Source organism: Candidatus Peregrinibacteria bacterium (assembly GCA_016220175.1).
Classification (GTDB): Bacteria; Patescibacteriota; Gracilibacteria; order CAIRYL01; family CAIRYL01; genus JACRHZ01.
Genome location: JACRHZ010000017.1, coordinates 1 through 57,671, shown reverse-complemented (window position 1 = coordinate 57,671; position 57,671 = coordinate 1). Strand labels below are relative to the sequence as shown.

The window sequence follows — 57,671 nt, the reverse complement described above, 5'->3', positions numbered from 1 at the left end:
AGGGATATAAAGATGGTTCCCTAAAACTCGATGCAAATATCACCCGTGAAGAAGTGGCAAAAATTATTGTCCGCGCTTCTCAAAGTAAAATCCCAGGAAAATTCACTGCGGGATTTCGCGATGCCAAAGCGAAAGAATGGTATACCCCCTACGTCAATTTCGTCTCCACTGCCAAAATCATGGAAGGATATGGCGGAAATGTCTTCGGAGTCGGAAAAAATATCACTATGGCAGAAACTATGAAAGTTATTATCTCTGGATTCCAACTCAATCCCAATATCTCCCCAAATTCTGGAAAAGGTCATTGGGCTAAGCCCTATTATGATTTTCTCCGTTCAAAAAATCTCGTGTCCTCAGACTTTTATAACTCGAAAAAATGGGATAAGCCGATCACACGAGGTCAAATCTTTGATATCATTTATCGAACTCTTTTCATGGAGGATGGAGGAAGTGATGAATTTGTCGATACCATCAGAATGAGCATCCCTGTGCTCAACATGAAAGATGTGGTTATTTCTCGAACTCTCCTCAGCGATGCCAGCGTTTGGGCACGTGATCTTGCAAAAGGCGGCGGATTTTATGAGGTCCCTAATGAAAATGGAACTCTTATTATTTTTGCTCATGCTTCTTCAAATCCAAATAATAAAAACCCGAATGCAAGCCTCTTTAAGCCACTTGTTGATTCTCTCAAGATTGCAGATGCTATAGAACTTAAACTCAATGGAAAAAACTTATTCTTCACTTTGGAGAGCCGTGAAAAAGCTCGTGAAAATGAAATAGAAAAAATCAAAAATGCTCCAAAAGATACCGGACTCATCCTCTTTACTTCTGCAGAAGATCCGTCGGAACGCTGGATATTTATGGGAAAATCGGCGTCATCTATCTAAGCGAAAAGTACAAAGTACAAAGCACAAAGTACAAAACTTAAAAAAGGATTTCATATTTTGTACTTTGTACTTTTAATTTTGTACTTTTTCGTCATTGATTTCTGCTATACTGCGTCCTGCAGTTTTTTATTTTTAAGAGAAAATGAAAATTCGGATTACCCGTCTTCCGCATGGAAAAGATCTTCCCTTGCCACAGTTTGAAACTCCGGGGGCAGTGGGATTTGATTTTGTTGCTGCAAAAGATACAGAGATTCCTCCACGAGAAATTGCAAGAATTTCTACCGGACTTGTTATTTCAACACCAGCGAATCATGCGCTTATTATTGCTCCGAGATCATCAACCCCGAAAAAGAAACATCTCGATATGCCGCATTCTATTGGAATTATTGATCAGGATTATTGTGGTCCTCAAGACGAAATCCTCATACAGGTCAGGAATTTTTCTGATGAAACAGTGTGGGTGAAGCGCGGGGAGAAAATTGCCCAGGGAATGTTTGTGAAAATTGAAAAAGCAATTTGGGAAGAGATGGAACATCATGAAATTGAGGCGAATACGAGAGGTGGATTTGGAAGCACGGGGTAAAAAAATTTTGAATTATAAATTTTGAGTTTTGAATTTTTTAAATAAATTTTAAATCTTAATTTTTAAGCATTCCATTTTTCACCAGTTTACACCTTGTGTTTAAACATTAGAAATTAGAATTTAATTCAAAATTCAAAATTAAGAATTCAAAATTTCTAACTGGATCTTTACAACTTACTCACTCACTTCCTGTGGTTCGAAAAAAGTGGCGAAATCGATGGCGCACATCAGCTTCTTCTGGATCGATTCTTTTTCCGAATCGAATCCGAATCCTTACCGCTGTAGTAATTCTCGTTTTTGGAATTATCTTTGTGAGATTATTTCAGCTTCAAGTCGTCAATGGATCATATTACCAAAAGAAAATTCAATCGCAAGTTTCTTCTGAGATTGAATTTTCCGCTCGCAGAGGAAATATTCTTGTAAGAGATTCTAAAACAGGGAATCTCCTCAAATTGGCGCTTAACACTTCTCTTGATGAACTCCGGGTGGATGCAGAGGAAACTCCTGATAAGCATTTAGTGGTCGAACTTCTCACCCCTATTATTTTCCGTGAAGAAGAATATGCAGCATGCCAAAAAGATCCAACTTTATGCCCCGAGGAAAGCGTGATTTATCCCGAACCAAAAATTGATGAAAAGAGTCAGGAACTTCTTCATGAGGATCCGCTTCTCCCGACTTTTGAGGAAGCTCTTCAGAAAAAAAAAGCTGAGATTTTTCGGAAAATTAATACTGAAAACAGGTATGTACTTATAAAAAGGCAACTTTCTCCTGAAGAATCAAAAAAAATACGAGATCTCAAGGATAAATATACACTGGAGCATAAACGCGATCGAGCCCGTCTTTTTGCTGAAAAAAAATCAACGGCTACGGCAATTCCTGATTACTTTAAAGGAATAATTTTGGAACCAAAAAATTTGCGTTATTATCCGGAGAACGAACTTGCCTCGCAGGTTTTGGGATTTGTAAATCATGACGGCACTGGTCAGTATGGAGTAGAAGAAAAACTTAATGGGATTCTTTCTGGTCAAAAGGGGGTCTACACCGGGAGAACTGATACCATAGGAAGATCTATTGGTCTCTCTGTTGAAGATTTTCAGAAAGCCATTGACGGAAGTGATGTTGTTCTCACTCTTGATCGCATTATTCAAAAAAAGGTGGAGGATGTTTTGGCAGAGCGAGTTCACGCATATAAAGCTGATTCCGGACAAGTGATCGTCATGAATCCAAAAAACGGATATATTCTGGCGATGGCAAATTATCCGACATTTAATCCGAATGAATTTGGAAATGTTTATCTCACACGGAGAATAACTCCCGATGATTTTAATTCCATTGGCAAATCTATTCCACTTCTGAAAAAAAATCCTGAGGATCCGAGTGAAGAACTTATCCCTGCAACATTTGATGAATATGAAGAAGCCTGGAAACTTGAATACAATCCTGAATTTTATATTTATGAAAATTTCGCAGGACCTCGCTCATATTTGAATAAAACTGTTCAGGAAATATATGAACCGGGATCAGTATTTAAACCAGTCGTCATGTCTATTGGACTCGATACCGGTGAAGTTCGCCCTTCTTCAACATACATTGAGAACGGACCAATTCAAGTCGATGTTGGAGGAGAACTCGTGCCAATTAAAAATGGAGACGGGAAATATTTGGGTGTGCAGACCATGATACAAGTCCTCGAACGATCAGCAAATTTAGGAATGGCGGCTGTAGCGAAAAAACTCGGAAAAGGAGTGATGTATGAATATCTGAATGAATTTGGATTTGGAAAAGAAACATTTGTAGAATTGGCGCAAGAAATTCCTGGAAAACTAAATCATTACACAAAGTGGTCAACTGCCGCACTTTTAAATACCGCGTTTGGACAGGGAATTTCAACAACGCCGCTTCAGGTTATTACTGCATGGTCTACACTTGCAAATGGAGGACTCCTTCCGGAACCTCATATTGTTTCGGAAATCCAACATCCGGATGGCAGTACTCAAAAAACTGAACCAAAATACAAAAGCGTGCTGAAGGCTGATACTGCTGCAACTCTTACATCAATGCTTGTTTCTTCAGTGGAAAATGGCGTAGCCAGAAAGGGTGGAGTTCCCGGATATAAAGTTGCCGGAAAAACTGGAACATCACAAATTGCGGGAGCTGACGGGAATTATGAAGATACATCCCACGATGGTTCTACTATTACGAGCTTTGCAGGATATGCTCCAGCAGACGATCCAAAATTCGTTATTCTGGTGAAATTTGATCGTCCCAGAATCGGTCCAAGTACTTGGGGAGAAAACACTGCGGCACCAACTTTTAAACTCATTGCAGAATTTCTCCTCGACTATTACGAAGTGGCTCCGGAAAAGTAATGTTTTTTTCTTGTACTTTTTCCTCTCACCAATTAGACTCAGCAATGTTTTTTTCCACATATGAACATCGAAATCCGAAATATGAAAGATCACGTCGGGGAAGAAATTACTTTGAGAGGGTGGATGTGCAATAAACGAGAAAGCGGAAAAATTATTTTTCTGGAGCTTCGTGATGGAAGCGGTTTTCTTCAGGGAATTGTCGGAAAAGATTCTGTTTCGGAGGAAGTGTTTGAAACGGCAAAAAGACTGACTATTGAATCTTCTGTGCATGTAACGGGAGAAGTAACGAAGCATCCAAGACAAGATGATGTTTTCGAATTGCAGGTGAAAAATATTAAGATTATTCAACTGGTAGAAGGAGAATATCCGATTGGGAAAAAAGATCACGGTCCTGATTTTTTGCTGAACAATCGACACTTGTGGCTGAGGTCAGAGAGTCAGTGGGCTGTTCTTCGTATCCGCCATTTGGTAAAAACCGGATTCCAGAAGTATTTCAATGAAAATTCGTACATTGAGCTCGATACTCCAACATTTACTCCGAATGCATGCGAAGGTACTACTGATCTTTTTGAAGTAAAATATTTCGATGACACGGCATATCTCACACAAAATGGTCAACTCTACCTTGAAGCTATGTGTATGGCATTTGGAAAAGTGTATGACCTCTGTCCAAATTTTCGAGCAGAAAAATCAAAAACGCGAAAACACCTCACTGAATTCTGGACTCTGAACCCAGAAATTGCTTTTATTGATCACGAGGAAAGTTTGAAAATCCAAGAGGAGTGCATGAAAGCGATGGTGAAATTCGTCTTGGAGCACGGGAAAAAAGAATTAGAAATGTTGGAACGAAACATCAAAGAATTAGAAATGTTCCTGGAAATTCCATTCATTCATTACGAATACCCTGATGCTATCAAAAAACTCCAAGAACTTGGCTCAGGAATTAAGTACGGTGAAGACTTAGGAGCACCTGAGGAAGAGCTCCTTACAAAAGATTCGGATGCAGGAGTGATCGTGAAAAACTGGCCAAAAAGTATTAAGCCGTTCTACATGAAAAACTATACCACAAGAAAAACAGATCCGAGTAACGGAGACCGTGTTTTTAATGCTGACGTACTTGCTCCTCGTGGGTTTGGTGAAATTATTGGAGGAAGCCAGAGAGAAGATGATTATAAAAAATTACTCGAAGGAATAAAATCTCACAATCTTCCCGTGTCCATTTTTGAATGGTATCTTGATCTTAGAAAATATGGATCTGTACCACATTGTGGTTTTGGCATTGGTATTGAACGAATGACAAGATGGGTTTCAGGAATTCATCATATTCGCGAAACAATCCCCTTCCCACGAATGCTCAATCGTCTTACTCCATAACTATGATGAAATGGAGATATTTTTCTGTATTTAGTTTTTTTCTCATCAGCATTTTTGGAAATACAGAAATTTCTTTTGGAGCACATATTTTTTCAGATGTTTTGGATTCTAGTGCTTATGCCGAATCTATAGAATACGCAGCATCGCATCATCTCGTAGAAGGATATGCACATGGGACTTTTCGTCCAAATACTCGGATAAATCGAGCAGAATTTGTAAAAATACTCGAAAATATTGACCCCACAAAACTGGGAACAGAACTCTGCCCTGAACATACGAACACATTTCTCGATGTTGCTTCAAATCAATGGTTTGCTCCACTCGTTTGTAATGCAAAACAAAAGGGATATATTGATGGATATCCGGATGGAACATTTCATGGAGAGAGACCTCTTTCATTTGTGGAAGCGGCAAAAACTTTGGTGAAATTTTTTCATTTAGAAGAGCATCAGGGCGGTGAGTGGTATGCCCCATTTGCGAAAGCACTCTCAGAAAAAAATGCGATTCCCCCTTCTGTATTAAAATTTGATCACTTTCTCACACGTGCTGAAGTGATCGAAATGGTGTACCGACTTCGAGAAAATGTAGAAGGAAAAGAGTCTTCTTTTTTTGATTCTGAGAAAAATATCCTTACAAAAGATATTCAAAAAAGAGAAGTGTATCTTCCTATTCTCATGTTTCATCATGTCTTAGATGTCCCCAAAAATGATCCTGATCAGACATACTATAAACTTTCCATTTCCCTAAAAAAATTGGAAGAATTTCTGCAATTTTTTCAAAACAATGGAGTCGAGACACTCACCTTTTCAGATCTCGATCTTATTCTCAAAAAGAAAAAAATCCTTCCCAAAAAATCGGTAATGCTGACGTTTGACGATGGGTATGGAAATAATTTTGAAAATGCATTTCCATTACTGGAAAAATACAAAATGAAAGGGAATTTTGCAATTATCACAGGAAAACCGGGAACAGATCCGTGGTATATGAATTGGGGAGAGATTCAACAATTATCTGAATCTGGGCATGAAATTTGTTCGCATACTGATCAACATCAGGATCTTCAAAAACTTTCAAAAGCAAATATTGCCACTGAATTTGAGAAATCAAAAAATATTTTGGAAGGGCAGCTCGGAAAAGAAATCTTGTGTATCGTTTATCCCGGCGGGAAATATGATAGCCGTGTAAAACGGATTGCAAAGGAAAAAGGATATGAGTTCGGGAGAACAACTGATAATGGCGCTGTTCAAAAGTTTATAGATAAATTTGTACTCAAAACATTCCGCATTTTTCCAAATACCGCTACTTCCTCATTGAAAAATTGGTTTGCAGATGCAAATTATAAATAACGATAATTACGCGAAACTCCACATTTTCTTCATGTATTCTTCGACGCACCTGTTCGTATTAAAATAGTGAATCAGAGAGATTGCGGCTTTCATGCGTTTTCTCCATTCTTCTGGACGATGGTAATAGCAATTGACAGCATCTGTTAAATTTTCATAAAGCTCGTGAGCGTCCATATTGTCGCGAGAATTCTCATCAAGCCCATTTGATTTTTCCCCAAATCCCCACCCTGCCATCGGATTCAGAGCAAATCCTTCAATCCACCATCCGTCGAGAACGGAAATATTAAGAAGTCCATTCAGAGCGGCTTTCATCCCGCTTGTTCCGCTGGCTTCCAGAGGACGAACTGGATTATTGAGCCACATATCTGCTCCAGAAATGAGTTTTTGAGCAATATCAACATTATAATCCGAGATGACCGCAATGCGTATTTGTCCGCGAAGCATTTTCTCAAATTTTTGAAGATTCCCTTTTTGCCAATTACAGAACTGGTCAAACTCATAACATTTCCCCGAAAATACCATTTGAATTTTTCGATATCCAAGTTCGCGAAGACGATCAATATCACGAAAGATGAGCGTTGGTCTTTTGTACGGAACAAATCTTCTTGCAAATGCAATCGTGAGAGTGTTTTCATCAAAAAAATCTTCTTTGTATTTTTCAGGGGAAAAAATGTAATACTCCGGGTGTTCGTTAATCCATTTCACGAGTTCTTTTTTATTTTTTTGATGGGCCTGCCAAACCTTTTCTCCCGAGAGAGTATTCTCAGCATCACAAAGCTCTGATGGGCGTTCTCTCCAATGAAGAAAAGAACTGTCAAAGAGTTTTGCCATGGAATCTGAAATCCATGTGAGATGATGAATTCCATTCGTAATGTTTTCAAAGGAATATTCTGGAAACATTTGGTGACATACCTCATTATGCTTCTCTGAAACGCTGTTCACTTTTTCCGACAAATTGAGAGCGAGATGTGTCATGCTGAGGCGATCACTCGTCGCAATATTTTTAATATGCCACGGAAGTATCGAAGTAAGGACACGTTCCGCGAGATGATAGTCAAAATAATCATGTCCCGCAGGAATGGGAGTGTGTGTCGTAAACGTACACATTTTTCGAACATCCGCATCATGGTAGGCACATTCTTTAAGAAGCTCGAAGGTAAGAAATGCTGAATGCCCTTCATTCATATGAAATTTTTCAATGTGATTGTACCCGAGCGCTCGAAGCATTTTTACTCCACCTATTCCCAAAATTGTTTCCTGTCCGATGCGTGTATATTCGTCTCCTGCATACAGAAATTTGGTAAGATCTCGATCCCAACGCTTATTTTCAGGGAGATATGTGGTGAGAAAATAGACGGGAAGAGATTTTCCTATATCGCTTTTTACCGTGTACTCAAAAACTCCAACTTTTACCGGTCGATCTTCAACTTGAACATCGACCGTAATGGAAAGTCTCTTCATATACTTCTCAAAATTGAGAGCTTTTTCTGGGTTGTCATCCTTGTGATAGATGAGAGAAACTCCGACTGCTGGAATGCTCATATCCGCACAGGAATGCATCATGTCAGCCGCGAGAACTCCAAGTCCTCCTGCATAATTCCGAAATTTCGCATCGAAAGCGAATTCCATGGAAAAGTAGGCGACGGCAATGGATGATGAGGGTGACATATGTGTATTTGTACTATCTATATTTTACCATATTTTTATGAAAAATACTATCCACAAGCCTTTGGAGAACTCCTACATTTTTGGACACATTCTCTCTCGGATCAGAAGAAAAAAACAAAAAGCAAAACACAAAATCTGCAGTTTCAAAGAAAGTGGCTCTTCTCTCTTGCCAAATAACCTGAATTTCTTCACGAAGGGAAAGTCCTTTCCTTAAGGGCGGTCTCTTATGTTTTGATTTTTCCAGCCTTCGAAAGAGCTCTTTAGGCGGAGCGTAGAGGAAAACAAAAATTGAATTTTTTTTGAGAAGTTCAACATTTTCTTTCTGCATCACTGTTCCTCCACCAACAGAAATGATCGTGTTTTCCACGGAAGAAAGTTCTTTGCAGACATCGTATTCCATTTTTCGAAATGTGCCCCAGCCATTTTGTGCAACGATTTCCGCGATTTTTTTTCCTGCTCTCTTTTCTATTTCCTGATCGGTATCAACAAACCTATACCAATTTTTTTTCGCAAATTCGCTCCCAAAATGAGACTTTCCACTTCCTCTCATGCCGGTGAAAACAATGTTGCGAGACATATTCGTAGTTGTTTAAACTGAGAAGAAATTTGCTTTTTAATTTTAAATTTCAAAATTTAAAATTGCCCCCTCCATTCCTCATACTCCTGCCAATATGTGGGATAGGTCTTCTCCACACATTCGGGATGGAGAATTCGGACGTCAGGAATTACAGCTCCCAAGATCGAGAAACACATCGCGATACGATGATCATGAAATGTTTCAATTTCTGCCCCATGAAGCTCAAGTGGATCACCATGAACCTCAATAAAATCTTTTCCCGAAAGAACATTGGCTCCCATGCTCGCTAAGTTCGAAACAAGTGCAGAGATTCGATCACACTCTTTATCACGAAGGGTGGAAAGCCCAGAAATTCGAGAAACTCCTTTTGCAAGCGCAGAAAGTACAACTGCCGTCATAGCGGCATCTGGCATTTCTCCGAGATGAATATCGTCAAGCGGGAGAAGATTCTGAGGTGCAGTGAGAAAAATCCCGTCAGAAGACATTTGAACCATTGCTCCCATTTTTTTGAGAACTTTTTCGGGAAAATATGCATCTCCCTGTAGCGAGTTTGAACAAATATTTTGTACAATAATACTCCCCTGAGTTGCGAGTGCGATTCCGAGTGGATATGTGGCTGAGGTAGCATCGCCTTCGATATGAACCTCGCCTGGGGAAGAAAGTGGCTGAGGGTCAATACAGAATTCAGTACTCCTCTCATTCTGACGCACATGTACTCCAAATTTTTCAAGGAGTCCAATTGTCATGCGAACATATAGCTCAGAAACCAGTTCATTTTTCAAAGTAATGCGAACTGGGTTTCCAGCGAATGGAGCAATATGAAGGAGCGCACTCAGAAACTGTGAAGAAGTTTTTCCAGAGATGTGAATATCTCCTCCCTGAAGGACTTGATTTCCTAAAATTTGTATGGGAGGAAACCCTTTTTTTTCCGGATAATTCAGGAGAACCCCCATTTGTGAAAGCGCATCCGAAAGATCACGAAGCGGTCTTTTTTTCATGCGAGGTGCTCCGGTGAGAAGAGTTTTTCCACTTCGAAGCGCAGAAACTGCGGTGAGAAAGCGAAGTGATGTTCCAGAATTTGCACAAAAAATCTCTAGATCGCTTTTATTTTGAAATTTTCCAGAAGTGCCAACAATTGTAAGTTCCCTTTCTTTTCCCTCAAAATATATATCCACACCAAATTCTCGGAGTGCGGTTATCATCACCTCTGTATCTTCACTGGAAAGCCATTCTTTCAAGATTGTTTGCCCTGGAGCGAGAGCAGCGAGAAGGAGCGCTCTATTGGTAAGAGACTTTGAGCCGGGAACTGAAATTTTCCCTCGAAATGGATGCGTGAAAGGCGAAAGTTCTCTCATGTTGCAAAATTTCGATAATAGAACACATCAGAAAATATCACATGTTACTTCTGTTTTTTGCGGTAAATGAATTCATTGAGACGATGCCAAAAACCTTTCTTTTGCTGCTTTTTCGTAACAATCTCTCCGAGAAGAGCTCTGCTTTTTTCCCATGTTTCCGAACTTTTTTTGAAAACATAATCGCGATTCTCCTTCCCTGATTTGGGAGAAAGCGTCATACCAAGGACTGAACCTATGGCTCCTCCAATTACGATCCCCATGAGAACTTTATCGAGCTTTCCCTGCTTTTTCCGCTTCCCCGCGCGTGAGTCATTTTCATGTGAAGAAGTGTCATCGGACATAATTTTTTTCTAAAAGTCACTGTGAGAATTGTGACGAAAAATAGGGAAAAAGACAAGACTGCGTTGCTGAATTTATATAATGTATTGACTGCAACAAAAATCAAGAGTACTATATACCTGTACCATAGGTAATGGTGTAAATCCCCTTTCTTTTTTCCTTATGCATAACGAAAAAGTCATTATCAATTTTAAAAAAGCGAAAAGTCACTTAGAAAAGATTATGTCGATGATAGAAGATGACGCATATTGCATAGACATTATGCAACAAAACCTTGCGGTGATTGGTCTCCTCAAATCAGCCCACCAAATGCTGATGGAAGGTCATCTCAAGAGTTGTTTTAGTCATGCAATGCAGTCAAATAGAGTCGACAAGAAGGAGAAAATGATTGAAGAAATACTTCAAGTAACAAAACTTTTTAGTAAATAATTTTTTTGATGCTTATGAAAAAAACCGTTGTTCCTATTCAAGGAATGCACTGTAAATCCTGCACAATGCTGATAGGAGATGCTCTTCAAGAAATCAGTGGTGTAAAAAGGGTGTATGTTAACCTCAAACATAAAAATGCTGAAATTTTTTCCGAATCTGATCTTGATATGGAAAAGGTAACAGAGGCGATCAAAAATGCCGGATATGAAATAGGAGAAGAAAAAAAACAAAGTTGGATCAGTACGAATGTCGACGATTATAAGGATATCGGTCTTGGGTTCGTTTTTGTCATTTTTTTCTATTTTGTTGCTTCATGGTTTGGACTTTTTTCCATTAATGTGGGAAATGGAGATCCATCAAATCTTTTTCTCGTACTTCTCGTGGGAATTACTGCGGGACTTTCGACATGCATGGCACTCGTCGGCGGACTTGTTCTCGGAATTTCGACGCGGCACGCAGAAAAACATCCGGAAGCGACACCTCTTCAAAAATTTCGTCCCCATCTCTATTTTAATATTGGAAGAATTTCATCGTATTTTCTTCTCGGAGGAATTATTGGTATGGCGGGACAAGTGTTTCAGTTGTCAGGGCCTGTGCTCGGCATAATAACTATTTTTGTCGGCATGGTTATGCTCTTTCTCGGAATAAAACTCCTTGAAATTTTTCCGAAATTTTCACATCTTTCCCTCACTCTTCCTTCTGGAATCAGCAGACTTTTTGGTATTCGAAAACATCATGAGAAAGAATATAGCCACTATAATTCACTCTTTGTCGGAGCTCTTACTTTTTTTCTTCCCTGCGGGTTTACGCAAGCAATGCAGCTTTATGCAATGAGCACGGGGAATTTCTTATCAGGAGCGCTCATTATGTCTGTTTTTGCGATTGGAACCGCTCCGGGACTCCTCGGAATTGGAGGTCTCACATCTGTGATTAAAGGAATTTTTGCAAGAAGATTCTTTAAATTTGCTGGAATAATCGTCATTGCTCTCGCTTTTTTTAATATTTCGAATGGATACAATTTGACAGGATGGTCATTTGATCTTGGGAAAAGCACTTTTTTTGCGCCAAAGGAGGCGAATATTTCTCTTGAGAATGGAGTTCAGATTGCGAAGATGAAAGAAACGGCTTCTGGGTATTCTCCGCGTTCATTCACCGTAACGAAAGGAGTTCCTGTAAAATGGATTATAGACGCTCAGGATATGTACAGTTGTGCTGCTTCCCTTTCCGTTTCAAAACTCGGAATTACGAAGAGTCTGAAGAAGGGAGAGAATATTGTGGAGTTCACTCCTGAAGAAGTGGGAACAATAAAATTCAGCTGTTCCATGGGAATGTACCGGGGAGAATTTACTGTTGTTGACGCGAAGAGCTCATCATCTGAGGCCTCAGGAGAAAATTTACAAGAAAAGGAAATTGCTCCATCTCAAAATGTGAATACCAACACTTCTAAAGCGCCACTCCAGAGTTCTGCGGATGTTCAACTTCTGAAGACAACATATATCTCTTCAAATCAAGATATTTCTCCATATGAGTTTACGGTCACTTCAGGAAAGCCAGTGCGGCTCGAAGTGGACGTTCGAGAAAATGGATCTGGGTGTATGTCCACAATCATGATCCCAGGACTGTATAATTACCCAGAATATCTGGAAAAAGGAAAAACGATTGCCATGGAATTTACTCCGCAAAAAAAAGGAGACTATCCGATCACGTGCGGCATGGGAGTTCCCAGGGGAATCATAAAAGTACTGTAAAAGAACGCTTGTATTTTAGAGAAATGCAGTTCTTTATTTTTTTACATTTTTAACAACCTCCACCATAGGTAATGGTAAACACACTTTTCTTCTCTTTTATTTATTTTTTATGTTTTCATCCTCTTTTACTATCACCGGCATTACGTGCGAAGCATGTGTAAAACTCATAAAAAAAAGATTGCAAAAAATACAAAATGTTACTGAGGTATCACTCGAATTAAGTGGAAATCTTGGAATTTCCTCAGATCGCCAAATCGAAAAAACAGAACTCCTCTCAGCCTTGGAAGGCACTGATTACAAGGTGCTCTAAATACAGTATTTTAAAAATTAGAGATTGGAATTTATTAAAAATTTAATCCCGCAATGCCAGACAAAATTCAAAATTTCCTCTCAGTAAATATCTCCCTTTCGTGAACAATCTTTTATATTTTTTCTCTTTTTTTCTCCCTCCTATGTCTTCTCAAAAAACAACTCTCAAAATTAGTGGTATGCACTGCACTTCCTGTGAAAAGCTTCTCACAGAAGCACTGAGCGATATTCCCGGAATAAAAGATGTACGAGTGTCCTACGCGAATGGTACTTCGGAAATTGAGTATGATCCGAAGAAAATTTCAAACATGCAGAAAGTAATTGATGTCATCAAGAAAGAAGGGTATGACGCTCACGTTCTTAAAAACGAATCTCCTATTTCCGAGGAGAAAAAGAAAAACGATACGAATCCAACTGAAATTATTCTTCATGAAGGAAATTCCGGTTCTCCAGTGCATATACAACTCGAATCAATACTTGAAGCGGATGGGAAAATAGAAACCGGCGAGAACGGAAGAAGTTCTTTTGAGGGTCAAATACAGAGAAAAAAAAGAGCAGAGTTTACCCTTCCGAAAGGAATCAAGGAAAAGGAAAGGTTTATTGACGACTTCTTGAACATTATGAATTCCGCAAAATTTCTCGATATCGGAGAAAATGGAACGACTGAACAAGTATCATCCTTCGGAAATGGGAAAGAAAAGATGGGGCCTATTGAAAAAGATCCGAATAAAAGAATTTCTTTGTCCATTTCTGGGATGCATTGTGCTTCTTGCTCAGCGATTATTGAGAGATCTCTGAAAAAACTCGAGAGTGTCAAAACGGCGAATGTGAATTTTGCTGCAGAAAAGGCTTCTGTAGTGTTCGATGAAACCAAAAATTCAATTCAAGATGTCATGAATGCCGTAAAAAAAGCAGGATATGGAGTAGAAATTCTTTCTGAAACTGATACTGGAGCGGAACGAAAAAAGCGTGAAATGACGATTTCACACTACTTCCATAAATTTATATTTTCCCTCGTCCTCAGTCTTCCGATGCTCTATTTCATGCTTCTTGATTTCTTCAAGTGGCTCCCTGGAGGGAATTTTTTCCCACCATACATTGGAATTATTTCGCTCATCCTCACCATTCCCGTACAATTTTACGCAGGTTCTGGGTTTTATAAAGGCGCATGGTCAAGCCTCAAGATGAGAACATTTAACATGGATAGCCTTATCGCTATCGGAACAAGTACCGCGTTTTTTTACAGTCTTGGAAATTATCTCGTTTCCTCATTCAACAATTTTTCTGTTTTAGGTCTCAATGGAGAAAAAGTCCCAGACTTGTATTTTGAGACAGCGGCATTTCTAATTACATTCGTGCTCCTCGGAAAGTGGCTAGAATCGAAGGCAAAGGGAAGAACATCAGACGCCATTACCAAGCTCATGGGACTTCAGGCAAAAACGGCGCGGGTTGTTCGCAATGGCTCAGTGAAAGATATTCCCATTGATGAAGTCACCCATGGGGATATTATTATGGTCAGACCGGGAGAGAAAGTTCCGGTCGATGGAGTTATTATGAAAGGATCATCTTCTCTCGATGAATCGATGATTAGTGGAGAAAGTATTCCTGTGGAAAAAACTGTCGGTGATATGGTCATTGGAGCAACGATCAATAAAACAGGAACATTTGAGTTTGAAGCACAAAGAATAGGATCTGAAACAACACTCGCTCAAATTATTCGCCTTATTGAAGAAGCACAAGGATCAAAAGCGCCAATTCAGGCGTTTGCTGATCGTATATCTTCATGGTTTGTTCCAGCAGTTATCGGTATTGCCATTCTCACATTTATCATTTGGTACTTTCTTTTAGGCGCATCTCTCTCATTTGCTCTCCTTGCTTTCACGGCAGTCATTGTCATCGCATGTCCGTGTGCTCTTGGACTTGCAACGCCAACAGCGCTCATGGTGGGAACAGGAAAAGGCGCTGAAAATGGAATTCTGATTAAAGGAGGCGAACCTCTTGAAGCGGCGCGAAACATTACCACTCTTATATTTGATAAAACTGGAACTCTCACGAAAGGAAAACCTGAAGTAACAGACGTAGTGAGTTTTGGAACAGGTGATGAAGAAGATGTTTTGCAAATAGCGGCATCACTTGAAAAGCTTTCAGAACACTCTCTTGCTGAGTCTATTTACGCTTCCGCGGAGGAAGAAGGAGTTACATTTAGCGAGGTTGAGGATTTTCAGGCAATTCCTGGTCATGGAGTAACGGGAAAAATTGAAAATGTTGAATATTTCCTCGGCAACAGAAAACTCATTGCGGAATACGCGCTTCTGGAAATGTCGAAAATCGAGAGAAAAATAGTAAAACTGGAAGAAAAGGGAAAAACGGTAATGATTCTCGCATCGAAAAGTGAAATTTTGGGATGCATTGCGGTTGCAGATACCGTAAAAGAAACCTCCAAGGAAGCCATTACCAAGCTCATTCGCATGGGGCTCGAAGTGTATATGATCACAGGAGATAACATGAGAACAGCAAAATCAATTGCAGATGAAGTCGGAATTACCAATGTCCTCGCGGAAGTTCTTCCCGAAGATAAAGCGAGGGAAGTCAAGAAACTTCAGGAACTCGGGAAAAAAGTGGCGATGGTGGGAGATGGCATTAATGACGCGCCTGCTCTCGCTCAAGCAAATCTTGGAATTGCGATGGGATCTGGAACAGATGTTGCGCTTGAAGCTGGCGGAATTGTGATTATCAAGAATGATCTCCGCGACGTCGTTACGGCGCTCAAACTTTCCCGTGAAACCATGGGGAAAATAAAGCAGAATATGTTTTTCGCGCTTTTTTACAACGTTATTGGGATTCCTATTGCAGCGCGCGTATTTGCGAGCTTTGGCCTCATTCTGAAGCCAGAACTTGCGGGTCTTGCTATGGCGCTCAGCTCTGTTTCCGTAGTACTCAATTCATTGCTCCTCAGAAATTTTAAACCACGCAAACGGAATTATATTTCCATGATTGCTCCTGTTTTTATGGTACTTCTCTTTACTTTCGCATTTTGGCAATTTGCAGTAACAAGCTCAAGAATGTCGAAGGAACCGACCCTTGGAACTGCGGAAAGCGCAGTTATATCACAAATAAATAGGAATATTGCTCAAAAGAAATTTAAAATGGCGTTCAGTCCAGAAGGAACACCAAAAGTATTTACTGACTCTCGTCTTATTCCTCAAATAACAGCTTCTGAAGGGAAAATTACGATCGATGGAACTTTTGAAACACTTGTCGGAGCAGAGGAAGCAAAAGTGATGAAAAAGGAGAATTTATTTCAAAAAGCAGGAGATGAAATTGTTGACTTTTTCGGTCTTCCTTCAGTGAAAATTTCAGGAGTTTTGGCGCCAACGGGTACATTCCTGGACATATCACATCTTCTTTCCCCAGAAGCATTTACGCAGATTTCTGGAAACCCAATAAAACTCGAACTTGCAGGAGAAAATATAAAAAAGTTTTATGTCATTTTTGGTCCTGGGTCAATTCCTTCACGACTCGTGAATGAAATACAATTTGAGGATCTCCGTTCTATTTCTCTTGGGAAAAATAAATATGTTCCCGTAATCCTTGGCGCGACCGAAGCAAAGATTATGCTCAGCGAAAATCTCTTCACAAAAGAAGGAGATCTTCTCGATGATTTCTTTGGAAATAAAGTAATCATCACCAAGATTCTTCCCTCAACAGGAACACTTCTCGATGAAATGCACTTTGTTAGTACTGAATTCTCATGGTAAAAAAACTCTCGGAGAGGATGCGTATGTGCGTCCTCTCCTTCTTAAAAAGCTTACTCTTCCCACTTCACATCCAAAAAATGCGTTGAACAGGAAAAGCACGGATCATACGAGCGAATAAGTTTTTCTATTTCGAGTTCGATTTCTGGTCTGGAAAGATGAAGAACCGTTGGAAGAAATGTTCTGATATCCTCTTGAATTGCTCTTACATTTTGGCTTGTGGGAGTAATGATGTTCGCTTTGGTAATTTTCCCTTTGGCATTAAACTCATATTCATGCCACAAAATTCCGCGCGGAACTTCAATTCCCGCAATTCCTTTACATGATTTTTTAAGAACTGGCTTTCGAATTTTTTCTGATCGAATTTTCAGACTCGAAAAAATGTGAATCGCATGTTCGATCGCATGAACAAGTTCAATCGCTTGAGCGAGATTGTTCAAAAACGGATTATATGATGGAAGGCGAAGTTTGGATTTTTTCAGCATTTTTTTTGCGTAGGGAAAAAGCTGCTCTGAATTATGATTCAGCCGCGAAAGCGCTCCAACCCTGTATTCTTTGCCTTCTTTCAGCGCAAATTTCGACGTGGAATGCGGCTCGTGAAATTCCGAAAAATATTTTTCAAATTCTGATTGTTTATAGACATGTTTTCCGGAAGTAAGATCCCCATGAAGCATTGCGTATCCTTTTGAATCTGTGAGCGAAAACATTTCAATTTCACGTTCAAACTTCTGAAATTTGAGTTTCATAAAAAGCTTTGCAGTTTTAATCGCATCTTTGAGGACACTTTGAAGTTCTTTTTGGCAGTTTTGGATTTCTTCTTCTCTCGGGAATGAAGAAAATCCACCAACGTGGGCTGAAACCGGATGAAGATCTCTCCCCCCAATTATTTTGACGATGAGATTTCCTATTTTCATGAGCCGAAGCGCCCGTTCAATTTCTTTTGTGTATTTTGGAATCATTGCCATTGCGGACTCATATCCGAGATAGTCTGGAAGTGCGAGAAAATAAAGATGCGTCGCATGACTGCGAATCCTTTCGCCGAGTGTTAAGAGTTCGCGAAGTCTGAGGGTTTGTTCAGATGCTTTCATTCCAAGCGCATTTTCCACAGCAGTGATAGAACAAATCACATGAGCAGAACTGCAAATTCCACAAATTCGAGAAGTGAGTTCAAATGCTTCGGTATAATCTCTTCCGATCAGAAGTTCTTCAAAATATCGCGCACCTTCTACGGAAGAAAGGTTACATTTTTTTACTTTCCCCTTCTCTACGACAATACGGAGCGAAGCATGACCTTCGATTTTGGTGATGTGGTTGAGAGAAATTGTCTGTGTCATAAATTTTAGACGATGTTGAGAAATTTTTAATTTTAAAATTTTAAATTTCTAAATAAATCTTAATTTCTAATTTTTAATTTCAAAATTTCATATTGTTCAGCATGAATTTTCTTTTTCGTTGTTTAAAAATTACGATTTAGAAATTATTTAGAAATTTGGAATTTCAAAATTTAAAATTTTCCCATTTTCATCCCCACAAACGTCTTCATCCTCTCATCAATCCACTTCCTCGAGTATCCTTTTTTTCGAAAATATTCGATCAAAACTTTTTCATTCGCGTCATCAGTGTGTCCTCGACACCCCCAACATTCAAATCCGGAATTCGTGCAGACCGAATTGCACCCACCGCGAGTTATTGGTCCAAGACATGGTTTATCAAATTCGAGTAAACACGGATTCCCATTTCTTCGACATTCAACGCAAACCGGTTCGGAATACGGACGAGGAGTAAGACCATTCGCAATTTTGTAAAGCGTAGAAAGAATTTCATTTTTATCCGGCGGACATCCGGGAATGGTGTAATCGACCTTTACATGAGCGTCTATTGGCGATGGAGAAATGCTTTTGAGGTTTCCTCTGATATTTTCCAATGTGTGGTTATATACAGTGTTAAATCTGTTTTTTAGTGTGAAATTTCGATATGCGGGAATGCATCCTGTATGCGCACATGCTCCAAGGGCAATGAGATTTTTTGTATTTTTTCGAATTTTTTTGAGCTTTTGAAGATCTTCCTTCGTTGCCACTAAGCCTTCCATAAGCACGTAGTCAAAATTTTCTTCCGCATTTACTTTTTTGATAAATGGAAACGCATGGAGATCGATGAGACTTAAGAGCGGCAAGAGTTCATCTTCGTTAAAAATCACGCTGAGCTGACATCCTGCACAGCCGGTGATAGAGAAGATGCCGACTTTAAGCTTCGTTTTTTCCATGCGTTTGGAGAAGAGGGGGAAAAATTTTAAATTTCGAATTTCGAATTTTTAAATAAATTTTAATGTTTAATTTCTAAATGAGAAATATCTGAGTATTATCAATAACAAATTTTAAAAATTAGAATTTAGAAATTATTTAGAAATTTAATCCCGCAATGCGGGACAAAATTAAAAATTACTTCAGTCGGATTTAATTCTCCTGATATCTTCATAGCAAAACACCGGTCCATCAGTACAGATAAATTTATCTCGAACCATACAGTGGCAACATTGCCCGATTGCACAGTACATGAGTCGTTCAGTACTCACAAACATTCGTGAAAAAGGAACTTTTTTTTCACGAAGAATTTTTACAGATGCGTTCATCATTGGTGGAGGACCACACATAAAAACAACAAAGCGGTCTGGACCGCAAATGGAAAATGCACTGAGTGCTTTGGTGATGTATCCGCTTTGTCCGGTATAACAAGTTCCCTGCGGAACTTCCTCCACTGTCGTTTCAATGTGATACTTTTTTCTCCATTCGACGAGTTCCCGTTTAAAAAGAATATCAGCAGGTCCGCGAAACCCAAGAAAAAGATAGATATCATGGAATTTTTCTCGATGCGCTTCAATGTAGTCAATTGCCCCTTTAAGTGGCGCAACTCCACATCCCCCACCAATTAAAACTATACTCTTTCCAAAATATTCCTTCAGCGGATATCCATTTCCATATGGACCACGAACGTGCAGAATATCTCCTTTTTGCACTTTCGCAAGTTCATTGGTGACGTTTCCGATGGCACGAACGCTAATTTTTAAAAATTTGTTGGAGTATGAACTAATGGAAATTGGAGCCTCTCCAATTCCAAAGAGACTCACCTGAATAAATTGTCCCGGTTCATGATCCACTTGCATATCAAGCGTGATCGTAATCGTATCGGGCGATTCATGATAGACATCGAGAACTTTTACGGGCCGAGGGATGAGGGCGTTTTTTTGTGACATTTGGTGGAGATTTTTGTGATGAAGAAATTTGGATTAAAAATTCTCCTTCGTGTACGCAGAAACCGGAAACCTCTTATGAATCTTTTTCTGCATCTTTTGACTTATTTTCTTTTTCGATGGCTCCATACTATTAATAAGAGAAATAAAATCAATTCTCGTCGGACATCCGGAAATGCATCGTCCGCATCCAACACAGAGATTCTTCCCATTTTTTTCTTTGAAATACTCGAGCTGATGATAAATTCGATGTTTGAACCTCTGTACGCGTTTTTCTCGAAAAATATGATTCCCCGCAACACGCGTGAATGACTTCAGCTGGCAAGAAGACCAACACCGAACTCGTTTTCCAGTCCCCGATTTTTTAAGATCAGGAATATCCGAGAGTTCGTGACAATAACACGTGGGACAGAGCGTAGTACACGCGCTACAACTTAAACACATTGCCGCTCCTTTTTCCCAATCACGACTCCCATACAGTTTACGAATATTTTTTTTCTTGAGGAGATTCGTTCCCGGAATTTTTTGGTCTTTTTGAGTAAGTGAATATTTTTTCTTTTTGAACAGAGAAAGGAATGGTTTCAGAAACTTCTCTCCAGCTTTTGTTTGAACGTGAAGGAGAAAATACTCTTTTTTTCTCCAAATCATAATATCGTAAAAGTCTTCCAGATCGAGCGAGCCACAAAAACAATATTTACTCGGAGGCGTGTTGCAATGGTATCCGATAAAAACACTCCCCTTTCTTCGTGCAGTGTAATAGGGATCGGGATGTTTCCCGCTCAGAAATACGAGATCTTGATGGGCTATGGCATTCAAATCACATCTACGAATCCCAAAAAATATTTTTTGTTGCGTTTTGATTTTAGGAATACGAATCTTTGCATTATTGTATTCGAAAATAGTTTCGTGTTTTCCAAAAAAATATTCTTTGAGTGGAAAATAGGAGTTCTCTTTCAGATAAAGATTTTTTGCATTATGCAATTCTTCAAATCGAACGAGACCTTTTTTTTGAGGGGCAATAACCCTGTGCCCTTTCGCAAGAACTTTTTCGAGAAAAATCGAAAGCTGTCTGGGGGGAAGAGTAAAAAACTGACCCATTATTATTGATGATTATGAAAAGTGGAGAACAATGAAAAAGCTTGAGTATACTCTAGCAAACCCTCAGATTTTTTCCATCTTGTATTTATTGTATTTGAAAAAATTCCCCTTTTCCCGCACACTTTCCTGGAAATAAGAAGGATTGGATCATGATAAATAAGACTAACATATTCCTACTTCCTACTTCCTAATTCCTACTTCCTACTTCCCCCATGAGTCTTACTCGCAAAATCCTCAGCAATACTTTTTGGCAAATTATGGGTCGCGTTATTAACGCAATTTTTGCTTTTATTAGTATCGGCTTTTTAATACATTATTGGGCTCATGGAAATGTAGCAGTTGGACAAGCAAAATATGGAACGTATGTCACTATTTTTGAGTACATCGCGATATTCGCATCCCTCGCGGATCTCGGAATTTTTACAATTGCGGTGAGAGAAATGGCAAAAAAAACAGATGAGGTGCAGGAAATTTTTTCTTCCGCGCTTACGCTTCGAATTGTCTCTCTTCTTTTCGCTCTTGCGGTCGCTTCTGTCATTGCCTATTTGATTCCGGCATATCAGGGCACGGAAATTCCGTATGGCGTTTTTATTGCTGGAATCGGCACGGGAATATTTATTCTGAGTGGAACGATTTCGACTATTTTCCTCATTCACCTCAAGATGAAGTACCAATCGTTTGCTCTCGTCATCGGAAAAATAGTAACATTTGCTCTTACTCTCGCGATTATTTTCTTCTTTGTTCCAGAACCAACAGAAGAAAGTTTTTATCAAATTATTTGGACGGGGGTTCTCGGAAGCGCTGTAACGCTTATTGTAACGATATTATACGCGAGAAAATACGTGTCGTTAAGGCCGAACAAAAACATAAAGCTCATCAGAGAACTCTTTGATATGGCGATCCCATTTGGGATTGCGATATTTCTGAATACAATTTATTTCCGTCTCGACATTACGATGATGGGAATTATTCTTCCCCATTCAGATGATGCGGGGATATGTTCAGCACAATTTTGCGGAGATATCCAAACCGGAATTTATGCCGTTGCGGTGCGAATTGTTGAAGTGATTGTTCTCGTTCCAATATATTTCATGAATTCAGTACTTCCTTCACTTTCGCATTCAGCTCATGAAAAAAATGAAAAACAACTTCAGGGCAGATTATCCCTTTGTTTTTTCTTCCTCTTACTCATCTCTGTCCCTGCGAGCGTTGGACTTTATGTTTTGGCAAAGCCAATTGTAGAGCTTGTGACACCAGAAAACTTTGGAAGTGAAAACGCTCTTCAAATTCTGAGTCCTTTGCTGCTCTTTATATTTTTTACCACATTTTTCAATTTTGTTCTCATCGCACTTGGAGAACAAAAAAAGATTTTGTGGATTAATTTTGGAGCGCTGCTTTTTAATTTTCTGCTGAATATTTACGCCATTCCGAAATATGGATATATCGGCGCGTCGGTAACATCGCTGATCTCTGAAGTATTTATTCTCGTATGGGGAACGTATTTTGTCTTTCGACATGCTTCATTTCGTGTACATTTTCGGCAGATTCTTGGAACGATTTTCGCTTCGTTTGTTATGGGTTTTTTCGCGTATTTCTCTTGGAAATACTGGGGATCATCTGTCGGAAAAACATCGCTGGGAATTATTATTCCACTTTCAGTTGCTGTTTATACCGCGATGCTCATCGCTTCTCGAGCCATCGACAAAACACTCCTTCGGCTTTTTAAAAAACAAGAAGAAGAAGAAGAAGAAGACTAACCTTCTTTTTGAGTGAATATCACAGAAACATTTTCTCAAAAAGTTCCAAAAATTCTTTTCGTGAAATATTTCCTTTTCGATTCGAAATGAATGGAAGAGGTTTTTGCTCTGATTCTGGAAGTTTGCTTCTCATTTTTTGCAGAAGAAATTGTGCCTGATGATAGGTGAGAAGTTTTTGATCTGCTCCGTTTAACTCAGTATCTTCAGATAAAAGATTCCCCGTTAGGGTATTCACAAAAATATTTGGAGAAATTTCCATCGGAGTTTTGGTACTCTCTGAGTTTTGAGAAAGCATCAAAAGTGTTTCATTTCTTCCCTGAAAAAATTCCACCAGAAATGAATCCATATCTTGCCTCGTAATATTCGTTTGGAGACCGAGAGCAACTTCATCTTGCTCAGAAAGTGATTTTCCCTGTTGGAGAAGATCAGCAGATTCACGAATCCAATTCTGCGTATATGCAAACTTTTTGAGCGGACGAAGTTCAGGGGGAAGATCGAATTGTTCTCCAAAATCAATTACCGATTTTTGGAGATTGTCCGGAGAAATATCATGTAAATTCTTCCCCAGAATGGACGCGGCGATTCCGGAAACAAGCGCAGATGACTGGGATGTTCCGCTTTTTGTTCCGTATTCATTATTCGGAAGAGTACTCAAGAGTTTTCCCGGAACATAGACATCCACCCAGCTTCCATAATTTGATGAATCTGTTTTCCCACCAGCAAAGTCCGCAGCACCAACTCCAAAAGTTTCCTCATATCCCGCTGGATATTCTTCATTTTGGCTTCCGCTATTTCCCGCAGCCGCAACGAGGAGAATTCCCTCTTCTTTTACCCTCCTCAGAATATCGTCGAAGATTTCCGATCTCTCAGAAAATCCGAAACTCATGTTGATAATATCGGCTTTTTCTTCTTTCGCATATTCTACGGCGGCAATAACATCTGAAAGACGCATGCTTCCAAAAGGATCTGTTATTTTGAGCATCATAATTTTTGCTCCTTCTGGATACACTCCTTTCATAGAAGTATATCCCGTTTTTTGTGCAGCAATGATGCCAGATACATGAGTTCCGTGCCCAAGAGAATCTCTCAAATCTCCATTATTTTTGAAAAAATTCCATCCATGGAGATCATCCTCATAGCCATTGCCATCATCATCTCTTCCCTTAAGTCCTTTGTATTCTTGGGGATTGTTCCACAAAGCACCTTTCAGTGCGACGTGATACTCGTCTATCCCACTATCGAGAACTGCTACGACGATGTTCCGAAGAGAAATTTCATCAGATTTTTTACTAGAAAACAAAAAGGATGCAATATTTTCGGTACTTCCTTCTTCTTGAAAAATTTTGCCGCGGAAATTCGTTTCAACATGAGAGACACTCGAAAGTTCTTGATATGCATCAACAACTTTTTTCATATCGAGTTCTCTTTGAGACTCGAGGAGAAGAACTTCTCCTGAAGCGGTTTCCACTAAAAATTCCGAACGGGGTTTTTCGAGAAGAAGTCGTTCGTCCTGAAGTACATTCGCTGTCATCGTGAGAGTTTCCGTTCTTCCTACGAGTTCATTTCGTGAAAGAGAAATGGCACGAGAAATTCCAAATTCTTCATTGAGCTTGGCAAGATCGCGCTTTTCATTTTCAGTGAAAATTTGACGTGCAGTTTCTTCCCAAATAAAAGACGAGGAAAAAAAGGAGAGGAAAAAAAATCCCAACAGAAGCGCTGAGCCGGAATAGAGAAGATATTTGAGAATGTGTGTATGTGTTTTCATAGAGAGCATTTTTTTGTATCCCACAATTATACATTATTTCTGCAAAAAAGTGAAGAGCTTGCTGCTCATTTTGAAAAAGCAGCTTCCTGAATTTCTCAAGAAGCTGCTTTTTAGTGCATTCAATGTTTACGTATTAAAAATACTGAGAGAATACCTTGATCATGTTTTCAAATATGGCAAGGGTAATCTTTTCACCAGGTTTGCACATATTATCAGAATCCACTTCTAGGACACCATCCTTAACACTTTCTCTCATAGGAAGGATATACCAGGCTCCTGGTACCAAATCCGCACATTTGTGTGGACTTTCTGGAGAATATCTCCTTCCGATAGCCTTGTATATGGTCTTTATTGCCTCTGCTTTTGTCATTTGTTGATCTGGACGGAATAATCCATTCCCATATCCCTGCATAAGCCCTAACTCTTTTGCAAGACAAATTTCACGAACAAATGGATGGTTTAATGATACATCTGGATAACATCTTTTTGGAACGACATCCGCAGCGCTTTTTCCAAGAAGATCGAGAATTACTGACGCAGCATATCCTCTCGTGAGCGTTTTCTTGAGTTCCTCTTCAGAAAAGAGTCTTCCCGGTTCAGTTGTATTGAATAATTCTTCTCCTCCCGGCTGAGTATTTTTTTCTTCCTGTAATGTCGGAGAAATAAGAACCGTGTAAAACGCATCCTTTGGACAAATTTCTTTTGTCTGCAAACTCGTACCACTTCCAGTTAATACTGTTCCACCAGCAGTAAGAACTATTTGAACATTTCCGTTGAGAGCAAGTGAAGAAACATCAGCACTGATGTGATATCCACCATTTGGGAGTTTTGTAGTAGTGATATTTTGGAGGGCACCGTTTACGGAAATGGAAAATGTAGAAGGACTTCCTGTGGTTACGCTATAGGAAATTTCTGAAAGATTTTTGAGCTCAGCTCCTTTTACCGGATAAATGTCAAAATATACCGGTTCGAGTGATGGAATTGGGCAAATAACCATTCCTCCTCCACTGCTTGGTGGTGGAACTTGTGGTGAACCTCCTGGTGGTGGACCATTCTCAGGTGGAACTTCTACAGGCTCATTTTTAAATGTACAAGTCATGTGATGCCCATCAGAAAGAGTCATCGCAACCGAACGAGTTTCATTGTTCACAACTACGTCTGGAGTTTCATCATGATCATCAATACAAGAAATGTTCGAGAATTTCCATCCAGGAGTTTGATTTTCTTCTTTCACTGTATATGATCCAACGGCTTTTGATTCAAACGTTTTTTGATCTTCATTCGCCTGATCGTTTACATTGAGGTCCAAAGAAAAAGTGCCGAGATCTCCTGAAAATTTAAAGTCACTATTCGTAGCTCCTTTTGTTAATTCTTTTTTGATAGTAATTGTTCCAACTTCAGGAGGAACCACTACCGGAGCATTGGTAAATGTACAAGTAATATCGTCTTCCAAAACAAGACTAATGGTCATTGGATTCGTTCCGTTTATTGGATGTTCAGCGTCATTATTCTTTATGCAAGTAGTATGATCAACCGTCCATCCCTGAGTGGCACTTTCTGTTATTGTATATGACCCAGCAGGAACTGATTCAAATGTTTTTACCTCCGGAATAGTTTCCGTGTCAGTATTAACATCTAAGGCGAACGGATCAACATAAGGTACAGAATCGTGAACTATTGAAAATGTAAACTGGTCGGTCGTTGCCTGAGATACCGCTTTTTGGATTGTAATTTTTGTTGCTCCATTCGGAGTTAAATCACACGCGTTTCCTGCCCCATCGCCATCGGTATCGGTTTGATCTTGATTTGGAACAAATTGACAGTTATCAGCTGGTTTTTGATCATTTGCTACGTCAGGAAAACCATCTCCATCGTCATCCAGATCACATGCATCTCCAAGAGAATCACCATTCTCAAAATTAGCATCGGTATTTTGTTGATTTGTATTTGGATCTAAGGGACAATTATCTCTTGCGTCAAGAATAGTATCTACATCGGTGTCTTCACAAGCATCTCCCGCAGAGGTTCCATAGCCATTTTCCTGACCGGGATTTGCAACAAGTGGACAGTTATCAGTCTCATTCAGTATTCCATCACCATCAGTATCATTCTCACATGCATCCCCAATTCCATCGCCATCGGTATCGGTTTGATCTTGATTTGGAACATATTGGCAGTTATCTGGATTTGGCTGCTCTTCTCCATTTGGAAGATCAAAAATCCCATCTCCATCATCATCTGGATCGCATGCATCTCCAAGAGAATCACCATTTTCAAAATTAGCATCCGTATTTTGCTGATTTGTATTTGGATCTAATGGACAATTATCACGGATATCCGGTATTTCGTCTTGATCAGTATCTATAGGTTCATTTGTAACTATACACGTAATATCCTGAAGATTCGCAACCAGATCAACAGTGAATGAAGAATTCCCAGTGAGATTTTTTTGTTCATTATCACAAGAAACGCCGAAAATTTTCCACCCTACGGTTTCAGATTCGGTCACTGTATATGACCCAACGGGTACAGATAGTAATGTTTCTTTCTCTGGAATCTCAGAAGTACCAGCGTTAACATCTAGCGTAAATGGATCACCATAAGGCATAGAATCATGATCTACTACTGAAAACCTAAACTGATCAGTCGTCATTTCTGTTATGTCTTTTTGAATCGTAATTGTGCCAACTCCATTTGGAGTTGGATCTACATCATCAGGGATTCCATCATTATCTGTATCTTTCTTATTTACAAATGTGCAGGTAATTTCATCATCCATTTTAAGATCAATAGTTAGAGGTCCGACATCTTGTGTTGTTCCATCACAAGAAATACCAAAAAGCATCCATCCCTGAGTAGCAGCTTCTGTTATCGTATACGAGCCAACAGGTGCTAAATCGAATATTTTTTCACCCAAGTATTGGTTGTTAGCATTAACAACTAAATTAAAGTCTTCGAGATCAGGGTTACCTTCAGTATTGCTGTCTGCTGTAAATCCAAATGTACCTTCTTCATTTGGGCTCACAGTTTTTTGAATCGTAATTTTCCCAATGCCATTCGGGGTTGAATCACAAACATCGCCTTTTCCATCACCATCGGCATCTTCTTGTCCTGAATTCTTATCATTTGGACAATTATCTCCGCCAAGTTCTGGATGCGCTGGATCAATATCTGGCACACCGTCATTATCTGTATCCTTCTTGTTCGTGAATGTACAGCTAATATTTTCATCTTTATCGAGATCAATCGAAACATATCTCTCAGCAATATGTCTTTCAGTTGTGTCAGACTGATCGTCAGTAACACATACGATGTCGGTCAAAATCCATCCATCGAGTGATTCCTCTGTAACAAAATGTATTCCCACACCTTTTGAAAACAATTTTGTGTCTACGAGTGGACCATCACCGTCATCGTTAAGAGTAAAACTGGCTAACGAATCACTCTGAAAGTCAAAATTTCGTCCATCTTCTGGAGTTGCAGATTTTACAATGGTGATATTTCCTTCTCCAAACGGAGTATCATCTTCATCATCTGGTGTGCCGTCGTCATCTGTATCCTTCTTATTATAAAAGGTGCAGACAATTTGTTCATGATTCTCGAGATCTACAATGATCATGTTGTTTTCATCTGGGGATTGCTGTTCGTCATTACATACAACACTTGAAAGAAGCCATCTCGGAGTATCAAATTCTTGCACGGAATACGATCCAGCGGGCATGTCTGGGAATACTTTTTGACCATTAGCATGTAGTGAAAAAGTATCGTTATCAAGACTACCTCCAAAAAAAGTGAAGATATTTGAAGTTTCTTCATCAGTAACTTTTTGAATAGTAATGTCTCCGACTCCGTTGGGAGTGTCATCTTCATCGTCAGGAATTCCGTCGCCGTCTGTATCCTTTTTATTGGTAAATGTACAGTTCATATCGGCACCTTTCATCACATCAAAAGTATAGTATGAATCCTCATCTGGCGTTTTTGATGTCCCATCACAAGAAACTCCCGAAAGCATCCATTCTGAAGGAACCAGTTCTTTCATTTTGTATGATCCAACAGGTATTGAGCTAAACATTTTAAAATATGGGGTCTCAGGATCACTATCAACATAGAGTGAAAATTCTCCAATATTCGGATTTGCATCAGGATTTCCGATGAATTTAAACTCTTTCCCATCGGCATTTGCTCCATCTCCTATTGCTTTTGTGATGGTAAGCTTCCCGACCTGAGTATTTGTAAAAGTACAAACAATTGCTTCGTTATTATTCAAATCAATATCCACTGAGTTTCCATTTTGAGAAGTTCCATGATCAGGATCATTACAGGAAATATGATCTAGTGCCCATCCGCTTGGAATATCGCTTTCTTGAACAGTCAAAGTTCCGGAGTGAGGAGAAAAAGCTTTGTAATTTAATAATGCCCCATCTGCATCATCATCAAGATCAAAATTTCCGAGCTCACCAGTAAAATGAAAATCCTGTGCGTCATCAGGTTGTGCATCTTTTACGATGATAATTCCCTTATCATCATCGGCTTCACACCCAGTGACATCATTATTTCCATTATCTACCTTACAAAAATCAAATCCCGCACCTCCATTTACAGAGTCACCATGCTCCTTAGCGGTAATAATATCGTTTCCATCGCCACCGTTTACAGTGTTATTTCCATTTCCAGTATCTACTCGATCATTTCCATCTCCAGCATCGACCCAATCATCTTTTTGCCCCGAAGTTATAGTGTCATTTCCTCCCTGAGCACAAACCGTATTTTTCCCATTCCCTGCATTAATGACATCATTGCCGTCTGTCCCCACGATGACATCATCACTATTGTCCCCCGTCAAAGTTCCTGCATAAGCATCTCCATTGTCAGGTTTTCCGGGGTGTACAATTACTCCCGCATTTACATATAAGGTAGCATCTTTCCCATTACACTGAGGGATTATTTGAACGGCTTCAGCTCTCGACACCGAAAACATCATCTGCATGCCAGCGAAAAGAAGCATCACGCTTCCGAAGATGCCCAGGAATTTACGAGAAAAAAAATGGTGATGTGTAGATTTCATAAGAATAAAAATAAAAATCCGAATAAAAAAATGAATGCGTAAGATTTTTATTTTTATTTTTTTTCGTGTGAGCCATTTTTAATTCTCTATGATTATGTCAACGATTCGTCGACGTGTCAATGATTTGTAATATTTTTTTCATCCATGCATGCGTGTGGTGGTTGATGCTAAAACGTACTTCGAGTATGCGTGTTCTGTCAAGAGTTTTGAACACAAAATTTGCACTTTTTTATCATATTTCTCAGCATTCAGTCTACAAACGAGGATATTGCCCTTCATAAAAATTTCTTTTACAATCCCAGCAACTTTTCCATTTTTTCCATGCTCGACATCAAAGCCATTCGTGAAAATCCAAAAGAATACCAAAGAAAGCTCGCTCGAAAAGGCGTTTCTGCTCATGCTGTCGCCGCAGTTTTGGAACTTGATGAAAAATATAGATCGCTTCTTAAAAAAGTAGAACAGGCAAAAAGTGAACAGAATAAAGTTTCGAAAGAAATGCCAAAGCTTTCCGGAGCAGAAAAGGAAAAAGTCTTGGCAAATATGAAAAAACTTTCTGAGGAAAAAAAAGAAGCGGAGATGGAACAAGAAAAAGTGGGAGAAGACCTCAAACATGCGCTTGAGGCGCTTCCAAATCCTCCGGAAGACAGTGCGCCAGATGGAAAGAGTGAAGAAGAGAATCAAGTTCTCAGAAAAGAAGGATCTCCACGAAAGTTTGATTTTACGCCACTTGAACACTCAGAACTCGGAGAAAAACTCAGAATTCTTGATTTAGATCGCGGAGCAAAAGTCGCTGGATCACGATTTTTCTTTTTGCGAAATGAGCTCGCCATTCTCCAAATGGCGCTCATGAACTGGGCTTTCTTGAGAATTGCAGAACTCGGATTTTCTCCAATGATTCCGCCATTTGTGACCCGAAAAGAAGCCATTTATGGAACCGGGTATCTTTCAAAAGATGAGAATTATGTCGTGAATCCCGGCGAAGATGATCTCTATCTCATCGCGACATCAGAAGTTCCGCTCACAAGTTTTCATGCCGATGAAATTTTGGAAGAAGACATGCTTCCCATAAAATTTGCCGGATATTCTCCGTGTTTTCGCAGAGAAGCGGGATCTTATGGGAAAGATATGAAGGGAATACTCAGAGTCCATCAGTTTGAAAAAATCGAAATGGTGATTCTCTGCAAACCAGAAGACAGTGCTAAGATGCACGAACTCATTCGGGAAGTCGAAGAAGCACTCATGAAAGAACTCAAAATCCCCTACCAAGTGGTCAATATTTGTACGGGAGATCTCGGAAATTCTGCGGCAAAAAAATACGATTTGGAAGCGTGGCTCCCGGGACAAAACAAATATCGAGAAGTCACTTCAACCTCTATTTGCACTGATTTTCAGAGCAGAAGACTGAATATACGCTATCGCAAAAAAGACGGAACTACCGATTACGTTCACACACTGAACGGAACTGCGGTTTCTTCACGCCCGCTCATTGCAATTCTGGAAAATTTCCAGAAGAAAAACGGATCGGTCGATATTCCGGAATGTCTTTGGAAGTTTACCGGGTTCAAGCGAATTGAACCAAAGTAATTTTGAGTTATGAATTAATTTTGACCATTGCTCAGTCAGGCCAGGAGGCGTGATCCGCACAAAATAGTTAAGAGCTAAAAGCTAAGAGCTAAAAATTATTTGCTTTTCGTTCTTCGCTCTTCGCTATTAACTCTTCGCTCTCAGTTTTTCGTATTTCCTACTTCCTTATTCCTACTTCCTTATTCCTACTTCCTTATTCCTACTTCCTACTTCCTGCCCCCTGCTTCCTCCCTGTCTCCCATACATATCCCGTCCGATGAATAGTGCGAATATGTTTCGATCCTCTTTCTCCGAGCTCTTTTTTCAAGTGAGCAATATGCACACGAAGCTTATTGAGCTGATCTCTGGAATAAGAAGTATCTCCAGAGGATCCCCAAACATGCTGAATGAGATCTTCATATGAATGGAGCACATTTGGTTTTTTGAGAAATCTTTCCAGAATAACCGCAAGAATATTTCCCAAAATTATTTCTTTCTCGCCAACTTTGAGTTTTTTCAACTTGAGATCGAGACAAAATTTTCCCTGTTTGAGAATATTCGTAGAATTCTGATCACACTTAAACCCGCGTCGTACCACCGCATATACTCTTGCGATGAGTTCTTTTGATCGCCATGGTTTTCGAATGAAATCGTCACCGCCAACATTAAGCGCATCCCATGGAGTAATTTCCCCAATTTTTTTCCCTGTGAGAAAAATGACCGGAGTTTGAATCCCTGCATCTCGAATTTCTTTCACAAGGTCAAGACCTTGTTTTCCGTGTTCATCCGACGTCAAATGATAATCACAAATAATGGCATCATACTCTTCAGTAAGGATGAGTGTTTTCGCTTTCTCGTAGGTATCACTCACCTCTACTTTCCACTTTTCTCGCTCCAAGTGATTTTTCACACTTCGGAGCGTCGCAAAATCGTTATCGACCACAAGAATTTTCATAGGAAGATATGGGAGACGGCAGAAAAGTTACGTTTTATTGTACCAAGATATCGAAGAGAAATATATAAAATTCGCTTGCTTCTTTTTGACAGTTCTGGAAAAACGCTCTAGCGCTTCTTGAGTGAGATACGCATCTCGTTTTTCTGAAATCTCACTTTTTGCGAGTACATCTCAAGAAGAGAGAGCGCAATCTGATATTCACATTCTTCGTTTGAAATATTTTTTTCAAAGAGACATTCTAAAATAGGTTTTTGAAAATTTCCCGCTGCAATATTTTTTGAGGAACGGAGAGAGAGAGATTTTGTTTTTTGATTGTACAAAAAAGCTATTGATGTGCCATCCAGAAAAACTTTTTCAAGAATTCTCTCAAGCGCTTCTCGAACGAAGTAGCGATCAAGAGAAACCATCACATTCTCTTTCGGAAAAGATGTTGATATTTTCTTCTTTCGAATTTCCTTCCGATGAAAGAGAAGAACTTCTTCCAGAAATTCATTCAAAAGAACTTTTTGGAGTTTAAATTTTGGAGAAATTCCCAAGAAAATATCTTCATGAGAAGCGAGAATAATTGCGCGGGACAAGAGATTCTGTATTCTCGATTTTTGTGATGGAGAAAATTTCATTTCTTCAAGCTCTATCTGCAAAAGCGTAAAAATGTTCAGAAGTTCGTGCCGGAGAATGGATTTTGTCTTCTTCATTTTTGCAAAAATAAAACCTTTATAAAAAATTTACCACACTTTGAAATTCTTTTCCTGTTTTTTCTTGTGGAAGATCTCCAGATTGTGTTTTATATGAACGTACATATTTTTGAAAATTTACTTTACGGATACAACATGAAAAAATCTTCGCAGAAAAAGGTATTGTTTTTAGAGGATGAAGAAGCGCTTGGACTTATTTATAAAAAAAAATTAGAGCAAGCCGGATACAGAGTATGCTATTCTAGGTCAGTTGAAGAAGCCGAAGAAGAGCTTAAAAAATGTACTCCCGATTTCTGTGTTATTGATCATGGAATAAAAGGAAAAGTAAAAACGGGACTTGATTTGGTGTCAGAAATTAAAAAAAAATTTCCGAAGGCAAAGATTATTATGTTGTCAAATTATAATGAATCACAGATGGAAGTCGCCGCATTAGCAGCTGGAGCAGATGCATATCTCTTAAAAATCGATACTCCTCCGAAAATTCTTATGGAATTTATGGAACACTCACTTCGGTAAAGCGATACAAAATGTCGCTCCCCCGCCGGGAGTATCTTCCACCCAAATTTTTCCTTTATGGAGTTCTACGGTTTTTTTGCAAATATAAAGACCGAGACCAATTCCCATTCCCATTGTCGCATTGGTGGTCTGGAATTTTTCAAATATACGTTCTTTATCTTTGTCCTCAATTCCTGGTCCGTTATCTTCGATTCGAATAAGAATTTTTTCCTTTTGTTCCCGAATTTCCAAAAGGATTTTTCCCTTGGCAGGAGTAAACTTTGAAGCGTTCGTGAGAATATTATGAATCACTTGGCGTATTTGTTTTTCATCAATGAGCAGTTTTACTTTTTTCTTAAAAGAATTTTTAAAAGAAAGTTCAATTTTCTTTACCATCATGAGCGACTTGAACTCTTTACAGAGTTGTTCCATAAATTCGCCAATGTCTTTTTTTGTGAGCGTGAGGGTAATTTTATTGAGATCAAACTGCTGTGTTTCAAAAAGCCTCATGGTGAGATCCTTGAGACTATCAAGTGAAGATCCCATCACTTTCATATTCTCGATCACCCCCGGCACGAGTTTATAAGATTCAATGGTGTCCTGAAGATGGAGAATCGCAATATTGAGCGGGGTGCGGAATTCATGCGCGGCAACGGTGATAAAGTCCGATTGCTGGCGCAGAAGATTTCTAATTTCCTCGTATTGTTTATGGAGTTTTTCATATTTTTGAGCGTTGTTGATAGCTACAGCACATTGATCTGCGAAAATTCGAAGCAACTGCATTTTTCGTTCTGGAAGATCTTTTTCTCGAAAACCAACCATTAAAACTCCAAGTACCGTATTATTTATAATACTTGGTGCGGTTATAATCGTTTTTAGCCCAGCAACTTTTTGGATCATTTTCGCAGTAAATTTGGAGACAACCGGCGTCATAAATTCCTCATATCTTTGACCGATAAACATTTTTTTTGCTGTAACAGTTCGAGCAGTAAAATTTTGAGGGTGTTTCAGGTCAAAAACATGATCTTCAAATTTTTTCCCGAGAAGTGGTATTACTTTATTTACAAAACTGTTTATTCGAGAATGAGTAGCTGGTCGTAAAACGTTTTCCCTTTCTTCCACAAGAAGAAGTGCTCCTCCAACACAATCAAGCGCTTCAATCATCATGTCCACAATTTGTTGAGAAATGGCATCAAGAAGATAGGTATTATTAATGGCCTGCATGATCTTTTGTATATTTTCAATATCAGAAAGATGCACAGGATTCGATTGCTTCTTATTTTTGGATGAAGCATCCTGATTTTGTTCAAAAAAATAGCCGCGAATTTTCTGAAGAAATGACATGCTGGACTAGCATAGAGAGGCAACTATTTTTGGTCAAGACTCATGAAAAAATTGAAATTTATACAGTGGCAAGACCTTTATTTAAATTTTCAAATATGGTTTGGTTTAAACACAAATGTGCGATATCGATTAATCGAGATATAGATGAATTATTAAAATTTCTAACAAGACCATCATATGCTTCTTTCCATAAAAATGAACTGCTTTGGAATAATTCTGGTCCTCCACCATTTCCACCAGCAATTTTATCAATAAGGTCAAAGAATTTTGGGAGACAGTATCCCTTTCTTAGGTTAGGAGATTCTTCTCCATAGTTTTTCTTTTCAAAAACAGCAATTGAAACTTTTTTCACAAGTTCTTTGCTTGTTTGAGAAGGAAGTTGAGCATCTTCTAACTCCTGAAACACCTCTTGAATTTGTTGCTTTGTAATTTTTCCTTGAATAATCCCAACAATGAGAACAATATTTCCTCCAAATCGTTCCACAATTTCCCTGAATATTGTTGCGTGATGATTCGCAATAGTTCCCATAAATTCAATAATCCTTCCAATTTCGTCTATTTGTTTCAATAATTCCTCAAAATTGAATTGTTGTTTCTGTTCTGGTGTAAGCTTTGTCCAAACTTGCAAAAAGAACCCTAAGAACATATATCGCATAAAAATATTAGACTGAATAACTTCGATATATTTTTGTGCATTTTCTGATTTACTGAGGTCTAATGCTGATGCACTCTCTTCGAAATCCTCCCGATATTGTAACGTCATTCCTCCTTCAGGTCCAGAAACGAGATTGCTTAAGTTCCTTCCCGCCTCAAGACGTAAAAGCATCTCTGCTTGTGCATTTCTCATCCTTTCTCGGACCATCTGTATCTGTCGATCATCTTCTCCTTCTGATGCTAAAGCTTCATCTTCTTCTTTCAAAGCCAAAGCCTCCTCCATATCATAAAGGACTGTTTGACACCAATTGCTCGCATCAGCAAATTGTCGGTGCGGTTTTTTCATTGCTTCACTTCTATACTTTTCTCCAATTCCTTGCTCAGAAATATCTGTAATTTCAGTATGCTTTGGATGACTCAATCTTTGCACTAATACCAAATCCTGAAGTTCACGAAGAGGAGTAGTATGAGCTGATGAATGCATTGTCTCTCCTTCATCTTCAGCAAAAATAACACTGAGAACCGCAATGATATCAGAATGGCGAGATAATTCTTTGTCATCTTCTGTTAATAATCCTGAGTAGTCACTTTGAAGTTTCGGAAAAACTGCAACATACGATTGCCGAACCCATGCAATCATAGCGATAAGATTTCGTTCTAATCCTTGTGAATCAAATTCTGGATCTGTCGTTGTTCCAGCGTACACACGAATAATACGAAGCCAAATATTTTCTACAATCCCAGAGAGTTCTCTCACTTTTTCTTTTCTCTTTTTTTTCTCTTGAAGTATTCTTTGAAATTTTGTTCTTTCTTGAGCAATTTGTTGAAAAATTTCTTCCAATGGATAAGAAGAAATCGCGTCAACTTTTTGATTTATTTCTTGATAATCTGCTCTAAAACGAGCTAAATCTATAAGCTTTCCTCCATTTTGATTATCTCCGTGCCGCCTTTCGGAAGAAAACCAAATTTTATTGCCTCGTGATAAAGTTGAAATATTTCCCAAGTATAAATGTGAAAGATGACAAAATAATTAGAATATATTATTGTCATATATTTTCCTCACTTGCAAGAAAATACTGAGAGTAATCGTATTATATTTTATAATTATTTAATAAATATTAACATTTATTTTCCATATAACAAATCTCACTCAAAATACACAAAAAAACCGATTCTTATCCGAATCAGTTTCTTCATTTTACATTTGGCATTTTTCACTGCCCTAACTTCCATGGCGTAAAAGAGGAATGTATTCCTTCTTCGTCCGCTAAAGCGAACTTCGAAGGACCAATACTAGGTTGAACGGCTTTCGCCGTGTCTCCCTAAAAGGAGGTGATCCATCCGCAGATTCCCCTACGGATACCTTGTTACGACTTAGTCCCAATCACTGGTTTTACCTTAGGAAGGCGTCCCGACTGAACCTTTATACAACAAAAAGCATAAAAACTCAGTCGGGACTAACCCTACTTCGGGTACCCCCAGATTTCGTGACTTGACGGGCGATTATCTTCTTGAAACTTAAGAATTGATGTTCCCACGTAGCGAGCGGATTTCCCGCACTACGCGAGCTCTAATGCATCTTTTGCTTCAGATTATAGATTCTCCGTAATCCTGATTCTTTGAGATGTTCCTTATTTTGGACCATCCTAAGAATCCGGCAAAAGATTCCAAAGTCATGTCTCTTTGATCGTAACTGCAAAGAGTTCTTTTTGAAAAACGGAACTATTATTTTTTCCAAATCACTTCTTTTGCCTACTTCATAGCGATAGCAATCCTGATGATTTGCTCTTTTATCGCCCTGAAAATAAACATTTCCACAACCAAAGAATTTTTTGAGCTCGTAAAGAATTTTTTTATCTTTCTCTATGAGTTTAAGAAAAAATCTTGGTTCAACTTTTGTTCGTCTTTGAACTTTTTTCGATACATCAGGATTTTTTACATAAGCTGTAAAACTCCCTTCTCCATCGACAAGCCCAACAATGTAATTTGGATGTAATTCCATATGCACTTGAGTGAATCCTTCATCCGATTTTGTATCGGAGTTACTATGATTCAGCTGACTTCTGACGCTGCGTAAGTTTCATTATCTGACTTGAGTGTATCAGAACAGCATCAGATCTCCTAGGGTTACACATTCATCTCTTCCTTGCATTCCAATGAACCTTTGTTTTGCATCTTCCCTACGCTCACCACCCACTCATAGGTCGATGCGGTTCTCCGTTATGAACGGATATATTGGACTACTTTTTGCTTTGAGATCCTTCAGACGTATCCTCGCGGATGTACGTCCTATCTTTTAGCTACGCTCTCCACGCGGGGAGAGGAGAAGATTTTAACTCCTTAGATGAGTGCGCTGCCTAGCGCTTTTATTGTGAGTACAAGATCCAGGAACATATTCAACGCCGCATGGCTGATCGGCGTTTACTAGCGATTCCAGCTTCATGGGGTCGAGTTGCAGACCCCAATTCGAACTGAGACCGGCTTTAAGGGATTGGCTCCGCCTTACGGCTTAGCTGCCCGTTGTACCGGCCATTGTAGCGCGTTTGTCGCCCAGGACATAAGGGCCATGCTGATTTGACGTCATCCCCACCTTCCTCCGATTTGAAACCGGCAGTCTCGTATGAAATAAGCAACATACGACGAGGGTTGCGCTCGTTAACGGACTTAACCGAACACTTCAAAGCACGAGCTGACGACAACCATGCAGCACCTGTCATTCGGTTCCCTAAGGCACCTCCGCATTTCTGCAGAGTTCCGAAGATGTCAAGTCCTGGTAAGGTTCCTCGCTTGTTATCGAATTAAACAACACGCTCCACCGCTTGTGTGGATCCCCGTCTATTCCTTTATGTTTTAGCCTTGCGGCCGTACTCCACAGGCGGGATACTTAACGCGTTAGCTTGGACACTTGGAAGGGATTGGACCTTCCAAACATCGAGTATCCATCGTTTATAGCGTGGACTACAGGGGTATCTAATCCCTTTCGCTCCCCACGCTTTCGATCAAGCAGCGTCAGGAAAGACCCAGCAGGCTGCCTTCGCTTTCGGTGTTCCTTCCATTATCTACGGATTTAACCCCTACAATGGAAATTCCACCTGCCTCTGTCTTCCTCTAGATGAGTGGTTTCCGATACAAAACCCCGGTTGAGCCGTGGGTATTTAACACCAGACCTTCTCATCCGCCTGTGATCGCTTTACGCCCAATGATTCCGGATAACGCTTGCACCCTACGTATTACCGCGGCTGCTGGCACGTAGTTTGCCGGTGCTTATTCCTGAGGTAACGTCAGAATTTCTTTCCTCAGAAAAGCAGTTTACGCCCCGAAGGGTTTCATCCTGCACGCGGGATTGCTCCGTCAGACTTTCGTCCATTGCGGAAGATTCCTCACTGCTGCCTCCCGTAGGAGTATGGGCCGTGTCTCAGTCCCATTCTGCCTGGTCGTGCTCTCACACCAGGTACCCGTCATAGCCTTGGTGAGCCGTTACCTCACCAACTAGCTGATAGGCCGCAGGCCCCTCCCGAACCGATAAATCTTTACCTAAGCTGAATATTAACTTTTATTTTTTCTGATGTAAAAATGCTGATGAAGAAAATTTTAAATTTTATAATTTTAAATTTTTAAATAATTTTTAAATTCTAATTTTTAATCAAAAGCAACGAGATAATTCATTGTTTAAACATTAAAAATTAGGATTTATTTAAAAATTACAAAATTTAAAATTTAAAATTTCTCAAAAACATCAGAAGAGTAAAAACTATTATTCAACCTAGGACCATCCGGTATTAGCTCCGATTTCTCGGAGTTATCCCTGAGTTCGGGGTAGGTTCCAACGTGTTACTCAGCCGTCCGCCGCTGACTGGTTGTTGGTTGTTGGGTATTGGTTGTTGGTTTTTGGAAACTTTTTGAATAAGAACATTCATTTTCCTTGCGAGGATCTCATAATTTTTTGAAAAATACTCGTATTCTTGACTTGGAATCATTTCTAGATCTTTCAAAAAATCTAAATGTACAAGAGTTTCATTCGCAGATCCTAATGCAATTTTTAAAAAATGAGCAAAATCTTTCTTGGAAGAATTCCTTCCAAATCCTTCTGCAATATTTGCAGGGATAGATTGACTTGATCTTCTGACTTGAGAACAAAGTTCATAATACCTTTTCGGATCTCCCAACAACTTTGCGATCTCAAGAGCAAGTTTATAGCCAATTTGATAGATCTCCAGATCTCTAAAATGCCTGATCATATTCTCAGATTATACATATTTCCAATAACGAACAACTAATAACTAACAACAAACAACCAGCCCGCTCGACTTGCATGTGTTATGCATCCCGCCAGCGTTAATCCTGAGCCAGGATCAAACTCTCTCGTTGAAACGATAAGAAATTTGCAAGTATAACGCTGGCGAACCAGCGTTACTCCGCTAAAGCGGAGCAAACTCTCTCGTTGAAGAAAATTCGAACACTGAATTTAAAATTCAGTATTTTACTAGCTTTATTAAGAAATAGAGCAATTCATTTTTTTGTTTACCCTCAGGTATGATTGCTGAATAAACCTGAGACCATTCCTCTTTTACGCCAGAGATGTTAAAGACCGTGAAGTAGCACTCAATTTCTTGAGCTGGGGTATCGTAGTCCTTTCGAAAAGTGGAGTCAAGAAATTTTTTGGACTTTTTACTGTTACGTCATTCTATCCAATCCTTTTTCAATATCTTCCACTAAGTCATGTGCATCTTCAATCCCTATAGAAAACCGTACGAGCCCGTCCGAAAGCCCAATTTTCTCACGTTCTTTCTTCGGAATAGAAGCGTGTGTCATGCTTGCTGGATGATCAACAAGAGATTCCACTCCTCCAAGACTTTCGGCGAGAGTGAAAACTTGAAATGAAGAAATCAGTTTTTTGACTTCTTCAAGGGAAAGGTTGAATTCGACCGATATTATTCCACTAAAACCACTCATCTGTCTTTTTGCAATTCTATGGGTATCATGACTCGGGAGACCGGGATAGTACACTTTTTTCACTTTTGGATGATCTTGTAAAAATAGTGCAATTTTCATGGCATTTGCTGCATGTTTTTCCATACGAACTCCTAACGTTTTCAGACTTCGACTGAGAAGCCATGTGTCGAAAGGGCTCGGATTCAGCCCAACTGCCATTCGGGCAAAATCCATTTGCTCTTTTATTTCTTGAGAATTGGTAATAATTGCACCGCCGATAACATCAGAATGTCCTCCGATATACTTTGTAGTACTGTGAAGAACAACATCAGCACCAAGCCTCAGTGGATTTTGAAAATAAGGAGTGGCAAATGTATTATCGACTACCGAAAGAATTTTATATTTTTGTGAAAGTTTTGTAATTGCCGAAATATCAGTTACTTTTAAAAGTGGATTTGTGGGGGACTCGAGAAACAGAATTTTTGGTCTTTTTTTCAGCGCATTTTCTACATTTTTCAGATCATTCATCGGCATAAATCTTGGTTCAACTCCAAATTTCTGAAATACACGAATAAACAGTCGATAGCTTCCTCCGTAGAGATCATCAAGAGCAAGAACGCTCTCTCCTTTGGATAAAGTTGAAATAAGTGCTGTCATTGCACCGAGTCCCGAGGAAAAAACTGTTGCATATTTGCCATTCTCAAGCGCTGCAAGAGTTTTTTCAAGGCAAGAAAATGTCGGATTTCCAGCTCGCGTATAGTCATATCCTTTGAATTTTCCCGGAGCTTCTTGGGCAAAGGTGGAAGTCATAAAAACTGGAGGGACTACTGCTCCCGTTGTTTCTTCTGGAACTTGACCGATATGAATTGCTTTTGTAGAAAATTTCATAGAAAAACAAAAAAATGAAAAATTAAATTTTGTAATTGTTTTTTATCATCCATTCATCATTGTAAAATTTACTTAAATATTTTATTCCATTATCAGGAATAACAGTGACAATCGTACTTGGTTCCGTGAGACTTTCCGCGAGTTTAAGAGCAGCCCACACATTTGCTCCACTGGAACCGCCGCCCATGATCCCCTCTTCTCTCGCCATTTTCCGAGCCGTATCAAAAGCATTTTGATCAGTGAATTGATACATTTCATCCACCACAGAAAAATTCATAGCATGAGCAATGTGATCTTCTCCAATTCCTTCTACCTGATAACTGCAGCTTCCATTTGAAGGGATTTTTCCCGTCTTGAAATATTCATAATAAATCGATCCAATTGGATCAGGCATATATATTTGTATGTTCGAATTTTGTTCTTTGAGAAATTTTCCTATCCCGCTTACCGTTCCTCCAGTACTTCCTGCAGCAACAAAATGCGTTACTTTTCCTTTCGTTTGTTCCCAAATTTCTGGTCCAGTCGTAAGATAATGGGCTTCTGGATTTTTCGGATTATCATATTGATTGATGCGAAAACTATTCGGTATTTCTTTCGCAATCCTTTTTGCCATATTCACATAATGATCGGGAGAGTCAGGTGATGCAGAAGTTGGTGTTACCACAATTTCAGCTCCGTATGCTTTGAGTGCATCTTGTTTTTCCTTACTCACTTTGTCGGGCATGGTAAGAATCACTTTGTATCCCTTCATGGCTCCAATCATTGCAGCTGCAGCTCCGGTATTTCCCGAAGTATTTTCCACAATGGTTCCTCCAGATTTTAAGAGTCCATCTTTTTCCGCATATTCAATAATATGGCTCACAATGCGGTCTTTAATGCTTCCACTCGGATTGAAATATTCCAGTTTCACAAAAATTTCAACCATTGGATTTGGGGATAATTTTTGAAGTTTGACGAGAGGAGTGTTGCCGATGATGTCGAGACTATTGTTCATAAAAAAAATAAAATACTAAAAAAAACTCTCGATACTTCGAGAGCAGGTATTGTGACGCAGACAAAACTTACGGCATCAGCAATTATGTTGCCCTCGAGCAATGCTCGATGGTACAACAACAAATGCAAGAAGCCGTAGGAATCATTGTGTCTATTTTCACGTTACCATTATATAAAAAATCAGAGGAGTTGTAAAGATAAATGGAGCGAACCTATTTTTTTTACATTTTTCTTTCATGTTATAATTCAGATGTATATTTTGTATCTATGAAAAAATTTTCCCTTCTTGTTTTTCTTGGCATCATAATTTTTTCAGGATGTGTTTTTCAAAAGAAAAATGCCTCTGAAATAACAAATTTTGCAGGATGCGTCAGTGCTGGATATCCAGTCATGGAAAGCTTTCCGCGTCAGTGCAAAACTCCAGAAGGAAAAATATTTGCGGAAGAAATGGCCCCTCAGGAAAAATCTTCTGATCAAATACGCGTGACTTCGCCTCAGAAAAATGAGGTCATCAAAAGTCCTCTCGAAATTACGGGTGAAGCAAGAGGACCGTGGTTTTTTGAAGCATCGTTTCCTATCCAGCTCGTTGATGATAAGGGAAACCTTATCATAGAGTCGTTTGCTGAGGCTCAAGGAAACTGGATGACGGAAAATTTCGTTCCATTTGTGTCGAAACTCGAATTTTCTGTGCCAACGGGCATTACAAATGGAGAACTGATTTTAAAAAAGGATAATCCTTCAGGGCTTCCGGAAAATGATGCGGAAATAAGGATTCCTGTGAGATTTTCGGGTGAATAGTACTTATTTCACCATATGTTCGGCGAAGTGTTTTTCATTTCGCCCTTTTGCTTTGCACCAAAGTCCAAAGACGGCGAGAGATAAATAAACTTAATCAGCGTTAGGAGGAGCGTAACATTCACAAATGTTGTCTTCGCATTTCTCACGATAACTAATAACTCCTCGACTGCCCAATTCATAACAATACGCTTTACAATCTGAACCTACTGTACAACTTGCAGAAGTTTCACTCTCATAACGGATATAATCCTTTGGTATTTTTGGATTACAAAAATCATAATTTTTAGGAGAAACTTCTTCTTTTACAATTTCCCCATTATTCGCATTGTAACTTACTTCGTAAATGTTTCCTTTTTTGGTTCCGATTTTTAATTTAATTATGGGAATTCCATTTGTATACTCCCAAGTGAATTCTGGTCTTCCCTGCAGAATAAGATATTTATCGAAATTTGGATCTTGATTAGAAAGAGTTCGAACCCCAGAAATCCAAGGATTTGAATAATCATATTCCGAAATCAGTTGTTCAGAGAAAAGACAAGGATATTTCTTTTGCACATCATCATATGACTTTTGGAGAATATCTAAATAAGGAATTTCGCTAAGATTTTCATAAGAAAGAACTTCTAAACCTGCATTGAGGGGAAGTGGTTTATTACTATCATTAATATCAACAGGTTTATAAAAAATTTGCTTTAATTTTGCCTTTACGATGAATCCTTCATCTTCATTTTTAATTTTTCCGACATTGATAAGAATTTTCGCCTTCATCTGCTCATCTTTTAGAGATGCAATGGCATTACATCCTTCAGGAATTCCACAATTATTGATGGAAAGTATTCCAATTTCATAAAAAAAATTATTGTCTTCGTCTTCTCCTGGAAACAATTTCATGCTTTTGATTATATCCTCAAAGACAGGGAAATGACTGCTGTCTCCACACATAACTGTAAAACGGTAATTATGCTTTTCCCCAATCACAACCATTTCCGGCACATTACAGAGACCGAATGTCATGTACTTGACAACTTCAAAATTATTGATAGTAGTCTTTTGTGGCAGATATGATTTATCCGTGAATTCAGAATTGAGGCTTTTTATAACTTCATCTGCACTTTTTGGCTCTTCAAAAGAGAGACCATAACGGCGACTCAACCATCCTTCGCCAAAATTAATGTATCCAAAACCTACCCATGATTCTTTCTCATCATAAGGGTTTATTCGATATGTTGCATTCCCCCCAGTTCTCATTGTACGGAAGATCTAATGAAATTCCCCATTTCTTACTCAAATAATTCCTTGATGTATTTGGATTATCCGTATTAAATTTTCCTCCGCAGTCTAAATCTCGCAAACGAAGACACTTATCCATAATTTCTTGAGTCAATAATTCCCTCGTAATGGAACAGGTTAAGATTCCGTTTCCATCAAAAAATGTTTTTCCTCCTTGAGATTCACAAGATTGTTTCACTTCCTCCTGTGATGGGATCCCATCATCTTCCACCATTTTTTGTTCAATGTTCACTGAATAAATTTTACCATTACTGTCGAAAACGATAAGCCTTCCATTTGTTGCCATTTTCAGCTTGGTTATAAACACCCATTGAACATCTTCTTCAAGTGCAGGATCGATAATTGTTTTATAAATTTGTAATTCCCACAATTTTTCACCTGTGTTTTTATCGAGTGCCTCAATAAATCCTAAATGCTCACGAGGTGCAATAAATTTTATCTCGCCATAGATTAATGGTTCAACATCCTTGGGAATAGCTATTTTTGCCTGAATATTAGGCTGTTCTGAAGAAGAAGCTTCACAAAAATCATAATTCTCAGGAGATATAATTTCTTTTATGAACTCACCAGTATCTCCATCAAATTGAAGTTCTATTTCTCCTTTTTGTAGATCACCTTCGCCATAAATTGTCATGTTTACTTTATAGATCACCTTTTCATTTATAATTTCCCAGGAAAATTTTTCCCCGCCTTTTAGCAACAAATACGCCTTATCTAAGAGACTAAGAGTATAATAATGATCAGAATATTTCCCGTCATATACATCCCGTGAAGGAGCCTGAACTAAAAGACAGGGATACTTTTCTTCTAGATATTCAATAACTTTTTTCGAATCAATATCCTCATAAATTTTATATGGAATTGCATTCAAAAATTCATAAGAAATGAGTTTTGTACGAAATGGATAAGTATAAGACTTGTCTCCAAAAGGATTCACATAAAAATCTAAAGTTTTTCTGACTTTTACTCGCACTACTTTCCCATAGTCATTCTTTCCTCCTATCTTCCCAATATCTATAGCAACTGCTGTCTTCATTTCAGAATCAAGAATTTCTGAATCTGGATAATATCCCTCAGGGATCATAACTCCTGGCGTAGCAAGAACTCCTACATACGTCCTCGGAGTAAACAAATATACAACAAAACCAATGATGGTAATTAAAATAAAGGAAATGGTAATAATAAAGAGTTTTTTCTTCATTTGTACTTTTTAAAAATTTTCTGAAGCGTAGCACAAAGAAGAGAAATTCTCTATACCTCCGTAAGTGCATTAAGAAGTTGAGTTTGATGCACACTCAAGGTTGCTTTCTTGGCCATAAAAGAAAATGAAGAAAATTTTTCTTCGCCGGATCTAAATGAAGCTCATCCCAATGTTTTTTTAAAGATTTTTTGCTTATTTTTTTCCCATTGGTGCCAAAATTCACCATTTGTTCAAGTTTCCAAAGAGCATACTCCTTTTTCTTTTTTTTGAGATGAATGATGTCAGTAGACCAATTCCGCATTATAGTATCTTTCAAAGAAAATAAAAATATATTTGAATAATTTACAGAAAAAGTGTAGCAGAAACAAAAGAAATCTCCTAAGATACTGAAGTTTACAAAATTCTTCTTAAACTCTATACTTTAAAATGAAGACAACTCCCGAGACCTTACAGTCGGGAAATTAAGATAGGATTTTATTAAATTTTTCTTTCATGCATGACCACTTACAAAAATATTCTCTTGTCGGGCATTATTCTCATTATTATTATAAGTATTTTTATTTTAGTGAAATATACAAACCCCTTGGGGGAATATTTTTCGGCATCAACAAGAAAGGTAAGTGGCGGATTTAGTGATGGCGGCACTTCTCAACCTACCCCAACACCAACCCCTACACCTACTCCTAAGAATTAGGTCGTAGCTTGATGAGCATCGAGAAAGAAATTTCCTAAGAGTTTTCATGAAACCTCGTATTCTCGTTACCGGCGGAGCAGGGTTTATCGGCTCAAACTTTTGCAATACGCACAAAGAAAAATATGAAGTGATCGCGCTTGATAATCTTTTGCTGGGCGATGAGCGGAATCTCGATCCAGAAGTGAAATTTATCAAAGGCGATGCGTGCAATGTTCAAGATTTGGAAAAAATTGGAAAAGTGGACTATGTTGTACACTTGGCTGGAACTTCTTCCGCACCAATGTTTACCGGAGATGGATTCATAAATGGATATGTGAATTCTGTGAAGTCATTTTGTACGGTACTCGAATGGGCGAGAAAAAATGGTGTGAAAAAAATGCTCTACGCTTCGACATCTTCACTCTACGGCAATAATCCCCTTCCTCTTACGGAAGATCAGCACATAATTCCTCAAAATCATTATGCGATTACAAAATATTTGTACGAGAGATGTGCGGAAAGTTATTGGAGCACTTACAAAGATATTGAAATAATTGGCTTTCGATTTATGAGCGTGTATGGTCCGAATGAAGAAGCGAAGGGAAAATACGCCAATATTATTTCTCAATTTGCGTGGGATATCGCCCGAGATTTAGCGCCGGTAATTTATGGAAATGGAAAACAATTTCGCGATTTCACTCATGTTTCTGATGTGGTGAGTGGAATGACGCTCGCGATAGATACGGATCAAAAACTTGGCGCGGCAGTTTTTAATATCGGCACGGGAAAAAGCTGTACGCTCAATGAAATTGTCGAAGCGCTGAGTGGAGCATTTGGAAAAAAAGTAGAACCGAAATATATTCCGAATCCCGTGAAAGAAATCTACATCCACGGTCAGTGCGCGGATATTTCGAAAATCCAAAAAGTGCTAGGGTATGAACCGAAAGTAAAACTCACAGACGGAATTGCGGATCAGGTGAAGAATTTGCGAATGGAGAGAATTCGAGAGACGAGTTCGGATGTGTGGCGATGATGCATTCTTCGTAGGGGACGCATATATGCGTCCCCTACAGATATTTTTTTCTTGCCCGACTATAAAAAATTCCCTAGACTTCGTTCCGCACAGAAACCTTGGCCAGGTAGCTCAGTGGTAGAGCAATGGACTGAAAATCCATGTGTCGGCAGTTCAATTCTGCCCCTGGCCACCATTCGACTCATCCGCCTTCGGCGGATTCGCTCATGGCTTTCAGCCGTTTTTGCTGAGAATAGAGTATGAGTCGAATGCCCTGAGCGACCGTAGGGAGTCGAAGGGCAAAGTTTCAAACAGAGAATCTGCTCCTGACGAAGGATTCTTCAATTCGTCATTTGTAATTCGTAATTGACTCCACCGCTTCTATAGTATCCGGAAAAATTTTGACGACCTTCTCCATTCCTACCAACTGGAATATTTCCGCAATGTTCGGATGAAGATCGACAAAGAGAATCTGTTTTCTCGTTTTTTCTGCTTCTCGCATAAGATTGATGAAAAAACCAATTACCGTGCTGTTTAAAAATGAAGTCTTATGAAAGTCATATAGGAAAAATTTCTGAGTGCTCTGCTTCACCTGTTCTGATAATTTTTGTTCCATTTCTGGCCATGTAGAGCTATTCATTTCTCCGATAAGGTCTATCTTTGCAATATTGTCATACCCGACAATGTGAGAAACATAAAATTTCATACGGGGGAAGAAAGAATGTTTTGATTGCCTCCGGACCTTCTTTTTCTCTCGCTTTTCAGAATCTCCACATCCATTCTGAGATCTTTGAGACCTTCTGCAGTTGTCCAATTTTTCGCAAGATATTTTTCTTCCAGAAGTTCAAATTTTTTCAAGTATTGAATTTTCTTTCGAAGGTCTTTAAGTTCATCCTGATTAATCCATCCTTCCTTGATCAGCTTTTCTTCAATCTCTTCGGTATTCTGAATGCTTCTAATTTTTTTCAAAAGGAGCTGATAATCGCGTTCCGGCATTTCTTTTGTTCCCACGAGTCCAAATTTGATATGGTTTTCTTTCTCATGAAGAAGGAGAACTAAAAACCAAAATCCTCCCAAGAGATAGGACATAAGAATGAGTGGCCTCAGTGGAAAATCGAATACAGTGTGAATACCAATGGTCCCCAGAACATCACTGAGATTCAAATTAATCTCGATGAGAAAATCATATATTCCATGAAATACCATCGAGAGAAAAAGCCCCGTAAAAAGCTTCTCTTCTTGGTAGACTGTTTTTTTGGAAAATCGAAGAATCTTCCAAATAAAACTGAGAAGAAAGAATTTTTTCCCTTTGAGTTCGTTTTCTTGTAAATATGGTCCTGCAAAAAGTGATATTCCGTAATAATATCCAAAGACTCCAGAGCAAAACATATGAACCATCACCACGAAAATTGATCTCATTGCGATAAAAGTCGCAATATTCGCCAATGAAGTCCCTCCATTCTCCACAAAATGTAAGAGATAGATAATATTTTCCACGAATGAAAATCCGAGGGCGCTCATGATGCTCACAAGAATTACCTGATCTATTGATTGGTAAACAAGTCTTTTGTGAACCTGTATGAAAATAAAAAAGGTCATCCAGAGTCCAAAAATATAGAGCAATTCACGAACAAGTGGATGAGAGAAATCATTAAATACATTCCATGAAACGGAGGAGAAATCTCCAGTTATGAGGAGATATGCGGCGTAAAAAATAGAGAAAATCATGAGCCCGAGAAAGACAAGCACGAGACCTATTGGCTTTTCTTTCCGGATCACAAAATGCTTCACGAATTCTTCTATCATCCCCACACCAAAAACGAAGACAAGAAAGCTCTGTAAAAAATGGTTATTCGCGAACGCACCAATACTTTCTTGAAAATTAATCGGTTCGAGTTCAAAAAATATGAGATTAATCGTTTGCCCCCAAAGTTTTTGATAGAGGAGAACGATCAATGGAGAAAAACATCCTGCGAGAAACGTAAAAAACAGCATGTCTTTGCGCTCTGGGCGGAATTGAAAGAAAATACATGCCCAGATAAGAATGGGGAGAGCCGTGATAAGACCAAGGAAAAGGGAGATGATGAGCATTGCCCCGAAGCAAAGAGATACAAGAATCTCTTCATTATACACTATTTTGAGAGAAAAAGGTAGGGGCAAGGCATTTGAAAATTGCACCACTTCCATGGAAAAGTTACAATTCCTCGTGCTCTTTCTTTTGTATTATGAAAAAAGTTTCTTTTTTCTTCATACTCCTGAGCATCGCCATACTTCTTCCAAATTCTGCCTTTGCTGAATCATTTCCAGACGTTCCCGTATCTCATCCAAATTATGATGCCATTGAATACATCAAACAAAATGGAATTATACAAGGATATCAAGATGGAACGTATAAACCGGATGATTACATTAATCGTGCGGAATTTACAAAAATTATCATTGAGACGGAATATTCCGATGAAGAAATAAGTGTGTGTGATCCCAAAAATTCACAAATTCCTGTACTTTTTACCGATGTTATTGCTTCCGACTGGTTCTATAAATACATTTGTTTTGCAAATAGACTCAATGTTGTTCAGGGATATCTTGGAGGATTTTTCCATCCAGAATGGAAAATTAATTTTGGAGAAGCGGCAAAAATTGTGAATAAAACATTTGGAAATTGGCTCGGTTACAATGATATTTGGTACAAACCATATGTTTTGAAACTGGAAATGGAAAACGCAATTCCCACGAGCATTCAAAATGTAGCGCAATTTATTACTCGCGGAGAAATGGCAGAAATTGTGTATCGCCTTCGTGCTGGCGTAAAAGATAAGGCTTCTCTCACATATGCAGGAATTAGTTTTGATGAGCATGCCGATGAGAATATTGGAATTCTGCCACTCGATGAAACGTGGAATGAATATAAAAATACGAAGCGTGGCTATTCCATAAAAATTCCACGAAAAATAGAGACTCAGAATTGTGAGAAGAAAACCACAAAAATTCCGGTGGAAACTTTTGAAAACAGTGATGGAGTATATGTGAGCGAAACGTATTATTATGAAAATAGCGCAAGTGATAATTGTGCTCAAAAAACAACAAGTCTCTCTTCACTTCAGGAAAGAACTGTAGCACTTTGGAAAATCATCGTGGAAGATGTGGAGAGCGAAGCAGCGCTGAATGATGTTATTGCCAAAGCTTCAGAACCCGGCTGCAGAGCGGGAGAAAAAAAATCTACTGCTCAAGAAGGAACGTATGATGTCAAAATAATTGCAAAAGAAGGAGCTGAGTGCCACAGCATGACCACTCTGCAGTTTCTCTATTCTCCTCAGAAGAAAAAAGTCGCTCATTGGAGCCGAGGAATAGAATCAATTTTCTGGAATGGAGGAAAAGCATATGATCCGGAAATGACGGAAAGTTTTCGATTTGAGTAATATTTCTCAGCAATATGAAATTCACAATTTCTCCAGAAATTTTCGAAAAATTTCCTGATCTCCACATCGGAATTATTTTTGCGCGAAATATCCAAAATTCCGGAGAAAATCCGGAAATTATAAATATGATCCGTGCAAAAGAATCAGAAATAAGATCACAGCATGCGCTTGATAATCTTGGAGAAATTCCAAAAATTGCCGCGTGGAGAAGTGCGTATTCATCTTTTGGCGCAAAACCAAAAAAATATAAATGTTCGGTGGAAAATTTGTACCGAATGATTTTGGAAGGTATTGACCTCAGACACATCAATACACTCGTGGATATTTATAATTTTATTTCTCTGAAACATCTGATTCCCGTTGGAGGTGATGATTTGGATAAAGTTGAGGGAAATATTATGCTCACGATAGCAAAAGGAGATGAGCCATTTCGAAAGCTTAATTCAGAGGAATCGGAATTTCCTCATCCCGGAGAAATTGTATACCGCGATGACAAGGAAGTGCTCTGCAGAAGATGGAATTGGCGTGAATGTGAGAAATCAAAAATGACAGAGGAAACAAAAAATGCAATGCTCGTGATTGAAGGAATTCCCCCAGTATCAAAATCAGATGTGGAAGAAATTACCAAAGAACTCGGAGAAATGGTGCAGAGGTTTTGCAGCGCAAATATCTCAAGATATATACTTGACCTGGAAAATCCTGAATTCATATTTTAATTTTTTTAAATACATTATGGAAATACTTTTTGCAATTCTCTACCTTCTGCTTTCGATAAGAATAAATTCTATTCCTACAGATTCCATACGGACACTTCCCCCAGATACGGAGTCGAAAAGATATATGTTTGAACTCCAAGATTGCCCAGTTGTGAACTACGTTTGCGCGGAAGATGAAACATATTTTACTGATAAAATCGGATGTGGATGTGAAAAAAAAGCGAATTCTGATGAGAAATTTTGTGCTGAAATTTACGCGCCTGTATGCGGAAAAATTGAGGTTCAGTGTATTAAAGCTCCGTGTGATCCAGTAGAACAAACTTTCTCAAATCGATGTTTTGCGGAGCAGGCGAAAGCATTTGATATTGTTGAGGGAAAATGTTTTGGTACTGAGCCAGCGGTAGCGAATCCTGAACTCTACAAAAATACGTGTGGAAATGGAATTTGCGAGCAACTCGCTTGCCAAGCAATCGGATGTCCTCCTCCTGAAAGTCCAGAGTCATGTCCTCAAGATTGCAAAGAGTAACAATTATTTCGGAGAAAAATCAAAGAGCTGATGTTTTTCCGTACGAAAATTGAAATTTTGTTCGTTCAAAAACGACATTGTGTCTCCTGAAGAGAGAGATATATCGGCATAAAGAAGCGCCTTCGTTTGAAAACTGAGACTGCTCGTCCCAGAACTTTTCAACTGAATTTTTTGTTTTTTGAATTTTTCCTGAGATGAAAATTGAACATGATGTTTTTCCAAAATATTTCCTATCGCATCTTTCTCAAAAATTTGAATTTCAAAACTCTCGGGAATTATTTTTGATGCCGAATTCCCGAACTGCCTCAGATGATCAACAATTGGAGGAAAGTCTTCACGAACAAATCCCGAAGTGATCGCCTCTGAGATGAGGAGATCATACTTTTCGCGGAGTTTATATGTAGTGGCATCGCAAAGGATAAATTCAGAGAGATGGGAATATCCAAAATAATCGAGAAGCTTTTTACTGTATTCTAAAGAATGTGGATTGTGCTCCAAAAAATAACATTTTTGCGCTCCTGCCATGAGTGCGAACATTCCGAGAATTCCTGTTCCTGATCCCGCATCAACCGCAATAATTTCGTTTTTTTCACGATGAAGATCTCGAGTTGCTTGTTGAATTGCGTGAAAAAAAGCTCGGTTTCGAAGGAGATCTTCAGCGCAAAAAATGGCATCAGAAAGAGGAAGCTTGAATTTTGCATCATCAAGATCAAAAACATGAGCTTTGGAATGGGAAAGAAAATCGAGTATCCGATGGTGAACTTGAGAAAATTCTTCCGCCATAACATCACAAAAAGAGAATGATTGCACTCTAAATCGAAAACCAAAAAGTAGAAAGAAGAAAAATGGACTTCATAATTTCTATATTCCTTTAGAGCCTGTTCAGAATCTCTCTTTCATTTTTCAGAATTTTTTGCGACAATGCTTTGGCACTTTTTCACATTTCATATGACTACGGACGATGAAATTCAAGAGAATTCTCAAAAATATCAGTCTTTAAGAGGATTTCATGATGTTCTCCCGGATGAATATGATTATTACACACTTGTAAAAAAAACCGCGCGTCACCGTTTAAGGCAGGCAGGATTTCGAAGAATTTCTACCCCAATAATGGAGGAAACTGCTCTTTTTGTGCGAGCAGCTGGAGAGACAACGGATATTGTGGAAAAAGAAATGTTTACAATGCAGAGCAGATCAGGGAAATCAATGTCGCTCAAACCCGAATCAACTGCTGGAATTGTTCGGGCATACATCGAACACGGAATGATGAATCTTCCTCAACCGGTTCAACTATATGCTATCGAACCACACTTTCGTTATGATCGCCCCCAAAAAGGAAGATATCGACAATTTCATCAATTGGATTTCGAAGTCATTGGAACGAGAGATGCTTCAATTGATGCTCAGGTAATTCTTATATCCTACAAATTCCTCAAAGATCTCAAAATACTCCACCACTTTTCTCTCCAACTGAATACTCTTGGAAATGCCGAGAGTCGTAAGCAATTTAATGATGATCTTCGGAATTATTTTTTTGGAAAAGAGAGATACCTTTCCGAAGACCTTTTGAGCAAACTCGAAAAAAATCCCATCCGCATTCTTGATGCAAAGGATGAAGATGTTCAAATTCTTCTCTCGAAGGCTCCAAAACTTGGAGACTATCTCGATGCAGCATCAAAAGAATACTATGCAGAAGTAAAAGGATTTTTGGATGAACTCGGGATCTCGTATAGAGAAAATAAAAACTTGGTGCGAGGACTTGATTATTACTCTGACACAGTTTTTGAATTTTGGGATAAAAATGAAGGAGCACAAAATGCTGTCGGAGGAGGAGGAAGGTACGATGGTCTCGTTGAATTTCTGGGAGGTCGTCCAACGCCTGCAGTTGGCGTTGCTTTCGGACTTGAACGTATAGTTCAGCACATGAAAGACGAAGGAATTGTGCCTCCTCAAAAAGATAAAATCCCTGTCTTTGTCGCTCAGCTCGGCGGAGAAGCAAAAAAGAAGGCGATGCGAATACTCGCTGAACTTCACGATAAGGGAATTCATGCAGTTGGCGCCGTCGGAAAAGCTTCCATTAAATATCAACTCGAAATGGCGAATAAAGTGAATGCTGATTGGGCAGTGCTTATGGGAGAAGTGGAGGTTCGTGAGAAAAAGGCGATTTTGCGTGACATGAATGCGGGAACCCAGGAAATTGTCGAGATCGATGAAGTGGTGAAAAAGGTATTGGAACTCGTGGGAAGTGAGAACCTTGATGTGTATACACTTGGTGAGTAAGCGGTCGGGGGAGTTATAGGATAATTTTGAATTTTAAATTTTAAATTAATTTTTAGTGTTCAATTTTTAGGTTGAACACGTTGAAAAACTATAATACTTTGTTTTACTTTATGCAGAGAGTTAATTCAAAATTCATAATTCAAAATTTAAAATTCCCCTCGTGTTCTTTTTCTCTCCTTCTCAGGCGGCAAAAAAACTCGCAGAAATATATGATTCCATTGCGAATGAATTTTCTGAAAGTCGAAATTCTCCCTGGGAAGAAGCCGAAGTCCTTTTTGCTGCTACCCCGAAAAATGCAAAAATCCTGGACATAGGGTGCGGGAATGGTCGGCTTGTTCCTCTTTTTTTGAAAAAAAATTGCGAAGTTTTTGGAGGAGATATTTCGGAGAAGCTTCTTGGAATTGCTCAAAAAAAATATCCAGCTGCTCATTTTCAAAAGGTCGATTTTAGTGATCTTCCATTTGCAGATGAAACTTTTGATGAGGTATGGTCCGTCGCGAGTTTTCATCACATTCCAACCGAAAAGAAAAGATTGCGGGCACTTTCTGAAATGTGTCGTGTTTTAAAACCAAAAGGTGAAGTGATTATCATTGTTTGGAATCTTTGGAATCAACAAAAATATGCTCGCCAGAAAAGATGGTCGATTCTGAGATCCTTTCTTATTCCTACGTGGTCAAAACGGGATTTTATCATTCCTTGGGGAACCGAAAAAAAAACGCGATATTATCATTCTTTTGATGTTCAGGAACTTCAGAAACTTGCTGAAAAAAGCGGATTTTTAGTGAAAGAACTTTTTGGATGGAGAAAAGGGGGGAAAGAGGTAATACTACATTCTCAAAACATTTGTATTCGTCTTCAAAAAAAATCATCTCTTTTGTGTTAGAATTTGTTCCGCATGAAAACACATCGAATAGAACTTTTTGGGATCCCATTTGATGTTGTAAATACACATCACGCACTGCTCAAGCTTCATTATTATTCACAAGTTTCACTCGGAGAACAATATTTTTGTGTCACGCCAAATCCGGAAATGATTGTGTATGCTTCGAAACATCCTGCTTTTTTTCGAATTTTAAAAGACGCAGATTTTTCACTTCCTGATGGAACGGGAATTCTATGGGCATCTGGGTTTTTGCCTCCTCTGGAACTTCAGAAACTTTCTTCTTCGAGAAGGAAAAAAATGTGGAAAATTTTCTTAGATGGAGTGAGGTCTCTTTGGCAATTTACCTTCGATCGGAAAAATTTCCGGGGCCGAATTTTTGCGCGTATCACTGGAACAGATATGTTTGGCGACTTTCTTGCTACGTCTCAAGCAAAAATATTTCTCCTCGGAGGAGCTCCTCTGTCAGCAAAAACCCTCGCTGAAAATTTTCCGAATATCGTCGGATATTATGATGGAAAAGTAACTTCTGAAAAATCTGCAGCGATTCTTGAGCATATTAAAAATTCCGACGCAAGAGTACTTTTCGTGGCGCTCGGATCTCCCAAACAAGAGATGTGGATTTCAGAACATCTTTCAAAAATTCCCAATATTCGTTTTGCAATGGGAGTTGGCGGAGCATTTGATTTTATTGCGGGAAAACGAAAAAGAGCTCCTTTTTGGATGCAGAGAGCAGGTCTTGAATGGCTTTTTAGACTTCTTCGAGAACCAAAAAGGATTGTTCGCATTTTCAGAGCAACCGTTTCTTTCTTTTTTTTGGCGCTTCGAGAACGACAAAAACTTCTTTGAGTTCTCTACTTTGGTTCTTTCGTTTTTTCGTCAATATTCAATTTCTTGACCGCATTTTCTGCAGCATCGAGTTCTGCTTTTTGCTTACTCGATCCTTCTCCTTCCGCAATCACTTTTTCTCCTAAATATACTGCCATCACGAAAAGTTTGTCATGATCTGGACCTTTTTCCGTAACCAACTGGTAGTGTGGCGTAATACCAAGGACATCTTGTGTGTATTCTTGAAGTTTGGATTTTGCATCTCGATGGAGACCTTTTTCAATGATTTCGCTAATTCGTGGAATGATGTGTTTTAAAATAAATTTTTCAGCAGTTGCAAATCCCCTATCAAGAAAAATCCCTCCGATAAGAGATTCTGCGGTATTTGCCAGAATGTAACTCTTCTTTCTCCCTCCTGATTTCTCTTCCCCTCGAGAAAGTTTGAGAAATTTCCCAAGATTAAGTTCCTCTGAAATTTCGGCGAGATGTTTTCCCCGAACAAGCGCACTTCGATAACTCGTGAGTTCCCCTTCAGGTTTTTCTGGATATTTTCGAAACAAAAATTCTGTTACTACGAGTTCCAAAACTGCATCTCCCAAAAACTCAAGCCTTTCGTTACATTCTCCTGATGGATGTTCATTAAGGTATGATTTGTGAGTAAAAGCCACTTCATACAGTGCCTCATTTTTCAGAGAAAACCCGAGAATTTTCGTTAATTCTTTGATCATTTTGCTTCGGATGAAAGATTTTTTTTGGAAGGAGGCGTTCCTCTTCCTTCTTTTCTCGATTGATGCGCCAAATTTGACAGTACTCCATTAATAAATTTTCCAGCAGTTTCATCTCCAAATTCCTTCGCAATGTCCACCCATTCGTTAATGATGACCGCAAGCGGCGTATCTGCATACTGCAAAAGTTCAAATGCTCCCGCTTCTAATATAACTCTTTCTACTGTCGACAATTTCTCAATGGGCCATTCCGGAGCAAGTTCATAAATTTGTTGGTCTAGTCCTTCTCTATTTTTCAAAACTCCATTCATAATTTCTCGAGAAAATTCGTCCTTATTTCCGAGCTCCGGGGCAAAATCTTCTTTGACTTGGAGGAAACAGGTTTTTGCCTTTCCTTCATCACTCTCGCCCCGGAGGAGAAGTGCTGTGAGAGTTTGCATTGCTGCAATTCTACAAAGACGTCGATATTGGGCCATGAGCGTGCAGGAACAGAAAATGGAAGATTTTTTCGTCCGTTAGTCTACCAAGAAATTACGAATCACGAAATCGCAAATCACGAGTTTCAGAAGATGAACCTCTGAAAAATGTAAAATGTGAAATGTAAAACTTTAAAACAAATTCTAAATTCTAATTTTTAAACATTAAGACTTAGAATTTATTTTTACATTTTACATTTTTACTTTTACATTTAGCGGCAACTCGTCTTTCGGAATTTGTAACTGATATGCTTACGCCACAATCTTCGTTATCTTTTTGGTTTTCTTCTTCGCCTTTACGGTTCTTGCTTCTATTTTTTCAAGTCCACGTTCATTTCTTTTAGCGCGCTCAACAAAGTTCAGAAGCTTCTTCCTCCTCACTCTTACGTAAGTATTGTAGCGAGTTGTTGATCGTGATCGTGCGGATTTTTTCTTTGGAACTGCCATGGGAGTCAGATAAAGAGCGGACCTGATTGTAGCGAAGAATCAAGAAGGAGGCAAGGACAATTAGGAATTCGTACATTCTAAAATTATAAGCACCACCCTAGTATAATTTCCAATAAATAATTTCATGTATAGTGTCTCTGTAGTTTTTGGTCAGCATCTTGCTTTGTGAATTTCCATTGAATTGTTGATAGACTTTGATTGCGTTGTTTT

The 57,671-nt window shown here is 38.9% G+C and carries 48 protein-coding genes, 1 tRNA gene and 1 other annotated feature (1 of these 50 running past the window's edge); of the genes, 22 read left to right on the top strand and 27 right to left on the bottom strand.

Features of this window, described 5'->3' with window-relative positions; translation table 11 throughout:
- The 5 genes from HZA38_01930 to HZA38_01910 form a co-directional block, all read left to right on the top strand.
- Positions 1-887, top strand: partial view of an S-layer homology domain-containing protein gene (locus HZA38_01930; protein MBI5414252.1) — the 3' portion only. It extends 658 nt beyond the left edge of the window; the window shows 887 of its 1,545 coding nt (coding positions 659-1,545); its start codon lies off the left edge, out of view; it ends in the stop codon at positions 885-887.
- Between the two features lie 142 nt (positions 888-1,029).
- Entirely contained in the window at positions 1,030-1,470 is a 441-nt protein-coding gene (gene dut / locus HZA38_01925) for a dUTP diphosphatase (GenBank protein ID MBI5414251.1), read from the top strand.
- Between the two features lie 191 nt (positions 1,471-1,661).
- Positions 1,662-3,839, top strand: coding sequence for a penicillin-binding protein 2 (locus HZA38_01920; protein MBI5414250.1), 2,178 nt, complete (start codon positions 1,662-1,664; stop codon positions 3,837-3,839).
- A gap of 60 nt (positions 3,840-3,899) precedes the next feature.
- A complete protein-coding gene (asnS, locus tag HZA38_01915; GenBank protein ID MBI5414249.1) occupies positions 3,900-5,213 on the top strand; it encodes an asparagine--tRNA ligase in 1,314 nt (437 codons plus the stop codon).
- A gap of 2 nt (positions 5,214-5,215) precedes the next feature.
- Positions 5,216-6,559, top strand: coding sequence for a polysaccharide deacetylase family protein (locus HZA38_01910; GenBank protein MBI5414248.1), 1,344 nt, complete (start codon positions 5,216-5,218; stop codon positions 6,557-6,559).
- 6 nt (positions 6,560-6,565) lie between these two features.
- Here the strand turns inward: HZA38_01910 and glgP are convergent, their stop codons facing one another.
- From glgP to HZA38_01890, 4 genes are read right to left on the bottom strand one after another with little or no spacing between them, the layout of a single operon-like run.
- A complete protein-coding gene (gene glgP / locus HZA38_01905; GenBank protein ID MBI5414247.1) occupies positions 6,566-8,188 on the bottom strand; it encodes an alpha-glucan family phosphorylase in 1,623 nt (540 codons plus the stop codon).
- A gap of 52 nt (positions 8,189-8,240) precedes the next feature.
- Positions 8,241-8,804, bottom strand: coding sequence for a shikimate kinase (locus HZA38_01900; GenBank protein MBI5414246.1), 564 nt, complete (start codon positions 8,802-8,804; stop codon positions 8,241-8,243).
- A 56-nt stretch (positions 8,805-8,860) separates the two neighbouring features.
- Positions 8,861-10,159 (bottom strand): 3-phosphoshikimate 1-carboxyvinyltransferase, encoded by a 1,299-nt coding sequence (aroA, locus tag HZA38_01895; GenBank protein ID MBI5414245.1) that lies wholly within the window; start codon positions 10,157-10,159, stop codon positions 8,861-8,863.
- Between the two features lie 44 nt (positions 10,160-10,203).
- Positions 10,204-10,500 (bottom strand): YtxH domain-containing protein, encoded by a 297-nt coding sequence (locus tag HZA38_01890; protein MBI5414244.1) that lies wholly within the window; start codon positions 10,498-10,500, stop codon positions 10,204-10,206.
- A 160-nt stretch (positions 10,501-10,660) separates the two neighbouring features.
- Here HZA38_01890 and HZA38_01885 point away from each other — a divergent pair, with 160 nt between their 5' ends.
- The 4 genes from HZA38_01885 (at position 10,661) to HZA38_01870 (ending at position 16,742) form a co-directional block, all read left to right on the top strand.
- Positions 10,661-10,927, top strand: coding sequence for a metal-sensing transcriptional repressor (locus tag HZA38_01885; protein MBI5414243.1), 267 nt, complete (start codon positions 10,661-10,663; stop codon positions 10,925-10,927).
- A 14-nt stretch (positions 10,928-10,941) separates the two neighbouring features.
- Positions 10,942-12,675 carry a sulfite exporter TauE/SafE family protein gene (locus HZA38_01880; GenBank protein ID MBI5414242.1) on the top strand — a complete coding sequence of 578 codons (1,734 nt, stop codon included), beginning with the start codon at positions 10,942-10,944 and terminating at the stop codon, positions 12,673-12,675.
- Between the two features lie 109 nt (positions 12,676-12,784).
- On the top strand, positions 12,785-12,985 hold the full coding sequence (locus HZA38_01875) for a heavy-metal-associated domain-containing protein (protein ID MBI5414241.1): 201 nt from the start codon (positions 12,785-12,787) through the stop codon (positions 12,983-12,985).
- 142 nt (positions 12,986-13,127) lie between these two features.
- The gene (locus tag HZA38_01870; GenBank protein ID MBI5414240.1) at positions 13,128-16,742 is read left to right on the top strand and encodes a copper-translocating P-type ATPase; all 3,615 of its coding nucleotides are present in this window, start codon (positions 13,128-13,130) and stop codon (positions 16,740-16,742) included.
- 50 nt (positions 16,743-16,792) lie between these two features.
- Here HZA38_01870 and HZA38_01865 read toward each other — a convergent pair whose 3' ends face one another.
- The 4 genes from HZA38_01865 to HZA38_01850 all read right to left on the bottom strand — a co-directional run bounded on the left by HZA38_01865 (position 16,793) and on the right by HZA38_01850 (position 21,084).
- The gene (locus HZA38_01865) at positions 16,793-18,073 is read right to left on the bottom strand and encodes a Ni/Fe hydrogenase subunit alpha (GenBank protein ID MBI5414239.1); all 1,281 of its coding nucleotides are present in this window, start codon (positions 18,071-18,073) and stop codon (positions 16,793-16,795) included.
- 170 nt (positions 18,074-18,243) lie between these two features.
- The gene (locus tag HZA38_01860) at positions 18,244-19,002 is read right to left on the bottom strand and encodes a sulfhydrogenase 1 subunit delta (protein ID MBI5414238.1); all 759 of its coding nucleotides are present in this window, start codon (positions 19,000-19,002) and stop codon (positions 18,244-18,246) included.
- A 180-nt stretch (positions 19,003-19,182) separates the two neighbouring features.
- Positions 19,183-19,989: an FAD/NAD(P)-binding protein gene (locus HZA38_01855; GenBank protein ID MBI5414237.1), complete on the bottom strand. Its 807-nt coding sequence runs from the start codon at positions 19,987-19,989 to the stop codon at positions 19,183-19,185.
- A gap of 33 nt (positions 19,990-20,022) precedes the next feature.
- Positions 20,023-21,084 carry a 4Fe-4S dicluster domain-containing protein gene (locus tag HZA38_01850; GenBank protein ID MBI5414236.1) on the bottom strand — a complete coding sequence of 354 codons (1,062 nt, stop codon included), beginning with the start codon at positions 21,082-21,084 and terminating at the stop codon, positions 20,023-20,025.
- A 212-nt stretch (positions 21,085-21,296) separates the two neighbouring features.
- On the opposite strand from HZA38_01850, the gene HZA38_01845 reads away from it, so the two are divergent.
- Positions 21,297-22,841, top strand: coding sequence for a flippase (locus HZA38_01845; protein MBI5414235.1), 1,545 nt, complete (start codon positions 21,297-21,299; stop codon positions 22,839-22,841).
- A 19-nt stretch (positions 22,842-22,860) separates the two neighbouring features.
- Here the strand turns inward: HZA38_01845 and HZA38_01840 are convergent, their stop codons facing one another.
- Positions 22,861-24,606: a S8 family serine peptidase gene (locus tag HZA38_01840; protein MBI5414234.1), complete on the bottom strand. Its 1,746-nt coding sequence runs from the start codon at positions 24,604-24,606 to the stop codon at positions 22,861-22,863.
- A gap of 133 nt (positions 24,607-24,739) precedes the next feature.
- Positions 24,740-29,671, bottom strand: a complete 4,932-nt coding sequence (locus tag HZA38_01835) for a thrombospondin type 3 repeat-containing protein (GenBank protein ID MBI5414233.1) — start codon at positions 29,669-29,671, stop codon at positions 24,740-24,742.
- Positions 29,672-29,992: 321 nt separating this feature from the next.
- Between HZA38_01835 and serS the strand changes: the two genes are divergently transcribed.
- On the top strand, positions 29,993-31,255 hold the full coding sequence (gene serS / locus HZA38_01830) for a serine--tRNA ligase (GenBank protein ID MBI5414232.1): 1,263 nt from the start codon (positions 29,993-29,995) through the stop codon (positions 31,253-31,255).
- Between the two features lie 199 nt (positions 31,256-31,454).
- Here serS and HZA38_01825 read toward each other — a convergent pair whose 3' ends face one another.
- The gene (locus HZA38_01825) at positions 31,455-32,189 is read right to left on the bottom strand and encodes a response regulator transcription factor (GenBank protein MBI5414231.1); all 735 of its coding nucleotides are present in this window, start codon (positions 32,187-32,189) and stop codon (positions 31,455-31,457) included.
- Between the two features lie 107 nt (positions 32,190-32,296).
- The gene (locus HZA38_01820; protein MBI5414230.1) at positions 32,297-32,884 is read right to left on the bottom strand and encodes a hypothetical protein; all 588 of its coding nucleotides are present in this window, start codon (positions 32,882-32,884) and stop codon (positions 32,297-32,299) included.
- A gap of 135 nt (positions 32,885-33,019) precedes the next feature.
- Here HZA38_01820 and HZA38_01815 point away from each other — a divergent pair, with 135 nt between their 5' ends.
- Positions 33,020-33,400 carry a response regulator gene (locus tag HZA38_01815; protein MBI5414229.1) on the top strand — a complete coding sequence of 127 codons (381 nt, stop codon included), beginning with the start codon at positions 33,020-33,022 and terminating at the stop codon, positions 33,398-33,400.
- Here HZA38_01815 and HZA38_01810 read toward each other — a convergent pair.
- The 6 genes from HZA38_01810 to HZA38_01785 form a co-directional block, all read right to left on the bottom strand.
- Positions 33,389-34,723 carry a GAF domain-containing sensor histidine kinase gene (locus HZA38_01810; protein MBI5414228.1) on the bottom strand — a complete coding sequence of 445 codons (1,335 nt, stop codon included), beginning with the start codon at positions 34,721-34,723 and terminating at the stop codon, positions 33,389-33,391. The two genes, HZA38_01815 and HZA38_01810, sit on opposite strands and share 12 nt — an antisense overlap.
- Positions 34,724-34,781: 58 nt before the next feature.
- A complete protein-coding gene (locus HZA38_01805) occupies positions 34,782-36,380 on the bottom strand; it encodes a hypothetical protein (protein ID MBI5414227.1) in 1,599 nt (532 codons plus the stop codon).
- Positions 36,381-36,701: 321 nt separating this feature from the next.
- Positions 36,702-39,739, bottom strand: a sequence feature (possible 16S ribosomal RNA but 16S or 23S rRNA prediction is too short).
- Positions 36,948-37,379 (bottom strand): LAGLIDADG family homing endonuclease, encoded by a 432-nt coding sequence (locus HZA38_01800; GenBank protein ID MBI5414226.1) that lies wholly within the window; start codon positions 37,377-37,379, stop codon positions 36,948-36,950. (Overlaps the previous feature by 432 nt.)
- Positions 39,157-39,615 (bottom strand): four helix bundle protein, encoded by a 459-nt coding sequence (locus HZA38_01795; protein ID MBI5414225.1) that lies wholly within the window; start codon positions 39,613-39,615, stop codon positions 39,157-39,159. Its footprint lies within the feature at positions 36,702-39,739.
- 312 nt (positions 39,740-40,051) lie before the next feature.
- Positions 40,052-41,197, bottom strand: coding sequence for a PLP-dependent transferase (locus HZA38_01790; protein ID MBI5414224.1), 1,146 nt, complete (start codon positions 41,195-41,197; stop codon positions 40,052-40,054).
- A gap of 22 nt (positions 41,198-41,219) precedes the next feature.
- Entirely contained in the window at positions 41,220-42,191 is a 972-nt protein-coding gene (locus HZA38_01785) for a cysteine synthase family protein (GenBank protein ID MBI5414223.1), read from the bottom strand.
- A gap of 266 nt (positions 42,192-42,457) precedes the next feature.
- Here HZA38_01785 and HZA38_01780 point away from each other — a divergent pair, with 266 nt between their 5' ends.
- The gene (locus HZA38_01780; GenBank protein ID MBI5414222.1) at positions 42,458-42,988 is read left to right on the top strand and encodes a hypothetical protein; all 531 of its coding nucleotides are present in this window, start codon (positions 42,458-42,460) and stop codon (positions 42,986-42,988) included.
- Positions 42,989-43,078: 90 nt separating this feature from the next.
- On the opposite strand, the gene HZA38_01775 is transcribed toward HZA38_01780, so the two are convergent.
- The 3 genes from HZA38_01775 to HZA38_01765 form a co-directional block, all read right to left on the bottom strand.
- Positions 43,079-44,236, bottom strand: coding sequence for a hypothetical protein (locus HZA38_01775; protein ID MBI5414221.1), 1,158 nt, complete (start codon positions 44,234-44,236; stop codon positions 43,079-43,081).
- Entirely contained in the window at positions 44,193-45,479 is a 1,287-nt protein-coding gene (locus tag HZA38_01770) for a hypothetical protein (protein MBI5414220.1), read from the bottom strand. Before HZA38_01770 ends, HZA38_01775 begins: the two co-directional genes overlap by 44 nt.
- Positions 45,480-45,573: 94 nt before the next feature.
- Positions 45,574-45,795, bottom strand: coding sequence for a hypothetical protein (locus HZA38_01765; GenBank protein MBI5414219.1), 222 nt, complete (start codon positions 45,793-45,795; stop codon positions 45,574-45,576).
- A 180-nt stretch (positions 45,796-45,975) separates the two neighbouring features.
- Here HZA38_01765 and HZA38_01760 point away from each other — a divergent pair, with 180 nt between their 5' ends.
- The 3 genes from HZA38_01760 to HZA38_01750 all read left to right on the top strand — a co-directional run bounded on the left by HZA38_01760 (position 45,976) and on the right by HZA38_01750 (position 47,360).
- Positions 45,976-46,173, top strand: coding sequence for a hypothetical protein (locus HZA38_01760; GenBank protein MBI5414218.1), 198 nt, complete (start codon positions 45,976-45,978; stop codon positions 46,171-46,173).
- A gap of 46 nt (positions 46,174-46,219) precedes the next feature.
- Positions 46,220-47,185 (top strand): NAD-dependent epimerase/dehydratase family protein, encoded by a 966-nt coding sequence (locus HZA38_01755; GenBank protein ID MBI5414217.1) that lies wholly within the window; start codon positions 46,220-46,222, stop codon positions 47,183-47,185.
- 100 nt (positions 47,186-47,285) lie between these two features.
- Positions 47,286-47,360 (top strand) — tRNA-Phe (locus tag HZA38_01750).
- A 153-nt stretch (positions 47,361-47,513) separates the two neighbouring features.
- On the opposite strand, the gene HZA38_01745 is transcribed toward HZA38_01750, so the two are convergent.
- Positions 47,514-47,870: an STAS domain-containing protein gene (locus HZA38_01745; GenBank protein ID MBI5414216.1), complete on the bottom strand. Its 357-nt coding sequence runs from the start codon at positions 47,868-47,870 to the stop codon at positions 47,514-47,516.
- The gene (locus tag HZA38_01740; GenBank protein ID MBI5414215.1) at positions 47,867-49,351 is read right to left on the bottom strand and encodes a PrsW family intramembrane metalloprotease; all 1,485 of its coding nucleotides are present in this window, start codon (positions 49,349-49,351) and stop codon (positions 47,867-47,869) included. The genes HZA38_01745 and HZA38_01740 overlap by 4 nt, the downstream gene beginning before the upstream one ends.
- A gap of 38 nt (positions 49,352-49,389) precedes the next feature.
- Between HZA38_01740 and HZA38_01735 the strand changes: the two genes are divergently transcribed.
- Genes HZA38_01735 through HZA38_01725 form a run of 3 tightly spaced genes read left to right on the top strand, consistent with a single transcriptional unit; the run spans position 49,390 to position 51,825 of the window.
- Entirely contained in the window at positions 49,390-50,583 is a 1,194-nt protein-coding gene (locus tag HZA38_01735; GenBank protein ID MBI5414214.1) for an S-layer homology domain-containing protein, read from the top strand.
- A gap of 14 nt (positions 50,584-50,597) precedes the next feature.
- The gene (locus HZA38_01730) at positions 50,598-51,299 is read left to right on the top strand and encodes a hypothetical protein (protein MBI5414213.1); all 702 of its coding nucleotides are present in this window, start codon (positions 50,598-50,600) and stop codon (positions 51,297-51,299) included.
- Positions 51,300-51,315: 16 nt separating this feature from the next.
- Positions 51,316-51,825 (top strand): hypothetical protein, encoded by a 510-nt coding sequence (locus HZA38_01725; GenBank protein MBI5414212.1) that lies wholly within the window; start codon positions 51,316-51,318, stop codon positions 51,823-51,825.
- 3 nt (positions 51,826-51,828) lie between these two features.
- Here the strand turns inward: HZA38_01725 and HZA38_01720 are convergent, their stop codons facing one another.
- A complete protein-coding gene (locus HZA38_01720; protein MBI5414211.1) occupies positions 51,829-52,635 on the bottom strand; it encodes a hypothetical protein in 807 nt (268 codons plus the stop codon).
- Between the two features lie 138 nt (positions 52,636-52,773).
- Here HZA38_01720 and HZA38_01715 point away from each other — a divergent pair, with 138 nt between their 5' ends.
- The 3 genes from HZA38_01715 to HZA38_01705 all read left to right on the top strand — a co-directional run bounded on the left by HZA38_01715 (position 52,774) and on the right by HZA38_01705 (position 55,834).
- Positions 52,774-54,105 carry a histidine--tRNA ligase gene (locus HZA38_01715; GenBank protein ID MBI5414210.1) on the top strand — a complete coding sequence of 444 codons (1,332 nt, stop codon included), beginning with the start codon at positions 52,774-52,776 and terminating at the stop codon, positions 54,103-54,105.
- 160 nt (positions 54,106-54,265) lie between these two features.
- Positions 54,266-54,988, top strand: a complete 723-nt coding sequence (locus tag HZA38_01710) for a class I SAM-dependent methyltransferase (GenBank protein MBI5414209.1) — start codon at positions 54,266-54,268, stop codon at positions 54,986-54,988.
- A 12-nt stretch (positions 54,989-55,000) separates the two neighbouring features.
- Positions 55,001-55,834: a WecB/TagA/CpsF family glycosyltransferase gene (locus HZA38_01705; protein MBI5414208.1), complete on the top strand. Its 834-nt coding sequence runs from the start codon at positions 55,001-55,003 to the stop codon at positions 55,832-55,834.
- A gap of 5 nt (positions 55,835-55,839) precedes the next feature.
- Here the strand turns inward: HZA38_01705 and rnc are convergent, their stop codons facing one another.
- From rnc to HZA38_01690, 3 genes are all read right to left on the bottom strand, one after another.
- Entirely contained in the window at positions 55,840-56,541 is a 702-nt protein-coding gene (gene rnc, locus HZA38_01700; GenBank protein MBI5414207.1) for a ribonuclease III, read from the bottom strand.
- A complete protein-coding gene (gene nusB / locus HZA38_01695; protein ID MBI5414206.1) occupies positions 56,538-57,014 on the bottom strand; it encodes a transcription antitermination factor NusB in 477 nt (158 codons plus the stop codon). Before nusB ends, rnc begins: the two co-directional genes overlap by 4 nt.
- A gap of 252 nt (positions 57,015-57,266) precedes the next feature.
- On the bottom strand, positions 57,267-57,461 hold the full coding sequence (locus HZA38_01690) for a hypothetical protein (protein ID MBI5414205.1): 195 nt from the start codon (positions 57,459-57,461) through the stop codon (positions 57,267-57,269).
- Between the last annotated feature and the right edge of the window lie 210 nt (positions 57,462-57,671).

Excerpts from the sequence above, each read along its gene's own strand:
- dut (MBI5414251.1), top strand. The coding sequence starts at position 1,030 with ATGAAAATTCGGATTACCCGTCTTCCGCATGGAAAAGATCTTCCCTTG.
- asnS (MBI5414249.1), top strand. The coding sequence starts at position 3,900 with ATGAACATCGAAATCCGAAATATGAAAGATCACGTCGGGGAAGAAATT.
- HZA38_01910 (MBI5414248.1), top strand. The coding sequence starts at position 5,216 with ATGATGAAATGGAGATATTTTTCTGTATTTAGTTTTTTTCTCATCAGC.
- glgP (MBI5414247.1), bottom strand. The coding sequence starts at position 8,188 with ATGGAATTCGCTTTCGATGCGAAATTTCGGAATTATGCAGGAGGACTT.
- HZA38_01900 (MBI5414246.1), bottom strand. The coding sequence starts at position 8,804 with ATGTCTCGCAACATTGTTTTCACCGGCATGAGAGGAAGTGGAAAGTCT.
- aroA (MBI5414245.1), bottom strand. The coding sequence starts at position 10,159 with ATGAGAGAACTTTCGCCTTTCACGCATCCATTTCGAGGGAAAATTTCA.
- HZA38_01890 (MBI5414244.1), bottom strand. The coding sequence starts at position 10,500 with ATGTCCGATGACACTTCTTCACATGAAAATGACTCACGCGCGGGGAAG.
- HZA38_01885 (MBI5414243.1), top strand. The coding sequence starts at position 10,661 with ATGCATAACGAAAAAGTCATTATCAATTTTAAAAAAGCGAAAAGTCAC.
- HZA38_01880 (MBI5414242.1), top strand. The coding sequence starts at position 10,942 with ATGAAAAAAACCGTTGTTCCTATTCAAGGAATGCACTGTAAATCCTGC.
- HZA38_01875 (MBI5414241.1), top strand. The coding sequence starts at position 12,785 with ATGTTTTCATCCTCTTTTACTATCACCGGCATTACGTGCGAAGCATGT.
- HZA38_01870 (MBI5414240.1), top strand. The coding sequence starts at position 13,128 with ATGTCTTCTCAAAAAACAACTCTCAAAATTAGTGGTATGCACTGCACT.
- HZA38_01865 (MBI5414239.1), bottom strand. The coding sequence starts at position 18,073 with ATGACACAGACAATTTCTCTCAACCACATCACCAAAATCGAAGGTCAT.
- HZA38_01860 (MBI5414238.1), bottom strand. The coding sequence starts at position 19,002 with ATGGAAAAAACGAAGCTTAAAGTCGGCATCTTCTCTATCACCGGCTGT.
- HZA38_01855 (MBI5414237.1), bottom strand. The coding sequence starts at position 19,989 with ATGTCACAAAAAAACGCCCTCATCCCTCGGCCCGTAAAAGTTCTCGAT.
- HZA38_01850 (MBI5414236.1), bottom strand. The coding sequence starts at position 21,084 with ATGGGTCAGTTTTTTACTCTTCCCCCCAGACAGCTTTCGATTTTTCTC.
- HZA38_01845 (MBI5414235.1), top strand. The coding sequence starts at position 21,297 with ATGAGTCTTACTCGCAAAATCCTCAGCAATACTTTTTGGCAAATTATG.
- HZA38_01840 (MBI5414234.1), bottom strand. The coding sequence starts at position 24,606 with ATGAAAACACATACACACATTCTCAAATATCTTCTCTATTCCGGCTCA.
- HZA38_01835 (MBI5414233.1), bottom strand. The coding sequence starts at position 29,671 with ATGAAATCTACACATCACCATTTTTTTTCTCGTAAATTCCTGGGCATC.
- serS (MBI5414232.1), top strand. The coding sequence starts at position 29,993 with ATGCTCGACATCAAAGCCATTCGTGAAAATCCAAAAGAATACCAAAGA.
- HZA38_01825 (MBI5414231.1), bottom strand. The coding sequence starts at position 32,189 with ATGAAAATTCTTGTGGTCGATAACGATTTTGCGACGCTCCGAAGTGTG.
- HZA38_01820 (MBI5414230.1), bottom strand. The coding sequence starts at position 32,884 with ATGAAGAAGACAAAATCCATTCTCCGGCACGAACTTCTGAACATTTTT.
- HZA38_01815 (MBI5414229.1), top strand. The coding sequence starts at position 33,020 with ATGAAAAAATCTTCGCAGAAAAAGGTATTGTTTTTAGAGGATGAAGAA.
- HZA38_01810 (MBI5414228.1), bottom strand. The coding sequence starts at position 34,723 with ATGTCATTTCTTCAGAAAATTCGCGGCTATTTTTTTGAACAAAATCAG.
- HZA38_01800 (MBI5414226.1), bottom strand. The coding sequence starts at position 37,379 with ATGGAATTACATCCAAATTACATTGTTGGGCTTGTCGATGGAGAAGGG.
- HZA38_01795 (MBI5414225.1), bottom strand. The coding sequence starts at position 39,615 with ATGATCAGGCATTTTAGAGATCTGGAGATCTATCAAATTGGCTATAAA.
- HZA38_01790 (MBI5414224.1), bottom strand. The coding sequence starts at position 41,197 with ATGAAATTTTCTACAAAAGCAATTCATATCGGTCAAGTTCCAGAAGAA.
- HZA38_01785 (MBI5414223.1), bottom strand. The coding sequence starts at position 42,191 with ATGAACAATAGTCTCGACATCATCGGCAACACTCCTCTCGTCAAACTT.
- HZA38_01780 (MBI5414222.1), top strand. The coding sequence starts at position 42,458 with ATGAAAAAATTTTCCCTTCTTGTTTTTCTTGGCATCATAATTTTTTCA.
- HZA38_01775 (MBI5414221.1), bottom strand. The coding sequence starts at position 44,236 with ATGAGAACTGGGGGGAATGCAACATATCGAATAAACCCTTATGATGAG.
- HZA38_01770 (MBI5414220.1), bottom strand. The coding sequence starts at position 45,479 with ATGAAGAAAAAACTCTTTATTATTACCATTTCCTTTATTTTAATTACC.
- HZA38_01760 (MBI5414218.1), top strand. The coding sequence starts at position 45,976 with ATGACCACTTACAAAAATATTCTCTTGTCGGGCATTATTCTCATTATT.
- HZA38_01755 (MBI5414217.1), top strand. The coding sequence starts at position 46,220 with ATGAAACCTCGTATTCTCGTTACCGGCGGAGCAGGGTTTATCGGCTCA.
- HZA38_01745 (MBI5414216.1), bottom strand. The coding sequence starts at position 47,870 with ATGAAATTTTATGTTTCTCACATTGTCGGGTATGACAATATTGCAAAG.
- HZA38_01740 (MBI5414215.1), bottom strand. The coding sequence starts at position 49,351 with ATGGAAGTGGTGCAATTTTCAAATGCCTTGCCCCTACCTTTTTCTCTC.
- HZA38_01735 (MBI5414214.1), top strand. The coding sequence starts at position 49,390 with ATGAAAAAAGTTTCTTTTTTCTTCATACTCCTGAGCATCGCCATACTT.
- HZA38_01730 (MBI5414213.1), top strand. The coding sequence starts at position 50,598 with ATGAAATTCACAATTTCTCCAGAAATTTTCGAAAAATTTCCTGATCTC.
- HZA38_01725 (MBI5414212.1), top strand. The coding sequence starts at position 51,316 with ATGGAAATACTTTTTGCAATTCTCTACCTTCTGCTTTCGATAAGAATA.
- HZA38_01715 (MBI5414210.1), top strand. The coding sequence starts at position 52,774 with ATGACTACGGACGATGAAATTCAAGAGAATTCTCAAAAATATCAGTCT.
- HZA38_01705 (MBI5414208.1), top strand. The coding sequence starts at position 55,001 with ATGAAAACACATCGAATAGAACTTTTTGGGATCCCATTTGATGTTGTA.
- rnc (MBI5414207.1), bottom strand. The coding sequence starts at position 56,541 with ATGATCAAAGAATTAACGAAAATTCTCGGGTTTTCTCTGAAAAATGAG.
- nusB (MBI5414206.1), bottom strand. The coding sequence starts at position 57,014 with ATGGCCCAATATCGACGTCTTTGTAGAATTGCAGCAATGCAAACTCTC.
- HZA38_01690 (MBI5414205.1), bottom strand. The coding sequence starts at position 57,461 with ATGGCAGTTCCAAAGAAAAAATCCGCACGATCACGATCAACAACTCGC.